Source organism: Achromobacter sp. T5-5 (assembly GCF_055397965.1).
This window is the reverse complement of record NZ_AP027919.1, coordinates 1,133,446-1,191,116: the sequence shown is the minus strand read 5'-3', so window position 1 is coordinate 1,191,116 and position 57,671 is coordinate 1,133,446. Positions and strand designations below refer to the sequence as shown.

General features: G+C 66.2%; 43 protein-coding genes (2 of these 43 only partly in view). 30 read left to right on the top strand and 13 right to left on the bottom strand.

The window, feature by feature from the left end:
- The 4 genes from ACZ50Q_RS05330 to ACZ50Q_RS05315 all read left to right on the top strand — a co-directional run.
- Positions 1-256: the 3' end of a hypothetical protein gene (locus tag ACZ50Q_RS05330; protein WP_464080804.1), read on the top strand. Its footprint begins 638 nt before the window's first position; the window shows 256 of its 894 coding nt (coding positions 639-894); the start codon falls outside the window, past its left edge; the stop codon is at positions 254-256.
- Between the two features lie 2 nt (positions 257-258).
- The gene (locus tag ACZ50Q_RS05325) at positions 259-1,866 is read left to right on the top strand and encodes a hypothetical protein (protein ID WP_464080803.1); all 1,608 of its coding nucleotides are present in this window, start codon (positions 259-261) and stop codon (positions 1,864-1,866) included.
- A 245-nt stretch (positions 1,867-2,111) separates the two neighbouring features.
- Positions 2,112-4,187, top strand: coding sequence for a tetratricopeptide repeat protein (locus ACZ50Q_RS05320; RefSeq protein ID WP_464080802.1), 2,076 nt, complete (start codon positions 2,112-2,114; stop codon positions 4,185-4,187).
- Positions 4,188-4,520: 333 nt separating this feature from the next.
- The gene (locus ACZ50Q_RS05315; RefSeq protein WP_464080801.1) at positions 4,521-7,886 is read left to right on the top strand and encodes an autotransporter outer membrane beta-barrel domain-containing protein; all 3,366 of its coding nucleotides are present in this window, start codon (positions 4,521-4,523) and stop codon (positions 7,884-7,886) included.
- 98 nt (positions 7,887-7,984) lie between these two features.
- On the opposite strand, the gene ACZ50Q_RS05310 is transcribed toward ACZ50Q_RS05315, so the two are convergent.
- Positions 7,985-8,713 carry an IclR family transcriptional regulator gene (locus ACZ50Q_RS05310; RefSeq protein ID WP_092580553.1) on the bottom strand — a complete coding sequence of 243 codons (729 nt, stop codon included), beginning with the start codon at positions 8,711-8,713 and terminating at the stop codon, positions 7,985-7,987.
- A 134-nt stretch (positions 8,714-8,847) separates the two neighbouring features.
- On the opposite strand from ACZ50Q_RS05310, the gene ACZ50Q_RS05305 reads away from it, so the two are divergent.
- From ACZ50Q_RS05305 to ACZ50Q_RS05280, 6 genes are all read left to right on the top strand, one after another.
- Positions 8,848-9,774 carry a hydroxymethylglutaryl-CoA lyase gene (locus ACZ50Q_RS05305; RefSeq protein ID WP_464080800.1) on the top strand — a complete coding sequence of 309 codons (927 nt, stop codon included), beginning with the start codon at positions 8,848-8,850 and terminating at the stop codon, positions 9,772-9,774.
- Between the two features lie 12 nt (positions 9,775-9,786).
- Complete coding sequence (locus tag ACZ50Q_RS05300) at positions 9,787-10,983, top strand: CaiB/BaiF CoA transferase family protein (protein WP_464080799.1); 1,197 nt, start codon at positions 9,787-9,789, stop codon at positions 10,981-10,983.
- Between the two features lie 3 nt (positions 10,984-10,986).
- Positions 10,987-11,967 carry a Bug family tripartite tricarboxylate transporter substrate binding protein gene (locus tag ACZ50Q_RS05295; protein ID WP_464080798.1) on the top strand — a complete coding sequence of 327 codons (981 nt, stop codon included), beginning with the start codon at positions 10,987-10,989 and terminating at the stop codon, positions 11,965-11,967.
- A gap of 77 nt (positions 11,968-12,044) precedes the next feature.
- Positions 12,045-13,043, top strand: coding sequence for a Bug family tripartite tricarboxylate transporter substrate binding protein (locus ACZ50Q_RS05290; RefSeq protein ID WP_464080797.1), 999 nt, complete (start codon positions 12,045-12,047; stop codon positions 13,041-13,043).
- A 4-nt stretch (positions 13,044-13,047) separates the two neighbouring features.
- Positions 13,048-13,947, top strand: a complete 900-nt coding sequence (locus ACZ50Q_RS05285) for an SMP-30/gluconolactonase/LRE family protein (RefSeq protein WP_464080796.1) — start codon at positions 13,048-13,050, stop codon at positions 13,945-13,947.
- A gap of 189 nt (positions 13,948-14,136) precedes the next feature.
- A complete protein-coding gene (locus ACZ50Q_RS05280) occupies positions 14,137-15,318 on the top strand; it encodes an MFS transporter (protein ID WP_464080795.1) in 1,182 nt (393 codons plus the stop codon).
- A gap of 25 nt (positions 15,319-15,343) precedes the next feature.
- On the opposite strand, the gene ACZ50Q_RS05275 is transcribed toward ACZ50Q_RS05280, so the two are convergent.
- Positions 15,344-16,117, bottom strand: coding sequence for an IclR family transcriptional regulator (locus tag ACZ50Q_RS05275; RefSeq protein WP_464080794.1), 774 nt, complete (start codon positions 16,115-16,117; stop codon positions 15,344-15,346).
- Positions 16,107-16,904, bottom strand: coding sequence for an IclR family transcriptional regulator (locus ACZ50Q_RS05270; RefSeq protein WP_464080793.1), 798 nt, complete (start codon positions 16,902-16,904; stop codon positions 16,107-16,109). The genes ACZ50Q_RS05275 and ACZ50Q_RS05270 overlap by 11 nt, the downstream gene beginning before the upstream one ends.
- 192 nt (positions 16,905-17,096) lie before the next feature.
- Between ACZ50Q_RS05270 and ACZ50Q_RS05265 the strand changes: the two genes are divergently transcribed.
- The 5 genes from ACZ50Q_RS05265 (at position 17,097) to ACZ50Q_RS05245 (ending at position 23,651) form a co-directional block, all read left to right on the top strand.
- A complete protein-coding gene (locus ACZ50Q_RS05265; protein ID WP_464080792.1) occupies positions 17,097-18,263 on the top strand; it encodes an acyl-CoA dehydrogenase family protein in 1,167 nt (388 codons plus the stop codon).
- Positions 18,264-18,327: 64 nt separating this feature from the next.
- A complete protein-coding gene (locus ACZ50Q_RS05260) occupies positions 18,328-19,311 on the top strand; it encodes a Bug family tripartite tricarboxylate transporter substrate binding protein (RefSeq protein ID WP_092580543.1) in 984 nt (327 codons plus the stop codon).
- A 20-nt stretch (positions 19,312-19,331) separates the two neighbouring features.
- Complete coding sequence (locus ACZ50Q_RS05255) at positions 19,332-20,477, top strand: acyl-CoA dehydrogenase family protein (RefSeq protein WP_464080791.1); 1,146 nt, start codon at positions 19,332-19,334, stop codon at positions 20,475-20,477.
- An 18-nt stretch (positions 20,478-20,495) separates the two neighbouring features.
- The gene (locus ACZ50Q_RS05250) at positions 20,496-21,491 is read left to right on the top strand and encodes an acrylyl-CoA reductase family protein (RefSeq protein ID WP_464080790.1); all 996 of its coding nucleotides are present in this window, start codon (positions 20,496-20,498) and stop codon (positions 21,489-21,491) included.
- A 12-nt stretch (positions 21,492-21,503) separates the two neighbouring features.
- Complete coding sequence (locus tag ACZ50Q_RS05245; RefSeq protein WP_464080789.1) at positions 21,504-23,651, top strand: acetate--CoA ligase family protein; 2,148 nt, start codon at positions 21,504-21,506, stop codon at positions 23,649-23,651.
- A 388-nt stretch (positions 23,652-24,039) separates the two neighbouring features.
- Here the strand turns inward: ACZ50Q_RS05245 and ACZ50Q_RS05240 are convergent, their stop codons facing one another.
- The 3 genes from ACZ50Q_RS05240 to ACZ50Q_RS05230 are packed head-to-tail and all read right to left on the bottom strand — an operon-like array spanning position 24,040 to position 28,746.
- Positions 24,040-24,654: a hypothetical protein gene (locus ACZ50Q_RS05240; RefSeq protein WP_464080788.1), complete on the bottom strand. Its 615-nt coding sequence runs from the start codon at positions 24,652-24,654 to the stop codon at positions 24,040-24,042.
- The gene (locus ACZ50Q_RS05235) at positions 24,651-26,594 is read right to left on the bottom strand and encodes a hypothetical protein (protein ID WP_464080787.1); all 1,944 of its coding nucleotides are present in this window, start codon (positions 26,592-26,594) and stop codon (positions 24,651-24,653) included. The genes ACZ50Q_RS05240 and ACZ50Q_RS05235 overlap by 4 nt, the downstream gene beginning before the upstream one ends.
- On the bottom strand, positions 26,572-28,746 hold the full coding sequence (locus ACZ50Q_RS05230; protein WP_464080786.1) for a hypothetical protein: 2,175 nt from the start codon (positions 28,744-28,746) through the stop codon (positions 26,572-26,574). The genes ACZ50Q_RS05235 and ACZ50Q_RS05230 overlap by 23 nt, the downstream gene beginning before the upstream one ends.
- 473 nt (positions 28,747-29,219) lie before the next feature.
- On the opposite strand from ACZ50Q_RS05230, the gene ACZ50Q_RS05225 reads away from it, so the two are divergent.
- The 3 genes from ACZ50Q_RS05225 to ACZ50Q_RS05215 all read left to right on the top strand — a co-directional run bounded on the left by ACZ50Q_RS05225 (position 29,220) and on the right by ACZ50Q_RS05215 (position 33,231).
- Positions 29,220-29,729, top strand: a complete 510-nt coding sequence (locus tag ACZ50Q_RS05225; protein WP_076516578.1) for a sigma-70 family RNA polymerase sigma factor — start codon at positions 29,220-29,222, stop codon at positions 29,727-29,729.
- Complete coding sequence (locus tag ACZ50Q_RS05220; protein ID WP_464080785.1) at positions 29,726-30,676, top strand: FecR domain-containing protein; 951 nt, start codon at positions 29,726-29,728, stop codon at positions 30,674-30,676. Before ACZ50Q_RS05225 ends, ACZ50Q_RS05220 begins: the two co-directional genes overlap by 4 nt.
- 125 nt (positions 30,677-30,801) lie before the next feature.
- On the top strand, positions 30,802-33,231 hold the full coding sequence (locus ACZ50Q_RS05215) for a TonB-dependent siderophore receptor (RefSeq protein WP_464080784.1): 2,430 nt from the start codon (positions 30,802-30,804) through the stop codon (positions 33,229-33,231).
- A gap of 6 nt (positions 33,232-33,237) precedes the next feature.
- On the opposite strand, the gene ACZ50Q_RS05210 is transcribed toward ACZ50Q_RS05215, so the two are convergent.
- Positions 33,238-34,011 (bottom strand): hypothetical protein, encoded by a 774-nt coding sequence (locus ACZ50Q_RS05210; RefSeq protein WP_464080783.1) that lies wholly within the window; start codon positions 34,009-34,011, stop codon positions 33,238-33,240.
- Positions 34,012-34,061: 50 nt separating this feature from the next.
- Entirely contained in the window at positions 34,062-40,163 is a 6,102-nt protein-coding gene (locus ACZ50Q_RS05205; protein ID WP_464080782.1) for an autotransporter outer membrane beta-barrel domain-containing protein, read from the bottom strand.
- 306 nt (positions 40,164-40,469) lie between these two features.
- Here ACZ50Q_RS05205 and ACZ50Q_RS05200 point away from each other — a divergent pair, with 306 nt between their 5' ends.
- Complete coding sequence (locus ACZ50Q_RS05200; RefSeq protein ID WP_464081952.1) at positions 40,470-42,464, top strand: acid phosphatase; 1,995 nt, start codon at positions 40,470-40,472, stop codon at positions 42,462-42,464.
- Positions 42,465-42,612: 148 nt separating this feature from the next.
- On the opposite strand, the gene ACZ50Q_RS05195 is transcribed toward ACZ50Q_RS05200, so the two are convergent.
- Entirely contained in the window at positions 42,613-43,572 is a 960-nt protein-coding gene (locus ACZ50Q_RS05195) for a LysR family transcriptional regulator (RefSeq protein ID WP_464080781.1), read from the bottom strand.
- Positions 43,573-43,681: 109 nt separating this feature from the next.
- On the opposite strand from ACZ50Q_RS05195, the gene ACZ50Q_RS05190 reads away from it, so the two are divergent.
- Together ACZ50Q_RS05190 and ACZ50Q_RS05185 are read left to right on the top strand one after the other, a co-directional pair.
- Positions 43,682-44,665, top strand: a complete 984-nt coding sequence (locus tag ACZ50Q_RS05190) for a Bug family tripartite tricarboxylate transporter substrate binding protein (protein WP_464080780.1) — start codon at positions 43,682-43,684, stop codon at positions 44,663-44,665.
- Between the two features lie 8 nt (positions 44,666-44,673).
- Positions 44,674-45,876 carry a M20 aminoacylase family protein gene (locus ACZ50Q_RS05185; protein ID WP_464080779.1) on the top strand — a complete coding sequence of 401 codons (1,203 nt, stop codon included), beginning with the start codon at positions 44,674-44,676 and terminating at the stop codon, positions 45,874-45,876.
- 150 nt (positions 45,877-46,026) lie between these two features.
- Here ACZ50Q_RS05185 and ACZ50Q_RS05180 read toward each other — a convergent pair whose 3' ends face one another.
- From ACZ50Q_RS05180 to ACZ50Q_RS05170, 3 genes are all read right to left on the bottom strand, one after another.
- On the bottom strand, positions 46,027-47,004 hold the full coding sequence (locus ACZ50Q_RS05180; protein ID WP_464080778.1) for a Bug family tripartite tricarboxylate transporter substrate binding protein: 978 nt from the start codon (positions 47,002-47,004) through the stop codon (positions 46,027-46,029).
- Positions 47,005-47,124: 120 nt separating this feature from the next.
- Positions 47,125-48,039 (bottom strand): NAD(P)-dependent oxidoreductase, encoded by a 915-nt coding sequence (locus ACZ50Q_RS05175; protein ID WP_464080777.1) that lies wholly within the window; start codon positions 48,037-48,039, stop codon positions 47,125-47,127.
- Positions 48,036-48,449, bottom strand: a complete 414-nt coding sequence (locus tag ACZ50Q_RS05170) for a carboxymuconolactone decarboxylase family protein (protein ID WP_076516597.1) — start codon at positions 48,447-48,449, stop codon at positions 48,036-48,038. Before ACZ50Q_RS05170 ends, ACZ50Q_RS05175 begins: the two co-directional genes overlap by 4 nt.
- A gap of 204 nt (positions 48,450-48,653) precedes the next feature.
- Here ACZ50Q_RS05170 and ACZ50Q_RS05165 point away from each other — a divergent pair, with 204 nt between their 5' ends.
- From ACZ50Q_RS05165 to ACZ50Q_RS05125, 9 genes are all read left to right on the top strand, one after another.
- Positions 48,654-49,874: an ABC transporter substrate-binding protein gene (locus ACZ50Q_RS05165; RefSeq protein ID WP_464080776.1), complete on the top strand. Its 1,221-nt coding sequence runs from the start codon at positions 48,654-48,656 to the stop codon at positions 49,872-49,874.
- A gap of 39 nt (positions 49,875-49,913) precedes the next feature.
- On the top strand, positions 49,914-50,777 hold the full coding sequence (locus tag ACZ50Q_RS05160; protein WP_464080775.1) for a branched-chain amino acid ABC transporter permease: 864 nt from the start codon (positions 49,914-49,916) through the stop codon (positions 50,775-50,777).
- Positions 50,774-51,748 (top strand): branched-chain amino acid ABC transporter permease, encoded by a 975-nt coding sequence (locus ACZ50Q_RS05155; RefSeq protein ID WP_092580510.1) that lies wholly within the window; start codon positions 50,774-50,776, stop codon positions 51,746-51,748. Before ACZ50Q_RS05160 ends, ACZ50Q_RS05155 begins: the two co-directional genes overlap by 4 nt.
- Entirely contained in the window at positions 51,741-52,481 is a 741-nt protein-coding gene (locus ACZ50Q_RS05150) for an ABC transporter ATP-binding protein (RefSeq protein WP_076516604.1), read from the top strand. Before ACZ50Q_RS05155 ends, ACZ50Q_RS05150 begins: the two co-directional genes overlap by 8 nt.
- Complete coding sequence (locus ACZ50Q_RS05145; protein WP_092580508.1) at positions 52,478-53,191, top strand: ABC transporter ATP-binding protein; 714 nt, start codon at positions 52,478-52,480, stop codon at positions 53,189-53,191. The genes ACZ50Q_RS05150 and ACZ50Q_RS05145 overlap by 4 nt, the downstream gene beginning before the upstream one ends.
- Before the next feature lie 117 nt (positions 53,192-53,308).
- A complete protein-coding gene (locus ACZ50Q_RS05140) occupies positions 53,309-54,052 on the top strand; it encodes a GntR family transcriptional regulator (protein WP_076516606.1) in 744 nt (247 codons plus the stop codon).
- Positions 53,997-55,229 carry an alpha/beta fold hydrolase gene (locus ACZ50Q_RS05135; protein ID WP_464080774.1) on the top strand — a complete coding sequence of 411 codons (1,233 nt, stop codon included), beginning with the start codon at positions 53,997-53,999 and terminating at the stop codon, positions 55,227-55,229. The genes ACZ50Q_RS05140 and ACZ50Q_RS05135 overlap by 56 nt, the downstream gene beginning before the upstream one ends.
- Positions 55,226-56,029, top strand: coding sequence for an N-acyl homoserine lactonase family protein (locus ACZ50Q_RS05130; RefSeq protein WP_092580504.1), 804 nt, complete (start codon positions 55,226-55,228; stop codon positions 56,027-56,029). The genes ACZ50Q_RS05135 and ACZ50Q_RS05130 overlap by 4 nt, the downstream gene beginning before the upstream one ends.
- 180 nt (positions 56,030-56,209) lie before the next feature.
- Entirely contained in the window at positions 56,210-57,175 is a 966-nt protein-coding gene (locus ACZ50Q_RS05125; protein ID WP_092580502.1) for a DUF3829 domain-containing protein, read from the top strand.
- A gap of 138 nt (positions 57,176-57,313) precedes the next feature.
- Here the strand turns inward: ACZ50Q_RS05125 and ACZ50Q_RS05120 are convergent, their stop codons facing one another.
- A protein-coding gene (locus ACZ50Q_RS05120; RefSeq protein WP_464080773.1) for a MarR family winged helix-turn-helix transcriptional regulator crosses the window boundary here: on the bottom strand, positions 57,314-57,671 show its 3' portion. Its footprint extends 95 nt past the window's final position; 358 of the gene's 453 nt are visible here — the last part of the coding sequence; its start codon lies off the right edge, out of view; its stop codon occupies positions 57,314-57,316.

Sequence of the window (57,671 nt, the reverse complement as noted above, 5' to 3'; positions counted from 1 at the left end):
GCCGGCGGCTCGCTCCGGCAGGTCGGGCCGGCCCGGCCGCAGCGCCTCGCCCGATACGGTGCAGACCCGGGCGTCCGGCGGCAATGCATCCGGTGGTCGCGCTGTTGCTCCGCCACCGCAGCGCGCGCCCGCGAGCGGCGCGCCCACTGCGGCGGCCGGCAGCTCGCCACGCACGGGCGCGGCATCGCGCGCGCCGGCCAAGCTGGACCTGCCCGACGAGGAAATCACCTCGACGCGCCTGGACCTGAGGGATTGACCGTGCGGCAAGCCCAGATTCGCCAGATCATCTTCCTGATCGTACTGACGGTCATCTACCTCGCTTTCGAACTCGGCTTCAATGCCCGCCTGCTCGATGTGGTGGGCAGCCGCGCCACGCCGCACGATATCGAAGAACTGGAATTCTTCGGCCGAACCCTGTCCGGCATCGCCGCCGCGCTGGTGGTGCTGCAGCTGATGTGGACCCGTCGGCTCGCCACGGGCGGCCGCCCCTCCACCCTGAAGATCGCCGTCGCTTGTGTCGTAACGGCACTCCTTGTCTTCAGCGCCATCAAGCTGCTGGTGAACGTGCTCGTCGATACACGCGATGGCGAGTTCCGCCGCATCGCCACCAACGCCGGCTTGCTGCAACGGTCGCTGGTGCAGGGCGACCTGCAACTGGACGGGCTGGTGGACGACGACGACATCTACGCCCGCCCCGAGGGCAAGGCGTTCCTGGCCGTGTTCCAGGTGCTGCTGTCCAACATCGACAACCTGGACGAAAAAGTCGAACCGAAGAAGCGGCAGGTCATCCGCACCGATCTGCAGCGCCAGATGAAGACGTTTACCTTCGATGGCCGCGAAGTCCGCATGACTGCCCCTGGCATACGCGGTTATCACCAGGTCTACACCAGCGTGATGGGTTCCGTGGCCGAGCGCTGGAAGAAATATGCGGGTGTGCCGGTGGCGTCGGACATCGGCCTGGCGCGCGAACAGGATCGCGCCTGGGGTGATTACCGCCGCAGCCTGTCGCGCCGCGGCTGGACCCCCGACAACGTGCCGGCGCGCTACAAGGGCCGCGTGGTACAGGACGTGCGCAAGCGCATTCCCGTGCCCGGCGACTGGCAACCGCATGACCGCGCCACCTTCAATGAGGCGGTGGCGCAGCAGTACTGGAGGACCATGCGCAGCCGTACGGTGCATGTCGAGGGCGACGCCATCCCGCCCGGCCTGGCGTACGAAGACTTCGTCGCGCGCCCTGGCGTCCAGAAGCTGCTGCGCCAGGCCTTGATGGTGCCGGCCACGATGAACGTTGCGCCCAACTACACGGATGTGGCCGGCTTCAAGCGGCTTTATGAAGGCATGCTGGACCGGGCCGTGGACGAAGCCCTGCCCCGCTTTTCCGCCAGCAGCGCGGACTTCGGGCGCGGCGGACTGCACAACAAGCTGGGGGAGGACGCCGCGCGCGCAGCGATCGTGCCGCCGGTCGCGCTGCTGTTTTCGCTATTGGGCGCGGTGGGCCACTTCGCCAAGCTGCTCTACCTGATCGCCAAGCTCGTCGTCTGGCTGCGCACGCCGGCGGGCCAGCAGCCGGGGCGCACCGCCACGCGCGCGGCGGGCCTGGCGCTGGTGTTGACGCTGGCCTGCGTCTGGACGGCGTTCTCCTTCATGCAGAACGGCGTGACGCGAAGCGAACTCTTCCAGCAGATGTCGCGCGTGGAAGGCGGCAGCGAAGACGAGTCCATCGGCCAGGCGCTGCGGCGGCGCGTGCTGGCCAACGTGGCCCATGTGGTCGTGGTGGGGCAGGCCTACACCTACCCCTTCAACGAGGCCGTGCGTACGCGCGTGCTGGGCGGCATCAAATACGGGTATCACGGCGATGCGGGCTAGTGCGAAAAAGCAGCAGCGCTGGCGCATCAGCCAGACACTGCGCGCCCTAGGGTGAAACCACCTCCAACGCGTTGACGTAGACGTAGCGGCCGGCGCGACCCACGTCGATCTCGCCGGTAATACGAACGGTGGTGCCATACTCCTTGTTTGCATTGGCACGACATGGCTCGCCCGGGCGGAGGAACTAGAATCTCCCCTCCACGTTCCCATCCAGGGCGGCCTTAATGGCGGCCGTTGTCATCTCCATGGATCACAAGCCCGCATCGTCCCATCCAAAGGCAGGCTCGCCGCTTTCCCTTTCCGAGGCCTTGCAACAGGCTCACGCGCACTGGAACGCCGGACAGGCAAACCAGGCCGAGATTCTGTGCCGCCGCATTCTCGCGGCGGCACCCGGACAGGCCGATGCCTCGCACCTCCTGGGCCTGATCGCGCACAGCTACGGCAAGCCCGCGCTCGCGCTCGATCTGCTACGCCAGGCATGCCGGCCCAGCGCCGCGCCCGCGGTCTATTTCGGCAATCTGGCCGAGATCTGCCGTCAGCAGGGCCTGCTCGCCGAGGGCGAGGCCGCCGCGCGGCAGGCCACGCAACGTGATCCCGGGCTGGTAATGGCGTGGAACAACCTTGGGATCATCCTGCAGGAGGCCGGGCATTTCGCAGACAGCATCGGTTGCCTGGAGCGGGTGGTGGCAACGCATCCGGACAATCCAGAGGCGCGCAACAACCTCGGCAACTCGTACGTGGGCATGAAGCGCCTGCATGAAGCCCGCGAGCAATACTTCCAGGCCCTGGCGATGCGGGGCGACTACGCGGAAGCCCACAGCAACCTCGCTTTCGTGCTCGGCGAACTGGGCGAATATGACGCGGCGGCAAGCGCCGCGCTACGCGCCATCGAATGCAGCCCGCGCCTGGCCAACGCCTATCTCAATCTCGCCGGTATCGAAGCGGCGCGATCCCGGCCGCACGAGGCGCTGCGCTGGATCGAGGCCTTGCTGGCCTTCGCGCCGGCCCACCCCAAAGCGCTGGAACTCCGGACCCGCTTGCGGCCGGAGGGCGAACCACCGAATGCCGCCGCCCGGTCGACGCTCCCGGCCGCTTCGCGCGCCGCGCGGGCCGAGCAAGACGCGCAACCCGCGGCGGATTCCCTCCCACAGGACCCGCAAGACCCGCAAGACCCGCAAAAATTGGCGCGCCACGCCAGCGGCCTGCTGACGCAACGGCAGTACGCCGAAGCCGAACGCCTGCTCCGCGCCGGCATCGACCCGCGCGGCGCACCCTCCGTGCTGTGGCGCCTTCTCGGCTTGGCGTTGAAGTACCAAGGACGGGTCAAGGAGGCGGCCGAAATCCAGGAGATGATCGCCACGGCCATGCCGGGCGACCTGTCCGCGCGCTTCGACCTGGCCGAGACGCGCTTGCTGCAAGGCGATTTTGAACGCGGCTGGCCGGAATACCGATGGCGCTACAGCCTTTCCCACACGGTCGCGATGGACCGCAAGGTCCAGCGGCCGCGCTGGAGCGGGGGCCGCATTGCGGGCCGGACGCTACTCATCCATGACGAACAAGGCTACGGCGACACGCTGCAATTCATACGCCTGGTCAGTGCGGCCCGGGACCGCAGCGGCGCTCGTGTCGTGCTGGAAGTGCATCCCGACCTGCTGCCGATCGCCCAGCGACTCGTCGGCTCGGACGCCTTCCCGCGCGGCCAGGTCCCGCCGCCGTTCGACGAGCACTGCGAGTTGATGTCCCTGCCCATGGCGATTGGCCTGCGCATGGCCGACCTGCCTTGCCAGGTCGCCTACCTGTCGGCCGATGAGGCCCGGGTGGAGAAATGGCGGCAGCGGCTTGCCCGCTTGCCGCGGCCCTGGGTGGCGCTGGCCTGGGCCGGCAGACCCACGCACTCCAACGACGCCAACCGCTCTCTTGCCCTGGCGGACCTGGCGCCGCTCGCCTTGCCCGGCATAACGTATCTCGCCATCCAGAAAGGCCCTGCCGCAGCCCAGGCTGCCGCGGCGCCGCCCGGAATGAACATCGTGCCGCTGGACACGGAGATCGCCGATTTCGAGGACACCGCAGCCATCCTGTCCTTGGCCGACCTGCTCATCTCGGTCGACTCGTCACCCGTGCATCTGGCGGGCGGGTTGAATCGCCCCGCCTGGGTGATGCTGCCCTTCCTGCCCGACTGGCGCTGGTTGTTGCACCGGTCCGACACGCCCTGGTATCCGTCGCTGCGGCTATTCCGCCAGCACACGCCAGGCGATTGGAAGACGGTCCTGCACGACGTCAGCCAGGCGCTGGCAAAGCGCTTTCCGGGGTCCGAGGCCTGAACAGCAGGGTTCAGCCGCTGGCCAAGCCGGCGCGTCGACCGCGCCAAGCGAATTTAAGGCCCGTATTTCCCCCTTGTTGCACGCTTTGAAGATGCGCCTTCGCCGGTAATTTGCAGGGTGAGGTCGTGCGCCCACCGAATGGCCACCAGTCTGACCTCGTACCCTGGCGCCTGCCGCGTGGATCGCCCATTGCTTCTCCGGTCGCCGCCTGATATCCCATGACATCGTCCCAGGCGGGAGCTTGACTTGAAGCTGAAAAACCGAAAAAAACGTACCAACTTCTTTTCCATGGCCTCCGCGCGGGGCGGCTCGACGGCGGTCCCTGCCCGATCGATGCAACTTCTGTCGGGTGTTTCTCTCGTGGCCGCCAGCCTGCTTCCCGGCATGGCCCATGCAGCGGCGTGCGTCGCTGTTGACTTCCCGGGCGACACGACCGTCGTAGGCGAAGTCAATTGCATCGATTGGACGCAAAGTAACCTTAAGGTCATCAGCATCGGCACCATTTCCGGCGAAAACATCGGTTTGCACGCCTCCATCACCAACCCCGGCACCACGCTGGAGAACTTCGGCACCATCGTTGGCACGCTGGCCGGCCTGCAGAACGACGCCATTTTGTATGAAGTGACCAACAGCAATTTGCTCTCATCCACCGGAACGGGCGTCACCGTAGCGGGCATCGTGAACTCCAGCGGCGCAATCATCACCCGCGTGGTCAACACCACCGGCGCCACCCTCTCCGGGGCGCGAGCCGGCATTTTCAACACGGGCACCATCGCCGCGCTCAGCAATTCCGGGATGATCTCCAGCAACAGTACCTTCGGAGGGACTATTGCGGCGATCTGGAACGACGGCGGAACGATCACCAGCTTGACCAACTACGGCACCTTGCAAAGCGCCAAAATCGGCGGCTTGCTTCAGGGTTTCGGTGTGGTCACCGAAAACGGCGCCATCGAAACGCTGGAGAACACCGGGACCATCGTGGGCCAGCTAGGCTTGCTGGCGCAGGACAACGGGCGGGTGGGCACGCTCACCAATTCCGGGACCATCTCGGGCGACATTGCAGGCATCTTCATGGATACCAGCACGGTCGGCACCATCACCAACACGGGCCTGATCGTGGGCGCGCCCAGCAGTGCCATGGGCGGGTCGTTCGATGCCGGCATCTACCTTTCGCGCGCCAGCACCGTGAGCCTGCTCGACAATAGCGGCACCATCACGGGCCGGAGCGCGGCGATCCAGATCGATGGCGACAGCGCGATCGGTACGATCGCCAACAGCGGTCTCATCGCGGGCGACCTGACCTCCGCCAGCACCATCCCTCTCGCCATCGCAGGCGGCAGCGGCACCGTCGTCGGCACCCTCACCGGCGCGAGCGGCGGCCTGGGCGTGGCCGACAAAGGCCTCATCAAGGTGACGGGCGCGGACCTGGTGTTTTCGGGCGGCAACCTGCTGCTGAACGACGACATCGCCGCGGTGGGCCGTTCCGTCATCAACAACGGCGCCACCCTTCAGTTCAACAACCCCGTCACGGTGACGGGCAGCTACACCCAGACCGGTGGCGGACTGACGTTCAACGTCGCCAATCCCTCCAGCTATGGCTACCTGGCGGTAAATGGCACCGCCGCGATCAGCAATGCCGCGATCAGCCTGAACGGTACCGGATTGGCGGAGGGCCAGACCTATGCGGTCGTGCGACCGACGGGCTCCGGCACGTACAGCAACAACACGGCCTTCGTCTCCACCAACAATGGCCTGCTTGCGCGCCTGAGCGACGTGAACGGCGAGCTGATCGTGACATTGGCCCCCGACGCCAGCCGCCACTATTGGGATGGCGCCAATACCGTCGCCGACGGCACGATTGCCGGCGGCTCCGGCACCTGGACGGCGAACGGCACCAACTGGACCACGACCGACGGCACGCGCAACGGCACGCTCGACCAGACCGACGTGCGCCCCGTGTTCGGCGCGGCCGCGGGCACCGTGACGGTGGATACCAGCCATGGTCCGATAAATGTCAGCGGCATGCAGTTTTCCACCGATGGCTACCGTGTGACGGGTGGCGCCATCGGCCTGTCGGCAGCCACTTCCGCCATCGAAGTCGATGCCAACGCCACGGCCATCATTGATTCGGAACTCAAGGGTAGCGGCGCGCTGGCCAAGACCGGCAGCGGCATGTTGATCCTGAACGGCGTGAATACCTACTCGGGCGGCACGTCGGTGCACGCCGGCACGCTCGAAATCGGCGACGCCGACCATCCCACCGCCAGCATCCTGGGCGACGTGGCGGTCGGCAGCGCCGGCACACTGCGCGGGCATGGCTCCATCGCCGGCAATGTCACCAACGACGGCATCGTGCGCCCGGGCGGTTCCATCGGCACATTGACGATCAACGGCAACTACACGCAGTCTTCCTCCGGCACCCTGTTCGTCGACGTCAGCCCTTCCACCGCCTCGCAACTGAAGGTGGGCGGCACCGCGACGCTGGGCGGCACCTTGAACCTGCTTTATGGCCCCGGCACCTACAGCGCGGCGTCCTACCGCATCGTTGACGCGGCGAACGTCAACGGCCAGTTCGCTACCGTAACCAGCAACGCGCCGGCCAATCTGGCGCAGAGCGTGCAGAACCTGGCCGACGGCAGCACGCTCAACCTGGCCGCCGACAACACCGGCGGCGGCGACAGCGACGGCAGCGGCGGCAGTGGCGGCAGTGGCGGCAGCGACGACAGCGGCGGCGGCAGCGTCGTCATCGCCCCCACCAACGCTACGATCTTCGGCGCCGTCGCCTCGGCCGCCATCCGTGAAGGCCAACGCGTGAACGACACGTTGCTCTCGCGCCTGGGTCAGGATTGCGCCGAGTCCTCGACTGCGGCCAATTGCGCGCGCCCCAGCCGCCAGGCCTGGGCCCAGGTCGTCTCCAACACCGCGCACGTGCGTGGCGACGACAACGCCCCCAGCTACAAGGACAGCCATTACGGCTTCCTGGCTGGCCTGGACCAGCAGGTCGGCGCCTGGACGCTGGGTATCGCCGGCGGCTACAGCCATGTCGACGTCACCGAAGATGAGGCCAGCGGCAAGATCGACACCCTGCGCATCGCCGGCTACGGCAGCCGCCGCGTTGGCGCCGTGAACATCGCCGCGACGGTGGGCGCAGCCTACGACTTCCTCAAGTCGCGTCGTTCTTTTGCCGGTCTTGGCAGCGCACGCGGGGACTCCGCCGGTCAGGAAATCACCGCTGGCCTGCAAGCCAGCCTGCCCCTGGCCGCCGGCCCGCTGACGGTCACGCCGCGTCTCGGCCTGCGCTACCAGTACTTCCATGCAGAGGGCTTCGGCGAAACGGGACCGACCAGCCAGAACCTGGATGTCGACGCGAAGGACTTCAACAGCCTGCAGCCCTATGCGCAGCTGGTCGTGGGCATCCCCTTCAGCATGAAGGCGGACAAGCTCGCCGTCGTTGAAGCTCGCGTCGGATACGCCTACGAAACGCTGGACACCAACCGCGGCTTTCGCGCAACGGCGAGCGACGGCACGGGCTTCACGCTGCCCGGCGTGGCGCCCACGCGCGGCATGTTCTCGGCGGGTCTGGGCATGACGCTGCCCATCAGCAAGGCGATGGATCTGACCGCTAGCTACGACCGCCTGTTCGACACGGGCAACGTGTCGGCGCAAGCATTCCAGCTACAGGCGACGTACAGGTTCTGAAGCGGCCGCCGTCTTTCGACGTTGACCCCAAGCCCCCCGCAGCCCGGGCGTTCACTCCCGATCCTTACAGGGAAGACCGCCCGGCGCTGCCGGGCGCATCACCCCACTTTTCCGCTCAGGCGTCTCGCCGCCTGCAAGACCGCCTCAAGGTGCGCATGCCGATGCCGATGCACCGGCGCGGTCAGCGTCACCGCAGCGGCGACGCCCCCGTCCGCCAGGAACACCGGCGCGGAAATGCCCGCCACTTCCGCCAGGCGATCCCCGACCGCGACGATGTAGCCATCGGCCCGGATACGGGCGTACAAGGCCTGGTCGGCCCCCGGGGCGACACCCAGCACCGGGTCAAACGCGGTCAGCACCCGCCCCCCCGTTCCCCGGTCCAGTGGCAGCAGGTCGCCAGCGCGGATGTGGTCGCGCACCGGGTGCGGAGAATCCACGCGGTACAGGCATAGCCGCGCATCGCCCTGGCGCACGTGATAGGCGGCGCTTTCGCCGGTTGCCGCAACCAGGTCGCGCAGCACCGGCATCACGATGCGCTCCAGAGAGAAAGACGCGGCATAAAGCCCGTGCAGGCGCGCGATCTCGGGGCCCAGCGCAAAGCGGCCGTCCTCGAGCCGCTGCACCCAGCCGGCATGCATCAATGACGCCAGCAGCCGCAGCACCGTGCTTTTGTACAACTGTGTGCGCTCGGCAAGCTCAATCAGCGACAGCGAGGCATCCCCCTCGCCAAACACCGACATCAGGCTCAACGCCCGATCCACCGCGGCCACGCCGCCCTCTGCGGCATCGCGGTCAGCCAGTGATTCCGTCGCGGCTTTACGCGGCATGGTGGCTCCTGCATTCCATCTATTAGAACGTTGCATTTTAGGCGGCGCTTGACAACCGCTTTGCGCCTGCTGCATCATTTCAACTTATAGAACTGCATTCTATAAGATAGAACGCATCATACGGAGACACACCCATGCCACCCTGCCCTTTCGTCCTCATCAGTGAAGTGGGTCCGCGCGACGGCCTGCAATCGGTCAAGGCCACGATGCCGACCGAGGCGAAGTGCCGCTGGATCGACGCGCTGGTGGCCGCGGGTGTGCGCGAAATCGAAGTGGCCTCGTTCGTGCCGCCCAGACTGTTGCCGCAGATGGCGGACGCCGCCGACGTCGTGCGCCATGCCTTGACCCATCCCGGCCTGACTGTCATGGCCCTGGTGCCCAACCTGCGTGGCGCCCAGGCCGCGTTGAACGCCGGCGTGCACAAGCTGACCATGCCCGTGTCCGCCAGCCGCGCCCATTCGCTCGCGAACGTGCGCAAGACGCCGGAAGAGATGGTCGAGGAAGTCCGCGCCATAGCCCGGCTGCGCGACGAGATGGCGCCCAGCGTGAAACTGGAGGCGGGCATTTCGACCGCCTTCGGCTGCACGCTGCAGGGCGACGTTGCCGAGGACGACGTGATCCGCCTGGCGGTGCAATGCATCGCCGCCGGCGCCGATGAGTCCGGCCTGTCCGACACGGTGGGTTACGCCAACCCCGCCCAGGTGCGCCAGCGCTTTCGCCGCCTGCGCGAGGAATTGGGCGAGCACGCCGGCGCGGCCCATCTGCACAACACGCGTGGACTGGGACTGGCCAATTGCCTGGCGGCTTACGACGAAGGCGTGCGCACTTTCGACAGTTCGCTGGGCGGGCTGGGCGGATGCCCTTACGCGCCCGGCGCTTCGGGCAACGTGGTCACCGAAGACCTCGTCTTCATGTTCGAGGCCATGGCCATCGACACCGGCATCGACCTGACGGCCCTGTTTGCCGCGCGAGCGCCGCTGGCGGCCGGCCTGCCCGGCGAACCGCTCTACGGCATGACGCCGGACGCGGGCCTGCCCCGGAATTTCGCGCCCGCGCACTGAACCAGGACATCCATGACCAGCAACACACCCACCCGCCTGCCCTACGAGGGCGTGCGCGTCATCGAATTCACCCACATGGTGATGGGGCCGACCTGCGGCATGATCCTGGGCGACCTGGGTGCCGAAGTGATCAAGGTGGAACCCCCTGGCGGCGACAGCACGCGGCGGCTGCTCGGTTCCGGCGCAGGCTTCTTCCCCATGTTCAACCGGAACAAGAAGAGCATCGTCCTGGACCTCAAGCGCGCCGAAGGCCGCGAGGCGGCCAGGCGCCTGATCGCGTCGGCCGACATCGTCAGCGAAAACTTCAAGCCTGGCGTCATGGCCAAGCTCGGCCTGGACTACGCCTCGTTGCGGCACCAGCATCCCCGCCTCATCTACGTCAGCCACAAAGGCTTCCTGCCCGGCCCCTACGAACAGCGCACCGCCCTGGACGAAGTGGTGCAGATGATGGGCGGCCTGGCCTACATGACGGGACGCGCCGGCGATCCCCTGCGCGCTGGTTCCAGCGTCAACGACATCATGGGCGGCATGTTCGGCGCCATCGGCGCGATGGCCGCGCTGGCCCGGCGCGAAAGCACCGGCGCGGGCGGCGAGGTGCAGGCGTCGCTCTTCGAGAACAACGTCTTCCTGGTCGGCCAGCACATGATGCAGTACGCGATGACGGGCCGCGCCCCTGCCCCCATGCCCAGCCGCATTTCCGCGTGGGCGGTCTACGACGTCTTCACCGTGAAGAACGGAGAGCAGATCTTCCTGGCCGTGGTGAGCGACAAGCAGTGGACGATCTATTGCGACGCCCTGGGCCTGTCGGATCTGCACGGCGATCCGCGCCTGCAAACCAACAATGACCGCGTACAGGCGCGCGACTGGCTCATGCCGATCCTGCGCAGCCGCATGGCCGAATACAGCGCCGCATCGCTGGCCGAAGTGTTCGAACGCGAGGGGCTGCCCTATGCCCCCATCACGAAGCCTGAAGACCTGTTCGACGATCCCCATCTGGCGAGCACCGGCGGCCTGGCGCCGATCTCGCTGGGCGACGGGCGCACGTCCAAAGTACCGCTGGCGCCCTTCACGCTCGATGGAGAGCAGCCCGGCATCCGGCTCCAGCCCCCCGCGGCCGGACAACACACCGACGCGCTGCTGATGGGCGTCGGCTACAGCGAACAAGAGATAGAGGCCCTGAAAGCCCAACACATAGCCCAAGGAGACTGACCCATGTTCACCCTCACCCGCCGCGCATTCGTCGGCGCCGCGCTGTGCGCGGCGGCCTTGCCCCTGCGCGCCGCCAATGCCTATCCCAATGGTCGCCCGGTGCGGCTCATCGTTCCCTACACGCCCGGTGGCGGCACCGACACGGTCGCGCGCGCCATCGCCGCCAAGACCACTTCGGTGGCAGGCTGGTCGGTCGTGGTCGAAAACCGTCCCGGCGCCAGCGGCAATATCGGCCTGGATCTGGTCGCCAAGTCCAAGCCGGACGGCCTGACGCTGGCCCTGGGCCAGACCGCGAACCTGGCCATCAACCCCGCGCTGATGCCGAACGTGCCCTTCGACCCCGCCAAGGATTTTTCGCCCGTGGTCCTGGTGGCCTCGCTGCCGGTCATGCTGGTCGTCAAGGCGGATGCGCGGTGGAAGACGCTGGCCGACCTGGTGCGCGATGCCAAGGCTGCGCCCGGCGAGCTCAAGCAGGCCCTGGCGGGCTCGGGAACCGTGGGCCATATGGCAGGCGAACTGCTTGCCTACCAGGCCGGTTTCAAGGTGCTCAATGTGCCGTATCGCGGGGCGGCGCCCGCTCTGAACGATCTGCTTGGCGGCAACACCGACTACATGTTCGCCACGCCCCAGGCCGCGCAGGAAATGCTCAAGGGCAAACTGCTGCGCCCGCTGGCCGTCACCGCGCCGTCGCGCCTGCCGATCCTGCCCGACGTGCCGACGGTGGCCGAGTCCGGCTATGACGGCTTCGCCGCCGTGGACTGGAAGGCGGTGGTCGCGCCCGCGGGCACGCCCCCCGCCGTGATCGCCAGCATCAATGCCGCGCTGGTCAAGGTGCTGGCGGACCCGGCCACCGTGGCGATGTTCACGGCCGAAGGCAGCACGACGCTCGGCGGCGCGCCCGATGCGGCCGTGCGCTATATCCAGGAAGAACAGCAGAAATGGGCGCGGCTGATTCGCGAGGCCGGCATCCAGACGGCCACCTGAGCCGCCGGTTCGGCGGCGACGACCTCAACGAAAACGAAAACGACAACAACAACGACAACGACCACGGAGACACATCCATGCATGCAATGCAAAACCGGCGCGGCAGCCGCGCGCTCCAACTGCTCGCCCGCCTGGCCTTGGCGGCCAGCGCCGCGGCGCCCCTATGCGCCACCGCAGCCGACTGGCCAACAAAGCCGGTCCGACTGGTGGTGCCCTATTCCCCCGGCGGAACGACCGACTACGCGGGACGCCAGGTCGCGCAGCGGCTGTCCGAACTGACCGGCAAGACATTCATCGTCGACAACAAGACGGGCGCATCCGGCACGATCGGCACCCTGGATGTGGCGCGTTCGCCGGCCGACGGCAGCACCTTCCTGGTGACCGACACGACCTACACCATGCTGCCGTTGCTGTTCGCCAAGCTGCCCTGGGATCACCGCAGCGACCTGGTGCACGTGGCGGAGATCATCGAAACGCCGCTGGTGCTGATCGTGCCGGCGACGTCGCCCTTCAAGACCCTGGATGCGCTGATCCGCCACGCCCGGGCCAACCCGGGCAAGCTCAACTTTGGCTCGGGCGGACAGGCCAGTTCCACCCACCTGGCCGCCGAGGTCTTCAAGAACGACGCCAAGGTCACACTCACCCATATCCCCTACCGGGGCGCGGGCGCGGCATTGGCGGACGTCATGGCTGGGCAGATCGACGTGCTGATCACGGCCGCTCCCACCGCCATTCCCCCCGTGCAGGGCGGACGCGTGCGCGCGCTGGCGGTCAGCGGCGAAAGCCGCCTGGACGCCCTGCCAGAGGTGCCCACATTCGCGCAGGCCGGCCTGCCGTCCTACCAGGTGCTGAACTGGTTCGGGTTGGCTGCGCCGAAAGGCACGCCCGATGCCATCGTGCAGGAAATGAACCGGCTGGTGGACCAGGTCATGAACGACCCCGCCATGCGCAATCAGATGAACGCACAGGGCGCGCGCCATCGCGACATGACTGCCGCGCAGTTCGGCGAGTACGTTAACCAGCAAGTCACGCTCTGGGCCGACGTGGGCAAGCGCGTGAACATCAAGCCCGAGTGACGCCATGTGGAACATGAGCTTCACTCCGCCCGCCATCATCGAGGCCACCGAGCTTTCGCGCCTGCCGGACACGCTGCGCCTGCCCAGGGCGAGCGCCTGGGCAGCGGCGAACAAGCCCGGCCACGTCGTCGACAGCTTCCTGGAAGGCCCCGTGTTCGACGCGCTAGGTCGGATATACGTGACCGACATACCGCACGGCCGCATCCTCTGCCTGGACGGCGGCGGCGACTGGCACGTGGTCGCGCATACCGGCGGCTGGCCCAACGGCCTGGCGCGGCACACCGACGGCAGCCTCTGGATCGCGGACTACCGCCTGGGCATCCTGCGGTGCGAACCGGACAGCGGCAGGATCGATACGGTGCTTGGCCACCGCAACAGCGAGTCGTTCAAGGGCGTGAACGATCTCGTGTTCGACAAGGCCGGCCGCCTGTACTTCACCGACCAGGGGCAGACCGGACTGCACGATCCCAGCGGCCGCGTCTACCGCTACGATTGCGCCAACGGCCGCCTTGACCTGCTGGTCGCCAACGCCCCCAGCCCCAATGGCATCGCCCTGGACGAGCAGGCCGGCGTTCTTTACGTGGCGGTGACACGCGCCAACCAGGTGTGGCGCGCGCCTTTGCTCGGCGACGGATCCCTCAGCAAAATGGGCGCCTTCCAGACCTTCTTTGGCAGCAGCGGCCCGGACGGACTGGCGCTGGCTCCGCGAGGCGGCCTGCTGGTTGCGCATGCCAGCCTGGGCGGCGCCTTCCTGCTGGACGCGCGCGGGAACATTACGCATTTCCTGCGCAGCCCCGGCGGTCAGACGGTCACCAACATCGCGGTCACGCCCGACGCAAGCGCCGTCTTGATGACCGAATCCGCCTCGGGCACGCTGCTGCAGGCGCAATTGCCGCAACCATGATGCGGCGGCATTCGCCCGCCGCATCGTGATCGTGAGTCGCAGTTGTCCGCCTCCAGGTTCAGCCAGCAGACAGCCGCAAGCGCAAGACGTTCGCTACACTCACGGGATCCCACGCCCTGGCCCCGTGCCGGTCCCGCGCCCCTTTGCTGGCGGCGACCGGCGGGCGGCCGAACCTGCTTGTTTCCCCCCATGCCGCAACCCGATTCGTTCAATCTGAAGCAGATCGCCGTGCCGGCGTTCGGCCCGTCGCTGCTCTATGGCATCAGCAATGGCGCCATCCTGCCCGTGATCGCGCTCACCGCGCGTGACCAAGGGGCGTCGGTGGCGGCTGCCGGCCTGATCGCCGCCCTCATCGGAATCGGCTCGCTGCTCTCCAACATTCCCTCCGCGCTGATCACCGAGCGCTTTGGCGAAAAGCACGCCATGGCCGGCGCGGCGCTGTTGAGCGTGGCTGGCCTGTTGCTCGTGATCGGCGTGCCCAATCTCTGGGTGCTGGCCCTGGCCATGCTGATGCAGGGGTGCGCGCAGTCGGTGTTCCAGTTGGCCCGCCAGAGCTACATGATCGAGGTCGTACCGATAGCGTACCGGGCGCGCGCCCTGTCCACGCTTGGCGGCACGACGCGGATCGGGACCTTCATCGGCCCCTTCGCGGGCGCGGCGCTGATCCATTTCATCGGGCTCGACGGCGCTTATTGGATTGCCGTCTGCGCCATGCTCGGCGCGGGTTTCATCGCCATCAAGGCGCCCGACATCGAGCCTGTGCACGGCAAGTCCGCGGGCGCGCCGCGCGCCCGCATCGGCGAGGTCGCGCGCGACCACCGCAGCGTGTACGCCACGCTGGGCGTGGGGGTGATGCTGATCAGCGCGCTGCGCGCATCGCGCCAGGTGGTGATCCCGCTGTGGGCCGACCATCTGGGCCTGGACGCCACCACCACTTCGCTGGTCTACGGGCTGGTCGCCGCGGTCGACATGTCGGTGTTCTATCCGGCGGGCAAGGTGATGGACCAGCGCGGCCGCCTGTGGGTGGCGCTGCCGTGCACGCTGCTGATGGGATTGAGCCTGATGGCGATCCCGCTGACCGGTGGCGTCACGAGCTTCATCCTGGTGTCGGTGCTGCTGGGTTTCGGCAATGGGATCGGATCGGGCATCGTCATGACGCTGGGCGCCGACGCCGCCCCGCCGGGCGCGCGCACGCAGTTCCTCGGCATCTGGCGCTTCATGTCCGATCTCGGAGCGAGCGGCGGGCCGGTGGCGTTGTCGGTGCTGACCGCGCTGCTGTCGCTGGGCGGTGCGTCGTTCGGCGTCGGCACGCTGGGCCTGGTGGCGGCCGGCGTGTTCTGGCGCTGGCTGCCGCGCCGCGCGCAGGCTTGAGCTTTCGGCTCGCAACGGGGCCGCGTCAGCCCACGCCCAGCAGCCTTTCCGTCTCGCGCGCAAGCGCGACCAGACGCGGTCCGATGTCGGCGGCGCGCTCCCGATAAGGCCCGTCCTGCGTCGGCACGCCGCAATTGAACACGTACAACAGGGACTGATAGGGCCGCCCCAACGGCGCGGCAAACCCGTAGGCGTCCGGACGCCACTCCAGGTTGTTGCCGCAATAGCCCTTGCGTTCCAGGTCGCGGCGCGCAGCCGCCAGATTGGGAAAGTGGGCCTCGTAATGCCGGGGGTCGGCCACCCGCAACTGGTTCAGCACGGCGGCCCGCTCATCGTCCGGCGCCCGCGCCAGCCATGCCTTGCCGGCGGCGCTGGACAGCATCGGCAGCGAAGCGCCGATGTCGGGGCGCGTCTGCAGGGCCTCATTGGAGCGGGCGGTCTCCACGTACACCATCTGCAGGCGGTCCCTCACCACCAGCGACACGGCGCCGCGCGCATGGTCGGCAAGCTGCTTCATCAACGGCCGCGCCAGTTGCCGGATCTGCATGCTGGCAAGCAAGGGATAACTCAACGCCAGCACCGACGCCCCCAGCCGGTAACGCGCCGGCTCGCCTTCGCGCTGTAGAAAGCCCAATTCCACCAGCGTGTGCGTCAGGCGCGCCACGGCGCTGCGCGACAGACCGGTCTGCTGCGCGAAATCCTTGTTGGCCAGCACCGGCCGGTCGGCACGAAAGCACGCCAGGATATCGATACCGTGCGCCAGCGTGCTGGTGAACTCGCGGTCCTGGTCACCCTTCATTCTGGCGCTCCCCCATTTTTTCCACCCGCGCCACCAGCGTCAGCAGGCGGGGCGCGATGCGGCCGCGCAGGTCGCCCGGCCGCAGCCGCGTCACGGGCACACCGCAATTGAACACCAGCGCCTGGCCATCGACCCGTGTCCGCATCGGCACCGCGACCGCATGCACGTCCGAATGCCAATCGCCCTGCCCCACGCAATATCCGTGCTCGGCGTAGTCGCGCCGCGCCTGCTCCAGGTCCGGCGCATGGCGCCGCCAGACGGCGGGGTCCTGCCGCCGCAGCGCGGCCAGCACGGGCTCGGCCTCGTCTGCCGGCGCCTGCGCCAGCCACGCGCGCCCCATCGCCGACGGCAGCAGCGGCAGCAAGGCCCCGATATCCGGGCGAAACGACACGGCGTCGTGCCCACGGCAGGTTTCCACGTACACCATGTGCAGGCCGTGATGCATGCCCAGCGAAGCCGAGCCGCCCGCCGCGTCCGCCAGCCGCTTCATCAACGGGCGCGCCAATTGGCGGATTTTGATGCTGGCCAACAGCGGATAGCTCAGCGACAGCACCGCCGTTCCCAGACGATAGCGTCGCAAACCTGCGTCATAGCGCAAGAGGCCCCGTTGCATCAGCGTGGTGGTCAGGCGCGAAATCGTCGCTTTGGACAGGCCCGTGCGGTCCGCCAGTTCGCGGTTGCTGAGCGCCGGTTCGCCATGCCGGAACGCCTGCAGCACCGACAGGCCATGCGCCAGCGTGGTGGCGAAGGCGGGGTCGGCATGGCGTTCGCCTGGGCGGGTGGTCATGGTCGCGGTCCTGATTCCGGCCTGCGCGGAATGCGCTGGCCGTTCCTGCGGATCATAGAGCAGCGGCGGCCGGACCGAATTCAGGGACGTTCAAGATATCGAAACAGTTGTCTCGCATTTGGCGGCGTTTTGCTAGCCTGGATTCAACACGGCGCGACACGCATCGGCGCCCACGATAAAACGGAGACAACCATGATCAGGGACTCTGACGGCTTCCCCCAATTCCTCGAATCGCTGCGCCGCTACGTGCGCGAACAACTGGCGCCGCGCGAGGCCGAGGTTGCCCGCCTGGACGAGGTGCCGCAGGACCTGGTCGCCAGCATGGCCGCGCAGGGCCTGTTCGGATACTCCATCCCCGAGCAATACGGCGGCGCGGGTATGACCACCGAAGAACTGATCCTGGCCGCCATGGAACTGTCCCAATGCTCTGTGGCGTTCCGCGCTCGCGTCGGCACCAACACCGGCATCGGCTCCGAGGCGCTGGTGGCCGACGGCACCGAAGCGCAGAAAGCCCGCTACCTGCCGCGGCTGGCATCCGGCGAACTCACCGGCTGCTTCGCGCTGACCGAGCCGCAAGCGGGCTCCGATGCCACGGCGCTACGGACCACCGCCGTGCGCGACGGCGACCACTACGTGCTGAACGGCGAAAAGTGCTTCATCACCAATGCGCCGCTGGCGGGCCTGTTCACCGTCATGGCGCGCACCGATCCGCAGGCGCCCGGCGCCAAGGGCATCACCGCCTTCATCGTGGAGCGCGGCACGCCGGGCCTGTCCACCGGCCAGCCCTACGACAAGATGGGCCAGGCCGGCTCGCCCGTGTCCGCCGTGCACTTCCAGGATTGCCGCGTGCCGGCCGCCAACATCATCGGCGGCCAGGAAGGCATGGGCTTCAAGACCGCGATGAAGGTGCTGAACAAGCAGCGCATCCATCTGGCCGCGCTGTGCATCGGCCCGGCCATCCGCATGCTGGACGACACGCTGCGCTTCGTGGCCGAGCGCCAGCAATTCGGCAAGCCGCTGATGGATTTCCAGCTCATCCAGGCCATGCTGGCCGATTGCCAGACCGAGATCCAGGCCGCCCGCGCGCTGGTGCTGCAGACCGCCCGGGAACGCGACGCGGGCGTGGACGTGACGCTGAACGCCTCGATCTGCAAGTACTTCGCGTCGGAGATGTGCGGCCGCGTGGCCGACCGCTGCGTGCAGATGCATGGCGGCTATGGCTACATCGCCGATCACGGCATCGAGCGCTTCTACCGCGACGTGCGCCTGTTCCGGCTGTACGAAGGCACCAGCCAGATCCATCAACTGACCATCGCCCGCCACACGCTGACCCAGGCGGGTTACACGCCCGGCCGCTAAGGCCTGCACAGGGACCGCGGCCGCAAGAAGCCGCCGGCCCGCCCTACCAAAGGAGACTTCCATCATGCTGAACAAGCACCTGCCGAAATGGATCGGCGCCATCGCCGCGGCCTTTACCTGCGCGGCGCTGCCGCCCCAGGCCGCCGCGGCCTACCCCGACAAGCCCGTGAGGCTGATCGTGCCGTTCGCTCCGGGCGGCTCGACCGACATCCTGGGCCGCCTGCTGGCCGAGGCCCTGCATCCCATCCTGGGCCAGCCGGTCATCGTCGAGAACAAGCCCGGCGCGGGCGGCAACATTGGCGGCGACTACGTGGCGCGCGCCGCGCCCGATGGCTATACGCTGCTGCTGGCGGCGGCCGGCCCCACCGTCATCAACCCCAGCCTGTACGCCAACATGCCGTTCGATCCGGCCAAGGACCTGGCGCCCATCACCTGCCTGGAACGCGAACACAACCTGATGGTGGTGACCAAATCCATGCCGGTGAAGACGCTGGAGGAATTCCTGCAATACGCGCGCGCCAACCCCGGCAAGCTGTCGTTCGGCTCGCCGGGCAACGGCTCGCCCGCGCAACTGGCGGGCGAACTGCTCAAGCAGCGGACCGGCATCCAGGCCGAGCACGTGCCCTACAAGGGCAGCGGCCCCGCGATCACCGACCTGGTGGCCGGCCACATCGATTTCATGATCGACAACATGCCGGCCCTGCTGCCGCAGGTCAAGGCGGGCGGCCTGCGCGCGCTGGCCGTGCCCAGCGACCAGCGCGCCACCGCCGCGCCCGACATCCCCACCTTCGACGAAGCCGGCCAGAAGGGCTTTGTGGTGATGGCCTGGAAAGGCCTGATGGCGCCCGCGGGCACCGACCCGGCGGTGATCGAGCGCCTGCACGCGGCCGTGGTCAAGGCGCTGCAGGACCCGCAGCTGCGCGCCCGCTTCCAGGAACTGGGCGCCGAACCGCTGGCCAGCACGCCCGCCGAGTTCGCCAAGCAGATCGCGGACGAGACCGCCTGGTGGGGCAAGCTGGTGAAGTCCACCGGCACCCGCGTCCAATAGGCCCGCGCAGGAAGACCGCCATGCAACCCAACCTTCACACGCTGTGCGCGCGCGTGCGCCAGTTCGTCGACGACGTGGCGATACCGGCGGAATCCCCCGCCATCGCCCGCGACGTGGCCGCGCTGGACCGCTGCGTCGCCCGGCTGCGCGTCCAGGCGCGCGAGGCAGGCCTGTACGCGCCCCAGTTGCCCAAGGAATGGGGCGGACTGGGCCTGGGCTGGCGCGACCTGGCCCAGGTGCTGGAAGAGGCCGGCCGCGGCTTCCTGGGTCCGGCCGCGTTGAACTGCGCCGCGCCCGACCAGCCCAACATGCTGACGCTGCTGCGCCTGGGCAACGCCGCCCAGCAGGAACGCTTTCTTGCGCCGCTGGTGCGCGGCGAGCAGCGGGCCTGCTTCGCCATGACCGAGCCCGCCCCCGGCGCCGGCTCCGACCCGTCCATGCTGCGCACCCGCGCGCAGCGGCGCGGCGCGCGCTGGGTGCTGAACGGGCACAAGCAGTTCATCAGCGGCGGCGTGGGCGCGGATTTTGCGCTGGTGCTGGCCCGCACCGACGACGGCGCCACGCTGTTCCTGGTGCCGGCCGACACGCCGGGCTACCAGGTGGTGCGCGACATCGGCATGGTCACGGGCTACCAGATCGGCGGCCATGCCGAGATCCTGCTGCAGGACTGCGAAGTCGGCGACGAGGCCGTGCTGGGCGAGCCCGGCCGTGGCCTGGCCCATGCGCAGTTGCGGCTGGAGCCGGCGCGGCTGTCCCATTGCATGCGCTACATCGGCCGCGCGCGGCGCGCGCTGGAAACCGCGCAGGCCTATGTGCTACGGCGTGAATCGTTCGGCGCGCGTCTGGCGGACCTGCAGCAGATCCAGGCCATGGTCGCGGATTCCCACATCGACCTGCACGCCAGCCGCCTCATGACGCTCGACTGCGCCGGCCGCATGGACGAGGGCCTGCCGGTGAAGCAGCACAGCGCCATGACCAAGGTCTTCGTGTCCGAAGCCGTGAACCGCGTGGCCGACCGCGCCGTGCAGATGATGGGCGCGTCGGGCCTGTCAGAGGACACGCCCGTGTCCATGATCTGGCAGGAGATGCGCCCTTTCCGCATCTACGACGGCGCCAACGAACTGCACCGCGCCACCCTGGCGCGCCGGCTCCTGGCGCAAGCCTGAGCCTCAGGAGAGACAACGATGGAACACCCTGAATTCCAGGCCTACCGCCTGCACGCAGGCGCGCCGGGCGAAGCGCCGCAAGGCCGCTACGACACCCTGACCGTGGACCAGCTTTCCGCGGGCGACACGCTCATCAAGGTGGCTTATGCGGGGCTGAACTACAAGGACGCGCTGGCCCAGGCCGGACGCGGCGGCATCATCCGCGAGTATCCCCGCATCGGCGGCATCGACCTGTCGGGCACCGTGGTGCATTCGGCCGACCCGGCGCTCGCGCCCGGCCAGGAGGTCGTGGTGCACGGCTTCGGCATCGGCGTGGAGTGCGACGGCGGCTACGCCGAATATGCGCGGGTGCGGCACGACTGGGTGCTGCCCCTGCCCGCTGGCATCGGGCTGCGCGACGCCGCCGTGCTGGGCGCGGCCGGCTACACCGCCGCGCTGTCGCTACACTGGATGGAACACTGCGGACTGACGCCGGACCACGGCGAGGTGCTGGTCACCGGCGCCACCGGCGGCGTCGCCGGCGTCGCCATCGACATCCTGAGCCAGCGCGGCTACCGCGTCTGCGCCATGTCCGGCAAACCGGACGCGGCGGACTATCTACGATCCTTGGGCGCGCAGGAGGTGATCGCCCCGCCCGATCCGTCGGCCCCGATCAAGCCGCTCATGAGCGCGCGCTGGGCCGGCGTGATCGACTCCGTGGGCGGCCCGCTGCTGGCCCACGCGCTGGCCAGCCTGAAGCCCGACGGCGTGGCCGCCGCCTTCGGCAATGCGGGCGGCGCGGACCTGCCCACTTCCGTCATTCCCTTCATCCTGCGCGGCGTCAAGCTGCTGGGCATCAACGCCAACAGCCCCATGCCATTGCGGCGCCAGGTGTGGAACAAGCTTGCCGCCGAATACCGCCCCGCGCATCTGGACCTGATCGCGCGCGTCATCGCCCCCCGTGAACTGCCGCAGGCGCTGACCGCCCTGCTCGAACGCGGCAGCACCGGCCGCGGCGTCGTGCGCTACTCCTGATTTCCGATACCCATGACCCACGCTCCCCACTCCTCGCTCTCCCGCCTCTTCGATCCACAAAGCATCGCCATCGTCGGCGCCTCGGCCACGCCGGGCAAGATCGGCGCCATGCCCATCAGCCTGCTGCTGCAGCACGGCTACGGCGGCCGCATCATCCCCGTGAATCCGCGCGCGGACACCATCGCCGGCCTACCGGCCCTGCCCGGCCTGGACGCGCTCGACGCGGACGTGGACCTGGCCATCCTGGCCGTGCCCGCCGCCCATGCCGCGCAGGCGCTCGAACGCGCCCGGCCCGGCCAGGTGGGCGCGGCCGTGGTGTTCACCTCCGGCTTTTCCGAGACGGGCGCGCAAGGCGCGGCCGAACAGGACCGGCTCTGCGCCATCGCGCGCGAACGCGGCATCCGGCTGCTGGGGCCGAATTGCCTGGGCTTCATGAATGTGCGGCGCAACGTCTACGCGACGTTCTCGCCCGCCCCCGCCAACGGCGCCGTCGCCCCCGGCGGCATCGGCATGGTCTCGCAGAGCGGCGCGTTCGGCGCCTACGCGTACAGCATGGCGCGCGAGCGCGGCCTGGGCCTGTCGCACTGGATCAGCACCGGCAACGAGGCCGACATCGACGTGGCCGACTGCATCGAATGGCTGACCCGCGACACCGACACCCGCGTCATCATGGCCTACATGGAAGGCTGCCGCGACGGCGCCAAGCTGCGCCGCGCCCTGGCCGCGGCCCGCGCCGCCGGCAAGCCCGTCGTCATCACCAAGATCGGCCGCACCCAGGCCGGCGCGCAGGCCGCCGCCTCGCACACGGCGGCCCTGGCCGGCGACGACGCCGTGTACGACGCGCTGTTCCGCCAGTACGGCGCCCTGCGCGCGCGCACCATCGAGGAGTTCTTCAACCTGGGCTATGCGCTGGACACCTGGAAGCGCCCGCCGCAAGGCCGCCGGCTGGGGATCTTCACCATCTCCGGCGGCGTGGGCGCGCTGATGGCCGACGAAGCCGCCGACACCGGGCTGGCGCTGCCCGAACCCGCCGCCGACGCGCAGGCCCGGCTGCTGCAGCGCGTGCCCTTCGCCAGCGGCCGCAATCCCGTCGACGTCACCGGCCAGGCCGTGTCCGAACCGGGATTGCTGCTGGCCACCGCCGACGACATGCTGGCGGACGGCCGCTACGACGCCCTGGCCGTGTTCCTGGCGGCCGCCGGCTCGTCGGAAGCCCTGTGGCCCACCTTCGAAGCCTTCGCCCGGCAGATGCAGGCGCGCCATCCGGACGTGCCGCTGGCGATCAGCGCGCTGTTTCCGCCCGCGCGGCGGCGCGAACTGGAACAGCTTGGCTGCCTGGTGTTCCCCGACCCCAGCGCCGCCGTTCGCACGATCGGCGCGGTGGCCGGCCTGGCCGCCCAGGCCGGCCGCGACGGGATCGACGACGCGCCCGCACCCACACCCGCCTCCGCGCCCGCCGACGCACCGCCCCTGCAGGCCGCCTATAACGAAGTCCAGGCCATGGCGCTTCTGCGACAGGCCGGCTTGCCCGCCTCCCCCTGCACCCTGGCAAGCGACGCCGACGCGGCCGTGCGCGCCGTCGCCGGCCTGCAGGCCGCCGGCAACGACATGCCCGTGGTGCTCAAGGTGGTATCGCCCGACATCACGCACAAGAGCGACGTGGGCGGCGTCAAGCTCAACCTCCGCGGCGAGGACGCCGTGCGGCGCGCCTACGCCGACATCATGGCCAGCGTGCGCCAGCACCGGCCCGACGCCCGCATCGACGGCGTGCTGGTCGCCCCCATGGCGCCCAAAGGCGTGGAATGCATCGCGGGCGTGCATGGCGACCCGGTATTCGGACCGGTCGTGATGTTCGGGCTGGGCGGCGTCTTCGTCGAAGTCCTCAAGGACGTGAGCTTCCGCCTGGCCCCCTTCGGCCGCGACGACGCCCTGGCGATGATCCGCGAGATCAAGGGCTACGCCCTGCTGCAAGGCGCGCGCGGCGCGCCTGCGTGCGACATCGACGCGCTGGCCGACGCGCTGGCCGCCCTGTCGCGGTTCGCCCATGCGCGCAGGGCGGACTTCCGCTCGGTGGAGATCAACCCCTTGCTGGCGCTGCCCGAGGGCCAGGGCGTGGTCGCCCTGGATGCGGTGGTGATCCGCGAAGGGGAGCAGGGGTGACAGAAAAGAAGGTGCAACGCCCTGCGCGCAGACCCCTCGCGCTCCCTCAGAAGCGATGCTTAATCGTCAGCATGGCGTTACGCGGATCGCCATAGAAGCCGCCCAGGCGGATCGAGCAGTACTTCTTGTCCAACAGGTTGTTGACACTTAGCGTGGCTGAAACGTAGCAGTCGAAGTCCCTTCAACCAAGCGGTCCATGGTGCCTCCCAGTGATATGGAGCAGACATCCTATCCCGGCACGCGGGCCGCGTCATTCCATCGGGGCCATTGGCTATTGCCCACGGCCACGCGCCGTTCCGGGTTCGTCAGGAACGCGGAACGGCGCGCACCGTAAACGTAATGTACTGACGCCCATTGTCCGGCCAAGCTCTGTCCGAGCTCGCTCCAATCAGCCATAAGCATGGACAAGGATCGCCACCATGCCAGATAGCCCAACGACCGCACACCCCAAAAGAATCTTGATCAGTCTCCGCAATGACCTCAAGCTGCGCATTGCTGCCTCTTGGCCAGACATCCGCTGCAGTTCCATTTCCTCAAGGCGGACGAGCAGGTTTTGATAGGCACTGTCTGACGCTTGCTTCGTCGCATCACCGGCTGCTTTCAAGGACACTTTGAGCTGATCCAGCCGGCGTGCCACATCCGCGAAATCAGACGAGACGGCTTCGCAAATCCGAGAAGGCAGCGGCTCGATCAGATGGGCGACAGCCTGGACTCCCGAGGAGATCTCTGCCAGCCGCATATCTGTATCCAGCTTTGCAGCGGCGGTTTCGTTCTGCGCGCGCCTGATGTTAGATCCGATCTCTCCGATGTCGTCAAAAGCGCGCTTCAGTTCATTTCTGACCTGCCTGACGGTCGTTGCCGATTCTGTTTGAATACTCTCCACAACCTGAGTGAGCAACACGCCATTGCCGTGCTGAAGCGCAGCCACCAAAGGTTTGTTAACCATATCGGCAAGCATGGCGTGGAGCTCGCCGTCTGCCTTTTCAAGATCATTTTCAATCATGCGCCGTGTCCTTCAACTGCTGCTACATATTCCTTTCGATGCAAGTCTCGGAGCGCAATTAGCAAAAAGCGGCGCGCCGGCGAGCGCTCGGCTCCGATCTCGTGCGTCAAGGTGTCATCGCGGCGCCGATAGCCCTCTGCCATGTGCTGATGAAAGCCTTCACTGCGCACGATGCTCTCCTGCATCGCCTCACAAGCTGCCACATAAGCCTGCGTATGCGCCGCAAGTGCCTCTTTCATTCCGTCTTGGGCACGGCCAAATTCCTCTATTTTCTTTTCGCCTTCCTTCATGTTCCTTTCCGATACGACCACGGAATGCGCGGCGGTGTTGCTCAACACTTTGAGCCCTGCTTTTACCCATTTAAGCGTCGCAATGGTGGCAATGGATGTCGCTGCCTCGGCACTCTTATGGAGCAAGGCACAATCCTCTTCATAGCTGGATCCAGGCATCCAGGTTAGGTACATGTCGCCGCCAAATCGTCCATTCACCGCTTGCCTGAATTCGCCATACGCCTCCTCAACGTCAGGCGCCATTGACGGCCGCATCCGCATCAATTCGGCGAGCCATGTTGGCCCGTGATCACCATCTTCTTGTTCGGTCGTGCAGGTGGGATCATCGAAATCAAGACCCCGCCAATTCGAGATCAGCGCATCCTCGTGCGTTAGCGCCGCATGAAGCAACGCCCGCTTCGTCGCCTCTCTCGGCGGGTCCACCCTTACCGAGAGCGCGTCCTCGACCTGCTTGCTCAATGCCACGAAACAGTGTGACCCGGTCACGTAATTCCGGAGCCCTTCCGATCGATCGCGCTCGGCAATCGCGGCCGCTCGACCTTTCTTAGCGACTTCCAACCCCTGGCGCGCCTCCTCGATCAAGCCTTCCATCCTCACTCTCTTCAACTTGTGTTCAGTTTCAAGTCGCTCACGCTTGCGCTGAACCAACGCATTCATATCGAATGCCGCTGCCAGCCGCCGGTAGGGATTGCTGGCGGTATAAAGTCCCGCAATCAGCTCAGCCATGACTGCTGTAGAAATAATCGAGGCTTTGGAGAAATATTCTCCTTCGGCCGCGCTGAGATCGGCCCACGATTTTCCAAACTCCAAGGGGAACAAGCAGCGCTCGCCCGCCGGCGGGAGCGGCATATGGTGTGTGGAGAGTTCGCGATACAGCTTTTCACGCAACGCGCCTGCACTGAATTCATATGCCGAACCCGCATCACCGCCATTACTCGCCCGGCCCAGCCAGTCGCGCACACTGGCTGCTGAAAACGTGTGTGTGAGGACCACACGGAACTTCGCGGGCTGGGCAGCCCAGTCCCGCAAGCACTCCAGTGCCAATGCAGCCGGGTGCAGGCTGCCAAGATGATCCACCCTCGTGACTAGGAGAACGACATCTGCCACAGGAACGTATCGCTCTGCCAGGCGCTGGACGTGCTTCACCTCCGCTTGGTTCGACGCGTGCGCTCCAGGCAGATCGATGATGCTGACATCGAGGTTTCTCGATTCCACAAAGTGACTGCGCGGGATCCTCACATCCACGACATCGTTGCCCACGTCTTCACCACGCTCCATGCGGCGGCGAACAGCACCCAGTTCGGACTGCATCTCCTCAGCCGAGTAGGGGCCACACTCGCCTAGCCACCAACCCTGGTCCCGTGATTTGCCATACCGCGTCGCATGTACCGTCGCGGACTTTCCAATCTGCTGACCACCGCGCAGCACATCTTCAACATGTTCAAAGACATGCTTCTGCACCCCGAGGGTTGTAAGTATCAATGTGGTCTTCCCGACCTGAGTCGGACCATAAGCCACCATCGAAACATAATCCTGCCGAGCCAAGTCCTCTCGCAGCGACGGATGCAACTTAGCCACAAAGCCCCGATAGGCGTCGATCGCCCATTCGGAACGCCGGGCATAAAGCTCAGACCAAACTGTGCTTGGCATAATCCACGTTCCGCACAAGATTCAGCCTTGCCTTTTCGAGCTGGGCCATCGCGCGAAGCAGCGCATCATGATTGGCGACGTGCGCATTGAGGTTGTAGGCCTTGTTCAGGCTCGTCCTCAAGCGGTCTTCTACGCGCTCCATTGCATCGTCGTAGACCTCCATCCAACGATCGACGTGCTTGGCTGCAAGATCTGAAATTGCGCTGCGGATGAAGCCGCGGTGCGCCGCGTCGACGCGCTGTGCGGCTGTCGTCGCCTGATAACCGATATAGCCCAGCATCATTACTCCCCCGGCCGCCATCGATAGCGTTGCGCCGAGGCCGGCAGCTGCTACGTTGCCCCCTCCGAATATGGCCTGCACGAGTCCCGGAATAGTGTCCACGGTTCCATCGATCGCCACGTCGACTGCAAGAATGCACCCGATCGTACGGAGTAGGTTTGTCGATGCAGACTTGAACTGCGGCAGGCCATTTACCGTGGCCTGGATAAACTCGCCCAGGCTCTGCGTCTCCAGCTTCGTTGAGATGTCGCCTCCGGCCTGCGTAGCCGCAATGGCAACCGCCTGATTAATGCGCAGATACTCCATCGTGAGGGCGGGGATCAGCTTGATCGTCATGGACAGGTTTTCCTGCTCTTCCGATGAAAGGTTAATCAAGTCGCCATCCCGCTCCGGCTGTAGCAGCCGCACCATGTGAGCCCGGACTGACTCCGAATCAGACGCACCAGCGGCTCGCGCACCACCTGGCTTGTCATAGCCAAGCGCCTGTACCGGCGCCTTTCCGATCTGGTCGAACGTGCTGGTCGATGGGTCGCAGGGAATATCGAGTCGGTCGTTGGCGAGCATGGAAAGCGCGGTGAAGTCGCTCGCATGCAGGTCTTGTGCGCTCCAGCGCGAAATGACCCGATCCAGATGGATTTTTTCACGCTCTCCCGACGTTGTCGTAAAGAAACGCTTGATGTTATTTACGAACGTATTCTCGAAACCTTCCTCTTCTTTAATGTAAGCAGCGACCGCGCGCTCTTGAATTCCCGCTGCCCGCTCTTGAGTTTTCTTCGTCAGCATCTTCTCCAGTCGGCGCCGATAGTATGCTGAAGCATCGCTAAACAACTGCATGATTTCATCGCGCTGATGCATCCCTGCAGTCTGATGGACGGTTCCTCGCTGCATCAACCGATCTAGTTCGATCAAAATACGCTCGACATCGTCGTCAGCAATATCGCCCAGATCTTTTAGGCGGCACTCGAAACTCGAGGCGGCAGATCGAGAATTGGCATCGAGCGCCGCAATCAGCTTGGCCGACCACTCCGCCACGAAGGCAGAGCCGATTCCGGTGCATACGACTTGGTCAAGTTGGTCGGCCGGAAGCTTGAAGACCTCGACGGCTCTCTGCCGAAGCGCTTCGCGATCTTCCGGGGAAGCATTCTCCGTTTTACTGATCGCAACCGCGAATTCACGTCCGCCGAATTTATCGTGGGCAACTCGTTGTATTTCAAGCTGCTGACCGTCGGCAAGGCGCGTCTTGTCAGTGACAAACAAGCAGCCTAGGGCGTGCTGCAAAGTGTGGCGCATGACTTCCTGCCAGGACGCATTCGCCTCGTTCTGTACCTCGAAGCCCGGCAAAAGAACAAAGCCCGCCTGACCACCCAGAAAATGACGGGCCGGCACGTGCAGCTTGGGGTACAGCGCATAGGGATTCTCGCCCTTGATCAAACGACGAAACGCGGCCGGATCAATGCGCACTTCTTCCGTCTCACGTGTCTCGGGGTCCAGGACAATCTGGGTGGCATAGGGCTCCGTGATATCGAGCGTTTCAATAATGAACACGGGCAGATGTTCACCACGACCTTCATTGTCTTCCAGCCACGTGCCGTCAAGGCCGTAGAGCTCGCGGATGATGCGAGTCTTGCCTGCACTCTGTCCGCCCGCAACGGCCACGTAGTAATACTCGCCCAGCTCGCGGTTAATCCGCAGCTTGCGCACGCAGTGGATTATCGAATCGCGCACGCGCAACTGCTGCGCATCTTGCTGCACGTCGCCGCCAGCCATATCGCTTCGGCCCTGTCGTATAAAGTCGGCCGCATGCAGAACCCGGGCCAAAGCGAGTTCCGTCCTACGTAACGCTTCGTGTATTACGTCCTTTTCCTTCGTCATCAGGCTTCTCCGGATTGCGATTCTTTTCTGTAGATTGTTTAGGCCTGTAACCTTCTCAACTCAGGAGCTCAGCCCTATCGAGCGCAGAAAGGACCCCGACCCACACGGGCATGCACTAAGTGCATGTACTAAGATTTTCTTAATAATTTAAACATATTGCGTAACTTTTATTAACGCGAATAGCTCCGCGCGAAGTAACACCACGGGTTGCGCTGTCCAGGGGCTTTGAACTTCACTGCACCCATAAGTATCAGACGCCTGAACGGCCGGGAGCCCATGACACGCGCCCGCCCACAATCGCACCAACTGTGCAAGACACCCTATTGGTTTGACGGGGTGCGCGCCTGCTGGGAGCCACGACTACGTGTGCCGGTAGCCTAGACGCCATCTGTTGCGCGCACGCAGCGCCGCGCCTTGCCACTCACTCTAATTAATAGTATTTCTTATTCGCATTAGGTAGACTGCAGGGCATCTTGCAATCTTCCGACTCCCTTTCCCTCCCCGCGGTCGAGCAGCTGTATCGCCATCACCATGGCTGGCTGCAAGGCTGGCTCCATCGCAAGCTGGGCGACAGCGGCGACGCGGCCGATCTGGCGCAGGACACGTTCGTGCGGCTGATGGCGGCGCGCCGGCCGCCCGTGCTGCGGGAGGAACCGCGCGCGCTGATCACGCATATCGCCAAGGGCCTGCTGGTCGACCATTGGCGCCGCCGGGCGGTGCAGCAGGCCTATCTGGACGCCATCGCGCACCTGCCCGAGCCGCAGGTGCCGTCTCCGGAAACCGGCCTCATGATCGTGCAGACGCTGGTGGCGGTCGACGCCATGCTGCAGCGCCTGCCCGCGGCCACGCGCGACCTGTTCCTGCTCGCCCAGCTCGATGGGCTGACGCTGCAGGAGCTTTCCGAGCGGACCGGCAAACCCGTGATTACGGTGCGCCGCCATCTGCGCAAGGCCCTGATGGCCTGCATGACGGCTGCAGAATGACCGCGCCGGGCGACGCATTGCTCGAGGAAGCGGCCGACTGGGTGATCCGGCTGCGCTACGAACCCGCCGATGCGGTCACCCGGCGGGCGTTCGAGCGTTGGCTCGCGCAGGGCGAGGCCTATGCCCGTGCCTGGGCACGCGCCGAACAGGTGCTGGGCGCGTTCGACGCTCTGCCCGCGCCGATCGGACATCGCGTGTTGCGCGCCACCCGCAAGCGCCAGGGCCGGCGCGCCGTCCTGCGCGCGGCGCTGGGGCTGGGCGTCGTCGCGCCGGCCGGCTGGATCGCCTGGCGCGAGGCGCCCGCCTGGCGGGCCGATCTGCGCACCGCCGCGGGCGAACAACTGACACGCATGCTCGACGACGGCACGCGGCTGGTCCTGAACAGCGGCAGCGCCGTCGATGTGCGTTACGGAACCGCCGAGCGCCGCCTGGTGCTGGTGGCGGGCGAGGTGCTGGTGACCACCGGGCAGGAACAGCAGCCCGCGTATCGGCCGTTTGTGGTGCAGACCCCGCAGGGCGAGGTGCAGGCGTTGGGCACGCGCTTCTCGGTGCGCCTGGTCGACGACCGCACCGAGATCATGGTGTTCGAGCACGCGGTGCTGGCGCGCCCGGCGCACGCCGCGCCCTTGCGCATCGACGCGGGCCAGCGGGGCAGCTTCACGCTCGCCCGGGCCGGCGCGCTGGCGCCGGTGGACGACAGCGCGGCGCTCTGGGAGCAAGGCATGCTGGTCGTGCGCGACCAGCGCCTAGCTGAGGTGGTGGCCGAACTGGCGCGTCATCGCCCGGGGTTTCTGCGCTGCGATCCCGAGGTCGCCGACCTGCGGGTGTCGGGCGCGCTGTCGCTGCGCGATACCGATGCGGCCCTGCGCGCCCTGGCGGAACGCCTGCCGATCGCCGTGCAGCGCCTTACCCGGTACTGGGTCTCGGTCGGACCGGCCGACGCATGATCGGCCGCGTGAAAAATATTTTGCGTCCAGGTGATCACTTTTCCGCCGTCGTGCGGAGTAGGAAGTAAGACCGCATCAAGGGGATGCGGGCGCTTCTTGCTTGACGATGAAAGGATGAAAGAGTGATGGCACGTGTACGCGCAGCGCGGGGCAGCGGATCCCGCAAGGCATTGATCTGGTCGGCGGTCTGGTGCACGGCCATGGCAAGCGCGACGGCGGGCGCCCAGTCCGCGGCGCAGCCCGGCGCGGCAACGGCCGCGCAGGCGCGCACCGTCGCAATCGCAGCGGGTCCGCTCGATGCCGTGCTGGCGCGATACGCGGCCGCGGCGGGCGTGCAGATCGTCTACGACCCCGCCTGGCTGGCTGGCCGCCAGAGCCCGGGCCTCTCGGGCGAGATGAGCGTGCAGCAGGGCTTTGACCGCCTGCTGGCGGGCACCGGCTACCGCGCCGTCCCCACCGCGGCAGGCACCTATGCCCTGCAGGCCGCCCCGCAAAGCGGCATCGCGCAATTGGAACCCGTGACCGTGACGGGCACCGCCGAACGCGCCACCAGCGAAGGAACGGGCTCGTACGCCACCCGCGCGGTCACGATCGGCAAGGGCACGCAGACGCTCAAGGAGATTCCGCAGTCGGTATCGGTCGTCACGCGCCAGCAGCTCGACGACCAGAACCTCAACAGCCTGTCGGACGCCATGCGCAATGTCACCGGCATCACCGTCGAGACGCTCTCAAGCGGCGGCAACATGTCCGGGTTCATTTCCCGCGGCTATACGCTCGACTCGATCCAGGTGGACGGCATGCGCGCGCCGGCCGGCGCGGGCAACCTGTCGGCGGGCTTTGACCTTGCCATCTACGACCGCATCGAAGTGCTGCGCGGCCCCTCGGGTCTTTATCAAGGCACCGGCGAGCCGGGCGGCAGCGTGAACCTCGTGCGCAAGCGCCCGCTGCAGGAATTCGCCTTTGGCGCGCAGGCCAGCGTGGGATCGTGGGACTACTACCGCGCGGTGGCCGACCTGAGCACGCCGTTCGACAGCGAAGGCAAGCTCCGGGGCCGCTTCATCGCCGCCTACGAAGACCGCGGCTCGTTCGTGGACCGGGTAAGTTCGGAACGCCCCACGCTCTACGGCATCATCGAGGCCGACCTCACCCCCAACACCACACTGGCCGCCGGCATCACGCATCAACGCTCCAACATTACGCCGGCGTTCGGCCTGCCGGCCTATGCCGATGGGTCGCTGCTCGACGTGCGCCGCAGCACCAATCTCAGCGCGGAATGGAACTACATCAAAGAGGAGACCACCGAGGTCTTCGCCGACCTGGAGCACCGGTTCGAAGGCGGCGGCTCGGTGAAGGCAAGCGTGTTCCACCGCGACACCGATACGCCGACGCGCGTGACCACCTGGCCCAATAAAGCCGTCGACCCGGTCACCGGCGACACCAACCTCATCGCCTGGTCGTACCGCAATCACTGGCAGACCACCGGCGCGGACGCCCACGTGAACCAGCCCTTCCAGGCATTCGGCCGCGAGCACAGCCTGCTGGTCGGCGCCGACTACAGCTACACGCACAAACAATTCAACTACGGCGGCGGCAGCATCTTCCCGACCAATGTGTACGAGCCGGTCATCAACATGCCCCAGCCCGAGATGGAGCAGGTCAACGGCAATGACGGCCGCACGAGCGAGTTCGGCCTCTACACGCGTGCCAACATCCAGGCGACCGACAATCTGAAGGTCATCGCGGGCGCCCGCCTGTCGTGGTGGAAGAACGACGCACGCAACGCCAACCAATACTTCGGCGACTTCAGCCAGACGACGACGCGCATCTCCGCCCGCCCCTCGCCCTATGCCGGGCTGGTCTACGAGTTCACGCCGCAGGTGTCCGCTTATGCCAGCTACACCAGCATCTTCCAGCCGCAGACCGAAATCGACGCGCAAGGCAACACGCTGTCGCCGCGCGTGGGACGCCAGATCGAAACCGGCCTGAAGGGCGCATTCATGGACGGCGCGCTCAACGCGCACGCCGCGCTGTTCCAGATCGTGGACCGCAACCGCGCCATGAGCGACCTGGACAACCCGATGTATTCGGTGGCGGCGGGCAAGGTGCGCAGCCAGGGCTTCGAGACCGAGGTGAGCGGCGCGCTGCTGCCGAACTGGGACATCGTGGCGGGCTATGCCTACACCCAGACCAAATACCTCGAAGCGAACGAAGGCACGGAAGGCCTCTCGTACAGCACGATCACCCCGCGCCACGCCATCAACCTCTGGACCCGCTACCGCTTCACCCAGCCGGCGCTGCAGGGTTTCAGCGTGGGCACCGGCGTGCGCTGGAACAGCGGCAACTATCTGCGCAGCGGCAATGTGCGTTGGGACCAGGGCAGCTATGCGCTCGTCTCGGCCCAGATCGGCTATCGCTACAACCGCCATCTCGAGGGCACGCTGACGGTCGACAACCTGTTCGACCGCAAGTACTACGAAAAGCTCGGCGGCGCCTCGCGGCAGAACTACTACGGCCAACCGCGCAGCGTGATGCTGACGCTGCGCTACCAGTATTGAGGCGGTTCAGCCGGCAAGGCCGGGCGGGCGCTTCCGGGCGCCCGCCCGGCGGCGATACCACCACGTGAGTCCCGCCCATACCAGGGCCCACACGCCCAGGATCGCGGCGTAGAAAGGCCAGAAGATGAAGGCCGACACGTCGTCCCAGCCGGGCGCGGTACGCTTCAGGCCGATGGGCGCGCTGATTTCCAGTTCGATCTTTTCGCCCAGCAGCGCGGGCCCGGCCGCTAGCACCGTGAAGGTGAGATGCGAGGTTCCCTTCGCCAGTGCGGGGAACGGCGGCGCGCTCTCACGCGCCGCGCCATCGGCATGGGTTTCAGGCCAGAGCTTGCGGTAGAAATGGGTGGCGCTGGCGGCGCTGCGCGGGGCCGCGACAAGGACCACATCCAACCCCTTGCCGTCGCGCACCCGGATCCGCACCGGCTCTCCCGGGTTGGCGAAGCGCGGCGGCGCGTCCCCCGCGCCCGCCCGGGTCGAATACTCCCCCAGTTCGGGCCGCTCCCGGCCCATCGGGCCGCCGAAGCGCGCCTCCATCCACAGCGGCGCTTCGCGGATGCGATAAACCTCGGCCTGCGCGGTCTGCCCGGGCGCAAGTGTGATCGGCGTCAGCGTCGCGTCGGCGGACGGTATGTACCGCAGCATGCCCAGCGCGAACCACGCCATGGCGGCCAGCCAAAGCCCCCACCCCACCGCCAGCGACAGCTTGAAGAACGTGCGCCACATTTCGTGTCGTCCAGAAATTGCCAGCCCCAGAGCGTACGCGAAATCGAAAGCGGACATGCTGACGCGCCGCAGGGCGCTGCCGGCGGCCAAGCCGGCCGCCCTGGCCCTCAGAACGGCACCATGACCTTCAAGGTGCCGCTGTGGCTGCGCACGTGCTCGGAGAACTGCCCGTCGTACTGCAGGCGGAAGTCCACGCGGCCCGCCCGCATGACGTGCATGCCCGCCCCCACCTTGCCCACCACATCGTCGATCGGCAGCGTCGTGTCGAACGCAGCCGTGCCGGCAGGCGCGCCGCGCAGGCGGGCGCTGGACGTCCAATCGTCCTGCGACAGGAAAGACACGCCGGCATACAGGAACGGCCGAAGCACGGCGCCGTTGGACAGCTCGGCGCGTCCGCCGAATTCGATCATGGGCGACAGGCCCAGGATGAACTGGTCGCTGCCATCCACCGACAAGGCCAGCGGATTCGAGCCCGACTCCTTGTACCCCGGCATGCGGGTGTAGCTGGCATCGAAGTCCAGGTACGGCTTCACATACATGTTGTCGTACGCGAAGGTGCGAGCGGCGCGCAGGCGGGCGTTGAAACCATAGACATCGGGACGGCTGGTGAGGGTGTCCTGGTATCCCGCGATATCGATGTTGCGATCCATGCGATAGCCCCCGTAGCCGCCCCCCACCGCCGCCGAGAACACCCACTTTCCTTCCTCGCGCTTGACCACCGCGCCCGCGTAGCCGCTGTCGCCATCGCCGCGCACGCCGCCGTCGGTAGCGCGCACCTTGCTGCTTTCATAGGCCACCGAGCCGCCCACGAACCAGCCCGGGCTGACCTCGCGCTGGCCGCCGAACTGGTAGGTCATCGTGTCGTAGTCGAAGCCCGCCGTGCCGTTGCTGGCATCCTGGCTGGTCGAGCGGCCGGTGACCTGGCCCCAGAAACAGTTCTGCTCGCCCGTCAAGGCGTCGACGCCGGTGAACGTGGGGCACGACATCATCGCGCCGGTGAATTGCCCCAGGTTGGCGGCCGACTGCACGGCCGGCGCGGCCGTCACGCCCGGCGACAGGCTGGCCACGTTGTCCCGGTAGACGCCCGCCCCCTGACGCGAAGCCTGGTCCAGTTGGCCAAACAGCGGCGCCAGCGCGGCGTTGCCCCCGGCTTGCCAGATGCGCTGAAGGTGGTCCGCGACCTGCCGCTGGTTCGACTGCAGCGCCATCGACGGCGCGTTGAAGTCGGCGGCCGCCACCCGGATGCGCGTGGACTGGCCGACCTGGCGGGTCGCGTAATCAAAGACCGGACTGTCCACGGCGTCCACGCTGCCCTGGGAATCTCCCTGCACCGTCAGCACCGTCAACTCGCGGTCCGGCAGCAGCGCCGCGGCCAGCACATCGACCTTGCCATTCAGATCGCCATTGCCCTGCACCACCATCTGCGAGGCGCGCATCGCATCAAAATCCACGTCGGCACGCAGCACGCCGCCCGCGGCCTGCCTGAAATCGCCGCTCACGGTCAGGGTCTGGAATTGGCCGGGCGAGCCGATCACGATGAGCCCCGAGTTGACGACGTTGGCCTGGTAGGCGACGGCCGCGTTGGCCACGCCGCCTGGCTGAACGATGTAGTCGCAGGCGCTGCTGGAATCGCTGTTGCCGCAATAGACGTTGCCGCTGACGGTGCCGTAGGTGTTGATCGTCAGATACGACCCCGCCGCCGTCGTGGCGTCTCCGTTGAACGTCAGCGCCGTGTTCGACAGCGCGCTGAGCGACCCGCCCGCATTGACATTGACGACGTTGTTGCGGCCATCCAGTATCCACACGCCCTTGCCGCTGTTCGTGCCGCCCGCCACGCTGCCGTTGATGTTGACCGTGACGGACTGTTCGCTTTGTCCGCCCTGGCTCTGCGCCATGATGCCGGTCGAGTCCGAACCCGTGGCGCTGAGCGTGCCGCTCTGGTTCACCGTGACGCTGCTGGCGTTGCCGGCACTGCTGCTAACCGACCCCGCAAAGCCCCCCTGCGGGCCACCGGCCAGGCCGCCGCCCCCGCCAATCGACTGCGCGATGATGCCGTAGGCGTTGGCGCCCACGGTCGTGAGATTGCCGTTATAGGAAACCGACACGCTGCCGGCGGAGCTGGAATTGAACGTGGTCGGCAGGAATCCGGCCGGGTTGGTGGTGATGAGCTTGGTCGTGTCGCCCAGGATGCCGCCGCCGTCCGCGATGGACTGCGCCACGATACCGTGCGCGCCCGCGCCATGCGTGTTCAGGGTGTACTGCAGGTCCAGGCTGACCGAGCCGCCATTGGAATTGCCGCCACCCAGCACCGTCGTGCCCACACCGGTCGCGGTGCCGGACGTGACGATCCCGCCGCCGCCGCCGATCGATTGCGCGATCACGCCGATCGCGCGATCGCCATAGGTGTTCAGGTTCAGGCCGGTAGACACATTGATCGCGCCGCCCGTGCCGCCGACGCCCGCGCTGCCCGCGTGCAGGTCGAATTGCTGACTGCCGGGATTCGCGGCCGATGCCGTGCTGCCCGCCATCGCAATGCCGCCGCCCCCGCCGATGGACTGCACCACCAGGCCGTGGGCGCTCTCGCCGGTGGTGCCGATGGACGCATAGCTGCCGCCGGTCACCGTGACGTTGCCGCCCGCTCCGCCGCTGCCGCCCGTGGCCCCGGCGCGCAGCGCGCCATGCGCCAGCGGCGATCCGGTGGCCCCCATGCCGCCGCCCCCGCCGATGGACTGCATGACGATGCCCATGGCCCCGTAGCCGGAGGTGTTGAAGCTGTTGGATCCATTGCCATTCACGAACGCAACGATGCTGTTGCCCGCGCCGCCGCTTCCGCCGGAACCGCCCACCGAAATCGACACATTCGATGACGAGATGCTGGACGACGCGGTCGATGCGCCGCCCGCGCCGCCGCCTCCGCCGATGGATTGCAGCACCGCGGCGTCCGCGTAGTCACCGAAGGTATTCGTGGAAGCGCCGATGCTCGCAGCATTGGACGTGCTTCCGATCGCGCCGCCCGCGCCGCCGGCGCCACCGCTGCCGCCCACCGAAACGTTGAACTGGTACGTCGTGCCGGCGTCGCCCAGCGACCCCGACGCGTTGTTCTCGCTGGTTCCGCCGACCGCGCCGCCCAGGCCTCCCGAGCCGCCGATGCTCTGCACCAGCAAGCCGTCCGCATCCGCGCCATGCGTGGTGACATTGCCATCGCTGTTCAGATTGATGGTGCCGCCATAGCCGCCGCCGGTACCGCCGCGGCCCACCGACACGGTGCCCCGGACATCGGTCGTGCTGTCCTCGCTTTCGCTATTGACGGCAAGCCCGACCTGGCCGCCTTGCGACGCCCCGCCGCCGCCGCCGATGGACTGGACCAGCACCGCGCGCGCGCCGTCGCCGTGGGTGACGATCGTGCTGGATGGATCGACGGTGAGCGACGCCGTGCCGCCCTGCCCGCCGGCGCCGCCGACGCCCCCAACGTTCGCCGTGATGGAGACGTTGGCGTCCACATTGGGGCTGCGTCCGGTGGCGGACCCTACGCCACCCGCGCCGCCCCCGCCGCCGATGCTTTGCAGCACCAGCGCATTGGCGGAGTCTCCCCACGTGGTGATGGAGCTGCCCGCCAGGCTGAGCGTGGCATTGCCGCCGTAGCTGCCCGGCCCGCCGCTGCCGCCCACCGACGACTGCACGGTGCCTCCCACGGAGTCGCCGGTGCCGACCACCGTCGACAGCGCCGAGGCGCTGCCGCCCAGGCCGCCCCCGCCCCCGATGGACTGCACCAGCACGCCTTGCGAGTTGGGGCCATAGGTGGTGAGGATCGAGTTGTTGATGGCCGACGACGCCGTGCCACCGGCGCCGCCCGTTGCGCCGGAACCTCCCATGGCAAACGTCACCGCCACGCCGAAGGACAGGTCCTCGTCCGGAACGGCGATCGCCAGGGCCTTTGCCACGGAAGCGCCGCCCGCCCCGCCGCCTCCGCCGATGGATTGCACGACCACGCCGTGCGCATCGCCGTTGGCGGTGCCCGACGAACCGGTCGTCAGGCTGGCGTTGGTCACATTGCCCACCGCGGTGCCGCCCGCGCCCCCGTTGCCGCCGGTGCCGCCCACCGCGACGGACATGGCAAACCCGACGCTGGCGTCGTAGGATGACGCCGCGCCCCCGGTCCCGCCGCCGCCGCCGATGGACTGCGACACGATGCCGTAGGCATGGTCCCCGCCCGTATTCAAGGTGTAGCCGTTCATGCCGACGGTGGATGAACCGCCATTGCCGCCGCCGCCGCCCTGGCCGCCGATGACGGCGACACCGCTCGCCGCGCCGCCGTCCCCGCCCCCGCCGCCGATGGACTGGGCCAGGATCCCGATCGAGCCCGCCCCGCTGGTGGTCAGCCCGCCGGACTGGCTGATATTGACCGTGCCGCCGGCGACCGCGGAGCCGCCCGCGCCGCCCAATGCGACGATGCCGCTGCTGACGCCCGCCGTTCCCCCGCCGCCGCCGATGGCCTGCGCCGAGATGCCATGCGAGGACTGCCCGGCGGTCGAGATCGTCGACAGGCTGCTGATCGTGACCGAGCCGCTGGCCCCGCCGATACCCGCATCCGCGCCGGCATTGCCGAAGAGTTCGAAGTTGGCCGTGGTGGCGCCGCCGATGCCGCCCATGGACTGGCCCAGGATGCCGATGGAGTAGTCGTTCAGCGTCTGAATGGAGCCGCCGGTGGTGGTCACGGTGACTGCCCCGCCTGCGCCGCCGCTGCCGGCATTCTCGGGCGTGAAATCGATGATGCCGCTGCTGGTCTCGACGCCGCCGCCCGCGCCGCCCAGGCTGCTCGCCGAGATGCCGGTGGACTGCAGGCCATTGGTGCGGATGCTGGCAGTGCCGTCCATGACGATGTTCACCTTGCCGCCGCCGCCGCCCACCGCGCCGTCGCTGTCCTCGCGCCCGGCGCCGCCATTGCCGCCCTGCGTGATCACGTTGACGCCGGGCAGGTAGTCGCCGGACGTCGTGACCGACGACCCGCTGTTCAGCGTCACCGATGTCGTCGTGCCGCCGTCGCCGCCGCCGTATCCGCCTATCTCGCCACTGGTATTGGTGATCGTCTGCGGGCCCATGCCCCCATTGCCCCCGAGCCCGATGACGACGATCCCGCCGGACACTTTCGACAGGCTTGCGGGTTGTACCGTCGACGTGCTCGCCACGGATACCTGGCCCCCGTTCACGACGCTCATCGCGCCGAATTGGCCGCCGGTGCCGCCATTGTCGCTGCCGTCCTCGGACGTCTTGCCTACGCCACCCTGGCTCAGGACATACAAACCACGGATGCTGCTCAGTGCAGACCCGCTGACATTCACCGACACGTTGCCGCTATTGGTGATGATCGTCGGATTCGAGGCATTGGCCGCGCCGGCGCTGGCGCCGCTGCCGTTGTCCTGGCCGCCATCGCCGCTGATCGATTCGGCGCCGATGCCCCACGCATAGCGCTGCGTCGAACCGGTGACCGAGACCGCGGCGGAGTTGGTGATGTTGACGATATTGCTGCTGCCGCCATTGCCGCCGACCTGGTCGCCGGTCGCCGCATTGTCCTGGTTCCCGCCCAGCGCACCGATGCTGGCGCCGTAGATGCCTACGCCGCCATACGGCAGGTTCTGCACGCTGATATTGCCGCTGTTCGTGATCGTGACGGCGGAACCTTCGCCCCCCCGGCCGCCGTTGCCGCCGCCGATCACCGTTTCATTGGCGTTGGCGCCGACGCCGCCGACCGACGCGCCATACATGCCGAACTGCGATCCCGAGTCCGCCCAGATGCCCGGGCCGCTGCCTTGCGCGCTGGAGGTCGGCGAGTCCTGCACCGTGATCGACCCGCCGTTGTTGGTGAGGGTGATGGTGCCGCCATTGCCGCCGTTCGTGGCGTTATTGCTGGTATCGCTGGACCCCATGCCGCCCGTCAGGCGCACGAAGATGCCGCCCTGCGGCGCGCTGGGCTGCAGCACGGCCCCGTTATTGATCACCGTGTAGTTGCCGCCGTAGTCGCCGACGTTGTCGCCGGTGCCCGCGCTGGCGGTATTGATGATGCTGACCTGGGCCCCCGCCCCGCCCTGGCTGGACGAAATGGTGCAGGTGGTGGAACTCGAGGGGCTGGTAATGACCGCCGGGCAACTCAGCGCCGCGGCGGCAGGCTGCGCCATGACCAGGCCGACCGCGGTGACGGAAAACAACCCCATCCAGCCCGCCGGTCGCGGCAACGTCCGCCGCGGTTCCAGAATCCGAGCAAACGCGGCCCGGTTACGCGACGTCCGTTTGGCGGTCGGCTTCTTCATCTTCAACCCCTGTGGCAAGCCCGTAACAACAGGCCGCATTAGTTTTCTGATTAATTCTGCTCGGGGTTTTTACCACGCACATCCAAGGGCTTTTTGTCGATTCGACGAAACGTGGATTTCAGCCGGTGAAGCAGCTGCCAAGGCATGTCATCAGCAGTAAACAATCGTTTCCTACCATGCCGCCTCCTTCAACCGAAACGGTCACCATTCATGCACCACGCAAGATTCCTGCGGCACGCACTTCCCTTCTACTCTTTGCGCGTTACCACCTTGGCGGTCGTGCTTGCATTGTCGGCTTGCGGCGGTGACGACGACGGAGACGACGACAGCAACGCAGGCAACGGCGGGGAAGCCGCCTACGTCATTCCCGCCCCGCCCGCAGGTCTGGGCAAGGTCGACACCGCGCCGCTGCCGGATGCGCCCGCCTTCGTCGATTTTGCGGCCACCAATCAACGCGGCGATCCGCGCTATGCGACGCTGGACTCGAACGCTGGCGTTCGCGTGCTGGGCGGCTTCCTGGAAATCTGGGAGCCCCGCACGCGTCTGGTCGATGCGGGCGTGAACGCCGCGGGCGCCGATGGCTTCCCCGGCATCATTGCCTCTGACTGGACCGGCATTCCCGGTGACGCGACTGACGGTCGGGTCAAGAACCAGGCCGTGCATGAAGAAAACATCGACTTTGTCGTGCGCACAACCGCCAGCCGGACCGCCGAGCAGGCCAAGGCCGCCTATCTGGACGACCGCCGCGGCAAGAACTACAGCGTCACCGATGGCCTGGGCCCCTTGACCGCAGCCTGGCGCACGGCGGCTCAGCAAACCACCAGCATCAACGACGTCGCGCCCGACGCCGCCACGGTGAAGTACGACGACACCGGCAACAACACGGGCGTGTCGGGCGCCGCAAACCCGGCCTTCGGCGACGCCATCGCGTTCGTGCAGAGCATGGGCAACAATGCCTCCACCGAGCCCGGCAAGCGCTTCTACAAATATGCGCGCCCGTGGCGATGGAGCGCCAGCGTGCAGGTCGTCCCGGAACTGGAACCCGCCAAGAGTTCTTCCCCCGCCACGGACGGCGGCTACCCCAGCGGCCACACCGCCGAATCCGTGCGCAATGCCATTGCCATGGCCTATCTGGTGCCCGAGCGCTTCCAGGAACTCGTGGCGCGCGGCGTTGAATTGGGTGAAAGCCGGATCATCGCCGGCATGCACTCGCCGCTGGATGTCATGAGCGGCCGCATCCTGGGCCAGGCCTCGGCGACAGGCAACATCTTCGCCGCCAGCGAAGGCACGCGTGCCGTTGCGTACGCGCAGGCCCGCCAGACCCTGATGGCCGCAGTGGGCGCCAGCACGCCCGAAGCGTTCCTGGCCTTCGCGCATTCGAAAGACCTCAGCGAAGACCGGTTTGCCGATCATGACGCCAACAAGGCCGAATACCGCCGCCGCCTGACGTTCAGCTTCACGCAGATCGGCGACACGGGCAAACCGGCCGTGGTGCCCAAGGGCGCGGAAGTGATATTGGAAACCCGCCAGCCGTACCTGAACAACGACCAACGCCGGGTTGTCCTGAAAACCACCGCACTGCCTTCCGGCTATCCCATTCTTGATGACGCGGAAGGCTTTGGCCGCATGAACCTGTTTGCGGCCGCCGACGGCTACGGCGCATTCAATGGCGATGTGGATGTCACCATGAACGCCAGCCTCGGCGGCTTCAATGCGTTGGACGTGTGGCGCAACGACATCAGCGGCGCGGGAAAGCTGACCAAGAGCGGCACCGGCACGTTGGCCATGGCGGGCGCAAACACCTATTCGGGCGGCACCGTGATCGCTTCGGGATCCCTGCGCGCCGATTCGGACAAGGCATTGGGTACCGGCGCGGTCTACATCAGCGCTGGTGTGCTGGTACTGAACGCAGAAGAGGCCGTCCAGGTTCAGGGAAGTTATACCCAGACGTCCGCAGGCACGCTTGAAGCCCATGTCGGCGACGATGAAGCGGGCCAAATGGCGGTCAGTTCCGATGCCGCGCTGGCTGGCCAGCTGAACATCGCGTTCCGTCCGGGCTACACGGCCACGGCCGGCTCGACGATCACGGTGTTGCGAGCCACCAAGGTGCACGGCAAGTTCGATGGCATCACTGTCAAGGGCTTCAAGGCAACGCCGATCTACAACGCGGACAGCGTGCAGGTCCGTCTGGACGCCGCGGGCTGATTTGGGATTGGCCCGATTTGGGTTGACCTGATTTGGGTTGACCTGATTCTTAAGCGATAGGACCGACGGCAACTAGGCGGGGGCACCCGCCTGGTTGCCGTTTTTCCGTTCAGCCGCGATTGCTGCCCTCAGCCAATCCAATCCCTGCCTAATCGGCCACGCCCATCGTCACCAGCTGCGCGTGGAAAGCCGCAACGCTGCGGTTGCGGGGCTCATGCCGGCTAACCAGCCCCAACGGCGGGAGGGTACTGGCCACTGTGCAGTCCAACCTGCGCAGCGCCCCTGCATCCAGCGCCTCACGCACGAAACTGAGCGGTCCCATCATTAGCGCGTTGCTGGCCCTCAGGTAATGCACCATGGCCGCCAACGAGCGCGTGCTCAGGGGCTGAAGCGCGGGCAGCGCGCCGCAATCGGCGAATAAGGCTTCAAAGGCTTTATGCGTCTGGCTGTCCGGCGGCGGACTGGCCCACGGGAAATCCAGCAGATCGACCGGTCGCAGGTGTCGACGCTTCGCCAGAGGATGACTGGGGCCAGAGGCCACGACGCAGACATCGGCCAGCAAGGCCTGAAACCGCGAATCGGGCGCCAGTTGAGCCGGTTCGCGCGCCACCAGCATATCCAGCTCGCCGTCCGCATAGCGTCCAAGCAGCACGGGCAGCGCGTCTTCGAACAGCTCCAGCCGCACTTGGGGCTGGGCCGAGAAAAGCGCCGGCAACGCGGGGTTGATGACCCCGGTAATGCCCGCCGTAATGGCGCCCACTCTTACCGTCCCTTCAAAACCGGCCCCCGCCGCCGCCAGCGACTCCGCACAACCCGTCAGATTGTTCATCACACTACGCAGCAGGGGTAGCAGGTCGCGACAGGCAAAGGTAGGCCGCATGCCGCGCGCGTGCCGCTCGAACAGGCGCGTCTCCAGCGCGCGCTCGACCTCCAGCAGCATTTTCGTCGCGGCGGATTGGCTCAGGCCGATCTGCGCCGCCGCATGCTGCACGCTGCCCAGCTCGGCCACCAGCACGATCAATTGCAAATGACGCAATCGCGTGCGCGCAACCAGACGATTGAAGAGGGTTGCCGCGGACGAGCGGTCGCTGGTTGATGGGCTGAGCATGAATCTACCTATTCCGATCTGGCATAGCTACTTGTGATATTTCACTTTTCAAGTATAGCTATTCAAGGCGCAATACCAACCTCATACCAATACTTCAAGGGGTTTTCCGATGTCGCATTTCCTACGGGGCGCGCGCCTAGGCGCCGCCCTCTGCGCTGCGCTGGTCCTGAATGCAACGGCAGCGGCCGCCGAGACAACAACGTGGCCCGACAAGCCCGTCACGTTCATCATTCCGTTCCCGGCCGGAGGATCCATCGACGCGGTAATGCGGGCGATTTCTCCGCAATTGAGTGAACGACTGGGCCAGACGGTCGTGATCGAAAACGTGGGCGGAGCCAGCGGCTCGATTGGCGCGGGGCGCGTCGCCCAAGCCAAGCCTGACGGCACGACACTGCTGGCCGGCAGCATCAACGACGTGGTCTTGCAGCCGCTGGTCAACAGCCACCTGCGCTATGGCACCGACGACTTCGAACCCGTCTCGCTCGTCTTCACGTCGCCGGTGATCCTGGTCGCCCGCAAGGACTTGCCGCAATCGAACATCGACGAGGTCGTGCGGGCGCTGCGCGCCGACCCGGAAAGCCTGAGCTATGGCAGTCCGGGGCAAGGCACGTTCCAGCATGTCGTCATTGAAGATCTGCAGCGCCGCACCACCACAAAGATGCTGCACGTGCCCTACAAGGGCGCTGCGCCGCTGGTCAACGACCTGCTGGGCGGCCAGATCGACATGGCGGTCATGGCGCCGCCCACCGCCTTGCCGCATTTGCAGCAGGGTCGCATCAAATCCCTGGGCGTGATCAGCGGCCAACGGCTGTCGGCCTACCCTGACCTGCCCACCATCAATGAAAGTGGCGCCGTGCAAGGCATGGAAATGACCGGCTGGGTGGGCGTGCTGGCGCCCAAGGGCGTACCGCCCGAGCGCCTGCAACGCGTGCGCGACGCGCTGGCCGCCGTCATGGAAACCCCTGCCGTGCGCGAGCGTGTGCAGGCGATGGGCATGGAGTCGGCAACGTCCTACAGCAAGGCCAGCTTCGATACCCGCATACGCGATGATCTCTCCGTCCTGCGCGCCTTGAATCTCACCATCCAACCTTGAGGATCCCCATGCCCCCGGTCCACGACATTCTCGACACCATCGCCGCAAACCCGGCCTTTCGGGCCATCCGGCGCGATCTGCACGCCAACCCCGAAATCGGCTTTGAGGAACATCGCACCGCTTCGATGGTTGCCCGCGAGCTGGCTGCCTGGGGCTGGGAGGTATCGACCGGCATAGGCGGCACCGGCGTAGTCGGAACCCTGACGCGCGGCGCGGGATCCGGCCGCATCGGCCTGCGCGCCGACATGGATGCATTGGCGATGCCCGAGGCCAATCACTTCGCGCATCGGTCGCAGCGCGACAACCGCATGCATGCCTGTGGCCACGACGGCCATACTGCGATCCTGCTCGCCACCGCCTGGTATCTGGCGCATCACGCCCAGTTCGACGGCACCATCCATTGCATCTTCCAGCCCGCCGAGGAAGGCGGCCAGGCAGGCGCGCGCGCCATGATTGAAGACGGGCTGTTCCAGCGCTTTCCCTGCGATGCCGTTTTCGCGCTGCATAACTGGCCCGACCTGCCAGTCGGCAGCATGGGCGTGCGCGCCGGTCCCTTCATGGGATCGAGCAACCGCTTTCGCATCGACATCGCCGGCAAGGGCGCCCATGCCTCGCAGCCCGAGCTGAGCGCGGATCCGCTGGTCTGCGCGGGCCACATCCTGACCGCCCTGCAAACCGTCATATCGCGCAACCGCGCGCCTGATGAGCCCGCGGTGCTGTCCGTCACGCAGATTCACGGTGGCGACGCGGTCAACGTGATCCCGCAAGAGGCGTGGCTGGGCGGCTCCGTTCGCACGCATCGCGACGACACACTGGACATGATCGAGCGGCGCATCGGTGAAATCGCCGATGGCGCGGCGGCCACCTTCGGCTGCACGGCAACGCTGAAATTCGAGCGCTGCTACCCGTCTCTGGTAAACGACATAGAACAGACCCGCTTCGCGGTCGAGGTGATGCGCGAGGTCGCTGGCCCGGACCGGGTATCGGACGATCTTGCACGGCTGATGGGGTCCGAGGACTTCTCGTTCATGCTGGCCGAAAGACCTGGCTGCTACGTGCTGCTGGGCAACGGCGCCGGCGCGCACCGCGATGCCGGACATGGCCCGGGGCCTTGTCGCCTGCACAATCCGTCGTACGACTTCAATGACGACGCGATTCCCTTGGGTGCGGCGTATTTTGTACGGCTGGCGCAGCGGTTCCTGGCGCGATGAGGGGTTGAAAAATCTTGTCGCTGCGCGGTAAACGACCTCTTCCCTATCCAGCCTCGAACGTCATAGCCGCCCCATCCGCCGGTCCGGGGCACACTGCAAGACGTAATCGCCGCAGCATAGCCCCGGGGCGCCCCCGACAGTGGGCACGTCTCAGTTGACCGTGATGTTCGCCTCTTTGATCAGGCCAGCGAAGCGCGGGACATCGCGGGCAATGAGCGCCTGAAAGGCGGCCCCGCCCTGGTCCTTTTCGTCGGGCGCCTGCGCCGCCAGCTTGTCCAATGACTCTCGCACGCCCGGACTCTTCAGCGCAGCTGCCAGCGCTTGTTCCAGCCGCGCGATGACGGCTGGCGGCGTGCCGGCGGGCGCCGCGATGCCGTTCCACACGCTCATATTGAATTGGGGCACGCCCGCCTCTGCAAACGTCGGCACGTCGGGAATCTGGGGCAGACGGGAGGCCGAAGCCACTGCCAGCGCGGTGACGCGCTGGCCTTCATGAAGGGGAATCATCGTGACCGTCTGGTCAATCACCGCGTCCACGGTGCCGGCCATCAGGTCGGCAATAGCCGGCCCCGCACCACGGTAGGGGATCTGCATGCCTTGGGTTTTGGTGACATGCATGAAATAGGCGGCCGAAATATGACTGGTCGATCCGTTGCCCGCATTCCCGAAATTCACATCGGCGCCGTGCTTCTGAAGGCGCGCGACAAAGTCGGATAGCGTGGTGATTCCACTTTTTTTACTCACCGACAGCACCATCGGCACGGTCGCCACCAAGCCGATCGCCGTCAGATCGCGGCGCGGGTCGAACTTGCTCTTGGGGTACAGCGACGGCGCGATGGCCAAGGAGCCCATGTTGCCGAACGTGATCGTATAGCCATCAGGCTCGGCCCGCGTCACGCGCTGGTTGCCGATCATGGTGCCACCGCCGCCCAGGTTCTCGACCACGACGGTCTGCCCAAGGTTCTCCCCCATGGCCTGTGCAACGATACGGGCCAGGCCGTCCGTCGACCCGCCCGCGGCGTACGGCACCACCATCGAAATGGCGCGTGTCGGATAGCTTTGTGCGGCGGCATCGGCGCCATGCCCGATCATGCCGGCACTCAAGGCCGCCAGAATAATCTTCTTCATGTTTGCTCCTCGCTGTTTTTGCCGGCGACAGCCGGTCCTCCGCCTTGTCCTGGCGGTCTTGGTGTTGCAGGGTGAAGGGACGGCGCGGTCATTGCCGCGCCGCTATCGTTGTGAGTTGGCCTAGTCCTGCTTGTTGGCCAGCTCAACGCCGGCCAACCGTTCCGACAGGCGTGCCACGGCGGTATGGTCCTGGCCCGGCCCCAGGGACTTTCCCGCCGCCGCCCAGAGCTCGCGGCACAACGATGCGAACGGCGTCGGCGTTCCCGTATCGGTAGCGATTCCCAGGGCAATCCCCAGATCTTTGACCATCAGGTCAAGGCCGAAGCCTGAATTGAACTGGCGCGACAACACGAACTGCTTGAACTTCTTTTGGGTGGAGTTGTTCATGCCGGTGGACGCATTCAGCACGTCCACGATCACGTTCGGATCCAGGCCAAACTGCTGGCCAATCAACATGGCTTCAACGCCAATGAGAAAGCCGCCCGCCGACACCAGATTGTTGAGCGCCTTCATGGCGTGTGCGCTGCCGACGTCTCCGACCGCCGTGATGGAAGAGCCCATCGCGGACAGCGCCGGACGCACGCGCTCCAGGGTCGCGGCGGGGCCGCCGAACATGATGGCCAGTTCACCGGTGCGCGCCCGCGGCACTCCGCCGGATACGGGCGCGTCCACCATCTGGCCGCCTGCGGCAGCCACGGCGGTCGCCAGCCGCTGCGTGTGGGCAGGCACGCCCGAACTCATTTCCACCACGACACTGCCGGCGCGCAAACCCGCGAGCACGCCGTCCGGCCCGCTCAATACCTGTTCGACGATGGCGCTGGTGGGCAGCATGGTGAAAATGATGTCGCTCTGCGCGGCCAGCGCTGCGCAGGTCGCGGCCGCCTGCCCGCCCACCTCCTGGGCGAATTTCTCAGCCTGACCCGGCACGGCATCAAACACGGTCACGGCATAGCCGGCTTGCACCAGACGGGCCGCCATCGGCCATCCCATGCTGCCGATGCCGACCAGGCCCACGCGTTCTCGCTGCGTGCTCATGCTTGCTGCTCCTTGAACGCGCCCTCTTCTTCCAGCACCTGGTTGGCCACCTTGAACGCGTCCAGGCCGGCGGGAATGCCGCAGTAGACGGTCGCTTGCAACAGGATCTCCTTGATCTCTTCCACCGTCACGCCGTTGTTCAGCGCACCCTTGACGTGCAACTTGATTTCGGCCGGGCGGTTGAGCGCCGTCAGCATGGCCAGGTTCAGCATGCTGCGCGTCTTCTTCTCCAGCCCGGCGCGCCCCCAGGTGTAGCCCCAGCACCATTCCGTCGTGATGTGCTGAAACGCCATCATGAAGTCATTGGCGCGCGCCAGGGAGCCGTCCACGTACTCGGTTCCCAATACTTCGCGGCGAAGGTTCAGGCCTTGATCGAACAGGGCTTGGGTTTCGGATTTGATGTCTGCCATACGTTCCTCGTGGTGATGGCGGCGCCTGATCTGCAAACGCCCGCCGCTTGTCGATGATCGGATTGTCTGACAATCAATCGCGATCCGTCAACAGTCCGATTGTCTGACAATCTTCTTGACTGATCAAAAGATGAAACGAATAATGCGGCAAAGCGCCGGGCTGGCTGCCGCGCGCCAATACCCACAAAAAACAGGAGACAAACCATGAAAGAACTCCCCAAGCAGGCCGTGCGCCATGGGCGCCGTGAATTTGTGGCCGGACTGGGTGCGGCTGCCCTCGCGACATCCCTGCCCGGACGCGTCCTGGCCGCGCCCACAGAGATCAACGTCGGCGTGATCCTGCCCTTGTCCGGCGCCAATGCGCAGTTCGGCATCAATTCACGCCAAGGCCTGGAACTGGCAGCGGATGAGATCAATGCCGCGGGCGGCATCAAGTCGCTGGGCGGCGCCAAGCTCAAGCTGATCGTTGCGGACGCGACGTCTCAGCCCACCACCGCCGCCACGGTCGCGCAGCGGCTGATCACGCAGAACCGTTGCGTGGCCATCATTGGCGCCTATGCATCATCGCTGACGCTGGCCGTCTCCGAAGTCACCGAACGCCGGGGCATACCCTTGCTGACCATGTCGTTCTCCGACGTGCTGACCGAACGTGGTTTCAAACACATCTTCCAAGTGGTATCGAAGGGATCGGTGCTGGGCAAGGCGCAGTACGACTACGCCGCATCCGTCGTGGCCGGAGCGTCCGACATCAAGAAAATTGCGCTGCTGTACGAGGACACGGCCTACGGGACTTCGCAGGCCGTCGGCGTGCGCAATGCCGCCAAGGCGGCAGGCGCCCAGATCGTTCTCGATGAGGCCTATCCGCTGGGCATCACCGATGTGACGCCGCTGATCAGCAAATTGCGCGGCTCCGACGCGCAGATCGTATTTCCTATCTCTTACTTGAATGACAGCCTGCTGATCATTCGCGTGATGCGCCAGCAACGGCTGACGGTCCCTATCGTCGGCGGGGCGGCGGGCTACGTGATTCCTGACTTCGCCAAGGCGCTGGGCCAATATGCCCAGGCCGTGCTGTCCATCGCGCCCGCCAACTACGACCAGGCGCCGGCATATACCGAACGCTACCGCAAGCGCTTTGGGACGTTCATGCCGCACGAAGCCCTGGAGCATGCCGTGTGCGCGGGCGTGCTCGCCCAGGCGCTGGAGGTGGCGGCGTCAGACAAACCTGACGCGGTATCCAAGGCACTGCGCGCGCAGAAGTATGAGCAGGGCTGGTCTGGCGTGATGTCCGGTGGCGGCGTGCATTTCGACGCCAATGGCCTTAACACCTTGGCCCAACCCATCATGGTCCAGTGGCAGAACAACGAACTGGTCTCGGTGTGGCCGCAGGCGCTGGCCAAGGGCCGCGTCATCACCGCCAGCTGACGCGCCGCGCACAGGACGAAGGACGCAAGGAGGACAGTCATGCAATTTTTGCAGGCGCTGGTGGACGGCATTCTGCTGGGCGGCGTTTACGCAGTCATTTCAATCGGCCTGACGCTCGTATTCGGGGTGGTCTCCATTGTCAATTTCGCCCAGGCCGAGTTCCTGATGGTGGGCATGTTCGTGGCGTACTTCGCCTGGAAGCTGTTGGGCCTGGACCCGCTGCTGGGCTCCCTGCTGTCCTTCGCCGTGGCCTTCCTGCTCGGGGTGCTGACACAGAAATTCCTGATCGACCGCGTGTTGAAGGCGCCCGCGGTCGCGCAGATATTCCTGACGGTCGGGCTGCTCATCGTGATGGAAAACCTGGCGCTGATCCTGTTCGGATCGGAATTCCGTTCCGTGCATACGTCCTATCAGATGACGGCGCTGGCGATCGGCCCCCTCCTGCTCAGCGCGCCTTATCTGCTGGCCTTTGTCGTGGCGGCAGTGGCCGGCCTGACGCTGTGGTGGGTGCTAAAGAAGACTTGGTGGGGCATGGCGGTGCGCGCAACGGCGCAAGACCCGATGGCGGCCCGCCTTTCGGGAATCTCCACCCATCGCGTGCACCAGTTGGCGTTCGGGCTGGGCGTGGGTCTGACGGCATTGGGCGGCGGCATCATCCTGCCCTATCTCACCGCATCAACGACCGTCGGCGCGCAGTTCAGCGTGTTGATGTTTACGGCGGTGGTGCTGGGTGGACTGGGCAGCGTAATGGGTGCGGTGGCGGGAGGCGTCGCCGTCGGCGTCATCCAATCCTTGTCCTCGCTGGTTCTGCCGATGCAGCTTCAGAACCTCGTCCTGTTCGCCATCTTCATTCTGGTCCTGGCGGTGCGCCCGGAAGGTCTCTTGAAAAGGGCTACATCATGACGTCGATTCGACAATTCCTGCCTTGGGCGGTGCTGGTGATGATCGCCGTGGCTGCGCCCTGGATGATGGAGGACCAAGGCTACGGCATCCGGGTTCTGACGCTGGTTCTGCTGTTTGCGGCGATGGGGCAGTCGTGGAACATCGTAGGCGGCTTGGCCAACCAGATCTCGCTCGGGCACGCCGCCTTCTTTGGGCTGGGCGCGTACACGTCCACGCTCTTGTTGATGCGTTATGGCATATCGCCTTGGCTGGGCATCGTGGCCGCCATGGCCGTAGCCGCCGTGGCGGGCGGCCTGCTCAGCCTGCCCACCATGCGGCTGCGCGGGCATTACTTCGCGCTGGCGACGCTGGCATTCGGCGAAGTGCTGCGCGCCATCGCCAATACCTGGGCATCGGTCACGGGCGGACCGGTGGGGCTGTCCATCCCGTTCGCGGAAGGTTTCGCGCAGATGCAATTCAAGTCCAGCATCCCCTATTACTACCTGATGCTTGGCGCCGCGTTGATTACGTCGATCGTGTTTGCGCTGATCAGCCGATCACGGCTGGGTTACCGGCTGCGCGCCGTAAAGGCCAATCCGCAGGCGGCGGAAGTCATCGGCGTGAACACGGCCCGGACGCGCATCCTTGCCGCGGTCATATCCGCCGCATTGATGGGTGCTTGCGGCACGCTCTATGCGCAGTTCATCTACTTCTTTGACCCGGATACCGTGTTCTCGCTGGTGGGCATTTCGGTGCGTGTGGCGCTGATCTGCATCATCGGCGGCGTGGGTACGGTTGCCGGGCCGCTCATCGGCGCGCTGGTCATCATTCCGCTGGAGGAGGTGTTCAACGACTGGCTGTCGGGCCAGACGGCGGGCGTGTCCCAGCTGGCGTTTGGTCTGATCCTGATCGCCATCATCCTGATTGAGCCGCGCGGTCTATCCGCACTGTGGGCGCGACTGCGGAATCTGACGCGGGGCCAGCATGCCTGACATCCTGAAAGTATCGAACATTCAGCGGCGCTTCGGCGGTCTGAAGGCCGTCGACGACGTGTCGTTCCGTGTCGCCAAGGGCGACATCCTGGGCCTGATCGGTCCCAATGGCGCCGGCAAGACAACCCTGTTCAACCTACTGGTCGGCCTGTACCGCAGCCAGGGCGGACGCATCGAACTCGAAGGCCGGGATGTCAGCGGCCTGCGGCCCCACCAGATTGCCGCGTTGGGCATGACGAAGACCTTCCAGAACGTGGCGCTCTTTCCCGAGATGACTGTGCTGGACAACGTACTGGTCGGGGGCCTGTTGCGTCATGACGTGCCGCGCGCGCGGAAACTGGCCCGCGACAGCCTGGACCGCGTGGGGCTGTCCGCCATCGCCGCCAAACCGGCGGGCGAACTGTCCTTCCCCGAGCAGGCGCGGGTCGAACTGGCGCGCGCGCTGTGCACCGATCCCAAGGTTTTCCTGCTGGACGAGGTCATGGCGGCGCTGAACGAATCCGAAATGGACGCCTTGCTGGATTTGATCCGCACCCTGCGCGATGAGTCGGGCATTACCTTCATCGTGGTCGAACACCACATGCGCGCCATCATGCGGCTCTGCAACCGGATCCTGGTGCTGTCGTTCGGCCAGAAGATCGCGGAAGGAAGCCCGGTCGAGATCGCGGCCAACCCCAAGGTGATCGAGGTTTACCTGGGCAAATCGATGGAACAGGCGGAGGTGGCGGCATGAGCTTGTTGCAGATCCAGGGCCTGACGGCCTCTTACGACCGAAGTCCCGTCCTGCATGACGTGTCATTGGAGGTGCCCGAAGGCGGCTTCATCGCGGTGGTCGGCGCCAACACCGCCGGAAAAAGCACGCTGCTGCGCTGCATATCCGGTTTGCTGGGCAAGGTCAGCGGCCGCATTGTGTTCGACGGCCAGGACATCCTACGCCTGCCCCCACACAGGATCCCGGAGCTGGGCATTGCGCACGTGCCAGAGGGCCGACACGTCTTTCCTGAAATGACCGTCGAGGAAAACCTGTACCTGGGCGGATATTCCCGTCGCAAGGATGCCGCTGGGCTCAAACGCGGCTGCGACCAGGTCTACGCCCTCTTTCCCCGGCTGCAGGAACGCCGCCGGCAACTGGCTGGCACCCTGTCGGGGGGCGAACAGCAGATGGTGGCATTCGGCCGCGCGCTGATGCTCAACCCCCGTCTGCTGTTGCTGGACGAACCGAGCCACGGGCTGGCGCCCAAGGTGGTCGAGGAAATGCACCGGGCCATGATCGATATCCATCGAAGCGGCCTGACGATCCTGCTGGTGGAGCAGAACACCCGCCTCGCGCTGTCGGTGGCCGATCACGCCTATGTGCTGCAGTCAGGCGTGATGGTGCTGTCCGGCCCCAGCAGCGGGCTGCTGGAAGACAGCCGCGTGCGTGCCGCCTACCTGGGACTGTGACCATGGCCCGCTGGCGGGATATATTGCGTCTTTACGTTGAACCGACGGCTCGCACTGTCCGGGCCACAAGCCTGGACTGCTGCTGGAGCCTGCCGCCAAGTTAAGCGAGAGACAGCCATGCCCAGCCCCTCCGGCGCCGTTTTCGAGAAACCTTCCACCTTGCGCACCCGCGTCGAGGAATTCCTGCGCACATCCATCATGGACGGGCGCATCAAGGGCGGCGAGCGCCTGCGTGAAGTGGAACTCTGTGAGCAATTGAATATCAGCCGGAGCACGCTGCGCGAGGCGCTGCGAACGCTGGAAGCCGAACGCCTGATTTCCATCGAGCCGCACCGCGGCCCGACGGTCGTCCGTATCACCGAAAAGGCGGCTCGCGACCTCTACGCCTTGCGGGCGCTGCTGGAAGGTTTCGCCGCGCATGAGTTCGCCCGTCTTGCCAGCGATGCCGACGTGGAACGCCTTCGCAAGGCCGTCCAAGCCCTGAACCGCCAGGCCAAAGGCAGCAATAAGTCCGCCCTGCTCGCGGCCAAACGCGATTTCTACGACGTCCTGCTTTCCGGTTGCGAAAACGACCTGGTGAAAGACATGCTTCCGGGCCTGCTGTCGCGCATCAACTTGCTGCGTGCGACGTCTTTCGCGCGCCCCGACCGGCTACCCGAAAGCATGGCGGAAATCGATCACATCTTCGAGCGCATCCTGGCTCGCGACCCCCTGGGCGCCCAAGCGGCGGCTCAGAGCCATATCGTCAATGCGCAACGTACCGCACTCGAAGTGCTGAGGCGCCAACAAGAGGAGACCGCCCCAAGTGAAGACGATCGTTCAGGAACTGAAAGCCGGCGTGACGCTGGCGCATCAGGATAGCGAGTTCAAACTCGCAGCCAAAGGCCTGCCTTGCGCCATTTGGCTCCACGCCGGGACCGATCCCGGCGACAAGGTCAGCGCCTGGGCCGGCCAGCCCGCCACGCCTTCGCAGTGCATCGTCATCTCGGCGCCTCCCGAAACCTGGCGCAAACTACTGGACCCCACTCCTCCCGCCGGCTATCACTCCTTCACCGCTGCGAACCGTCATTCTCAGGGCCTGCACGTGAAGGGGGACGCCTTGGCTGTCGCGCAGGCCCTGCATGCCTTGGAAAGGCTGTTTGAAATCCTGCGGGGGCAGGTGGATGTTTCACCTGTTTTGCTTGACCGCAGCCCTATTGCCGGCCATTACGTCACGCTCGATATCGGGCATGCCCAAACGTCTCTGTACTACGAAACAAGCGGTTTGGCCGAAGGCCCTGCGCTTTTGATGCTGCACACCGCCGGTGCCGATTCCCGCCAGTTCCACGCATTGATGGCCGACGCCGAGTTACGGAGCCAGTGGCGCATGATTGCCTTCGACATGCCCGCCCACGGCCGCAGCATGCCGCTTCCTGGCCAAGCCTGGACCCAGACCGGGCTGACACGCGACGCCTATCTGAACACTTGCCTTGCCGTCATCCACCAGATCGTGGGCGCGCCTGCGGTTCTGCTCGGCTGCTCGATGGGCGCAGCGATGGCGCTGGTCATCGCCGCATCCAGCCCCGCGGAAGTGGCAGGCGTGGTGGCGCTTGAAGCTCCCTGCAAGGCGGCCGGCCGGCGCACCCCACTGCTGTGCCACCCGCAGGTCAACCAGGCTGCGCACAATCCCGCTTATGTACGTGGGCTGATGGGTCCCGCTTCGACGTTGGATGCCCGCCGCGAGGCCGCCTGGATATACGCGCAAGGGGGGTTCGGCACCTATGCGGATGATCTCTGGTTCTACAGCGAGGATTTCGACGCGACCGAGCATCTTGACGGTCTCGATGCCAGCGCATTCGGCGTATCCCTGCTGACGGGAGCCTACGATTACTCGGCAAGCCCCGAGGACTCGCGTCGCGTCGCCGCGCTGATACCCGGTGCGCGCTTCACGGCCATGCCTGACCTCGGCCATTTCCCCATGGTTGAAAATCCGCAGCGCCTGATGCACTACCTGAAACCAGAACTGGACCTGATCCGCGCCGCCCGGGGAATCGCATGACGCTGCCCACCTACGAAGTCTATGCATTGCGCTACGCTACCGTCGCAAGGCAGCGCACGCAGAATTTCATCACCCCTCCTGACCCGCATGACGGTCCGATGCCGATGGACTACTTCGTCTGGATAATCAGGGACGGCCAGCGCGTCTGGCTCGTCGACACGGGGTTCAACAAAGCGGCCGCCGACGCGCGCGGGCGCGAGTTCCTGAGGTGTCCGATCGACGCACTGGAGACGGTGGGCATCAAGCCTGAGGACATCCGCGATGTCATCGTGACTCACCTGCATTACGACCACGCCGGCAACATCCGGAAATTGCCCCACGCGCGACTGCACCTGCAGGAGAGCGAATTGCAATACGCCTGCGGCTGCAATATGCGCTTCGACATGCTGCGCCACGCCTACGCCGTGGAAGACGTGATCGACGTGGTGCGGGGGGTGTACGACAAGCGGGTCTCGTTCTACCAAGGGCACGATGAACTCGCTCCCGGTCTGCAGCTGCTGCACATCGGGGGTCATACGCAAGGGCTGCAAGCCGTGCGCGTGCACACCGCACGCGGCTGGATCGTGCTGGCGTCCGACGCCAGCCACTACTACGACAACATGGGGTTGGATGCGCCCTTTCCAATTGTGCTGAACGTGGCTGACATGCTGGCGGGCTATGAGACCCTGTTGAAGTTTGCCGAATCCCCGGATCACATCGTGCCGGGGCACGACCCGCTCGTGCGCTCAAGATATCCCGCCGTCATGACGGGCAGCACAGAAATCGTTGCCTTGCACCAGGACTTTCGGCCGGCAACCTAGAAATCTGGGGCAGGCCAGGCGGCGCAAAGTGGCCCGATTGCGTGGAAGTGCCCACATCTGGCGGCCGACCTGGACGCCCTGAAAAATCTTGTGACAGCGGCGAAGTATTTTGTAGCGTGTTAACGAAATGAAGGGAATATCATCCGTCCCCTTTCATAACACCCGCAACAGGAAACAAAGATGTATATGCCGCGCCCCTTGCGCATGTCCGCCATTCTGGCCGTTACGCTGGCGCTCGCCGCGTGCGGCGACGATAGCGCCAAGAAGGAAGCGAAGGCGCCCGAGCCGACCACCGCTCAAGCCGAGATCATCAAGTACAACCTGTACGTGGACACTGCCAACAGCATCTCCACGACCTTCGAGCAGGCCCTGGACCGCTACGAAACCTATGCCATCCCGGCGCTCAAGAGCAACAAGCCGCTCAAGGATTTCGTCATCAGCAATGACACGACCATCCTGCGCACCAAGGAGAAACTCGACCGCGCACTGGCGATGACGACGCCCATCCCCGAGATCGACGCACCGGCCAAGGAATTCTCGGATGCGCTGGGCAAGCTGGCGCCGCTGAGCAACGAACTGCAGAACTATTCGGCCGCCAAGACCTTCCTGTCGGACAACGGCACGCTGGCGCGCGAGAAAAGCCCGGCCTACGTGGCGGCGCTGACGGAAGTCGTGAAGGCGGAGAACGGCTTCTACCGCGGCATCTCCATCAAGGACACGGCCAACACCAAGGAGGCCTTCGAAAAGGCCAAGAAGGACACGGTCGCCTACTACCGCGCCGGCATGGTCTATTACGGCAAGGCCACGATGGACAAGGCGTCGGGCGTCTTTGACGGCAAGGGCCTGGGTGCCGACCAGGAAGCGTTCAAGCAGCAGTTGGACAAGATGAATGAAATGGCGCTGGGCTTTGACAAGAAGACGCGCGAAGCCGACCCCAAGGGCTGCAGCAGCATGATGATGGACGTCAACGGCTTTCTGGCCGCCGGCCGCAAGATCCTGGAGCACACCAACAATGGCCGCTACAAGGAAGAGGCGGCGCGCACGGGCGCGTTCAAGATGATTCGTCTCACGATCGTGGAAGACGCCAACGACCTGCGCCAGAATTTCAACAACCTGATCTCCGACCTGAACATCGGTCGCTGCTGATCGCCGCCTACCTCTGCGGCCGGTTTGCAAGGCCGCAACCTGAAGCAGCGCCTCATGCGGGCGCTGTTTTCATGTGCGGCCCATGTCCTGCCGGGGCACTCCCCGTCACAAGAAGCCACATCCCGGACTGCCCGCGCCTCATGGGCTGTCTTCCCCCGCCTCGTCAGCCAGGCAGGCCATGCAAGCGTCGAGCAACCGGTGCAGCTCGGCAACGCGCTCCTCGCCAAGACGTTCATTGAGCGCTGTTTGCGCCAGCCTCCACGCGCGCTGTCCCTCCGCGCGTTTGGCGATGCCCGCCTCGGTCGCTTCAACCAGACGGCTGCGCGAATCAGGGCCCGCGCCAATCACAAGCCAGCCCTGGGCGGCCAGCGGCTGCAAATTGCGCGTGAGCGTCGAAGCATCCATCTGCATATGACGCGCCAAATCCCCCGGCCGGATAGGGCCTAGCCTGATCACGTGCGACAGCAAGGCGTACTGCGTGTTCTTCAGCCCTGCC

Bases quoted from the DNA above. Each gene is read 5' to 3' on its own strand.
- ACZ50Q_RS05145 (WP_092580508.1), top strand. From the start codon at position 52,478: ATGAGCTTGTTGCAGATCCAGGGCCTGACGGCCTCTTACGACCGAAGT.
- ACZ50Q_RS05215 (WP_464080784.1), top strand. From the start codon at position 30,802: ATGGCACGTGTACGCGCAGCGCGGGGCAGCGGATCCCGCAAGGCATTG.
- ACZ50Q_RS05125 (WP_092580502.1), top strand. From the start codon at position 56,210: ATGTATATGCCGCGCCCCTTGCGCATGTCCGCCATTCTGGCCGTTACG.
- ACZ50Q_RS05165 (WP_464080776.1), top strand. From the start codon at position 48,654: ATGAAAGAACTCCCCAAGCAGGCCGTGCGCCATGGGCGCCGTGAATTT.
- ACZ50Q_RS05200 (WP_464081952.1), top strand. From the start codon at position 40,470: ATGCACCACGCAAGATTCCTGCGGCACGCACTTCCCTTCTACTCTTTG.
- ACZ50Q_RS05310 (WP_092580553.1), bottom strand. From the start codon at position 8,713: ATGCCGCGTAAAGCCGCGACGGAATCACTGGCTGACCGCGATGCCGCA.
- ACZ50Q_RS05235 (WP_464080787.1), bottom strand. From the start codon at position 26,594: ATGCCAAGCACAGTTTGGTCTGAGCTTTATGCCCGGCGTTCCGAATGG.
- ACZ50Q_RS05180 (WP_464080778.1), bottom strand. From the start codon at position 47,004: ATGAAGAAGATTATTCTGGCGGCCTTGAGTGCCGGCATGATCGGGCAT.
- ACZ50Q_RS05315 (WP_464080801.1), top strand. From the start codon at position 4,521: ATGCAACTTCTGTCGGGTGTTTCTCTCGTGGCCGCCAGCCTGCTTCCC.
- ACZ50Q_RS05320 (WP_464080802.1), top strand. From the start codon at position 2,112: ATGGATCACAAGCCCGCATCGTCCCATCCAAAGGCAGGCTCGCCGCTT.
- ACZ50Q_RS05305 (WP_464080800.1), top strand. From the start codon at position 8,848: ATGCCACCCTGCCCTTTCGTCCTCATCAGTGAAGTGGGTCCGCGCGAC.
- ACZ50Q_RS05160 (WP_464080775.1), top strand. From the start codon at position 49,914: ATGCAATTTTTGCAGGCGCTGGTGGACGGCATTCTGCTGGGCGGCGTT.
- ACZ50Q_RS05150 (WP_076516604.1), top strand. From the start codon at position 51,741: ATGCCTGACATCCTGAAAGTATCGAACATTCAGCGGCGCTTCGGCGGT.
- ACZ50Q_RS05265 (WP_464080792.1), top strand. From the start codon at position 17,097: ATGATCAGGGACTCTGACGGCTTCCCCCAATTCCTCGAATCGCTGCGC.
- ACZ50Q_RS05245 (WP_464080789.1), top strand. From the start codon at position 21,504: ATGACCCACGCTCCCCACTCCTCGCTCTCCCGCCTCTTCGATCCACAA.
- ACZ50Q_RS05260 (WP_092580543.1), top strand. From the start codon at position 18,328: ATGCTGAACAAGCACCTGCCGAAATGGATCGGCGCCATCGCCGCGGCC.
- ACZ50Q_RS05130 (WP_092580504.1), top strand. From the start codon at position 55,226: ATGACGCTGCCCACCTACGAAGTCTATGCATTGCGCTACGCTACCGTC.
- ACZ50Q_RS05285 (WP_464080796.1), top strand. From the start codon at position 13,048: ATGTGGAACATGAGCTTCACTCCGCCCGCCATCATCGAGGCCACCGAG.
- ACZ50Q_RS05300 (WP_464080799.1), top strand. From the start codon at position 9,787: ATGACCAGCAACACACCCACCCGCCTGCCCTACGAGGGCGTGCGCGTC.
- ACZ50Q_RS05240 (WP_464080788.1), bottom strand. From the start codon at position 24,654: ATGATTGAAAATGATCTTGAAAAGGCAGACGGCGAGCTCCACGCCATG.
- ACZ50Q_RS05280 (WP_464080795.1), top strand. From the start codon at position 14,137: ATGCCGCAACCCGATTCGTTCAATCTGAAGCAGATCGCCGTGCCGGCG.
- ACZ50Q_RS05190 (WP_464080780.1), top strand. From the start codon at position 43,682: ATGTCGCATTTCCTACGGGGCGCGCGCCTAGGCGCCGCCCTCTGCGCT.
- ACZ50Q_RS05220 (WP_464080785.1), top strand. From the start codon at position 29,726: ATGACCGCGCCGGGCGACGCATTGCTCGAGGAAGCGGCCGACTGGGTG.
- ACZ50Q_RS05195 (WP_464080781.1), bottom strand. From the start codon at position 43,572: ATGCTCAGCCCATCAACCAGCGACCGCTCGTCCGCGGCAACCCTCTTC.
- ACZ50Q_RS05170 (WP_076516597.1), bottom strand. From the start codon at position 48,449: ATGGCAGACATCAAATCCGAAACCCAAGCCCTGTTCGATCAAGGCCTG.
- ACZ50Q_RS05230 (WP_464080786.1), bottom strand. From the start codon at position 28,746: ATGACGAAGGAAAAGGACGTAATACACGAAGCGTTACGTAGGACGGAA.
- ACZ50Q_RS05250 (WP_464080790.1), top strand. From the start codon at position 20,496: ATGGAACACCCTGAATTCCAGGCCTACCGCCTGCACGCAGGCGCGCCG.
- ACZ50Q_RS05140 (WP_076516606.1), top strand. From the start codon at position 53,309: ATGCCCAGCCCCTCCGGCGCCGTTTTCGAGAAACCTTCCACCTTGCGC.
- ACZ50Q_RS05295 (WP_464080798.1), top strand. From the start codon at position 10,987: ATGTTCACCCTCACCCGCCGCGCATTCGTCGGCGCCGCGCTGTGCGCG.
- ACZ50Q_RS05210 (WP_464080783.1), bottom strand. From the start codon at position 34,011: ATGTCCGCTTTCGATTTCGCGTACGCTCTGGGGCTGGCAATTTCTGGA.
- ACZ50Q_RS05270 (WP_464080793.1), bottom strand. From the start codon at position 16,904: ATGACCACCCGCCCAGGCGAACGCCATGCCGACCCCGCCTTCGCCACC.
- ACZ50Q_RS05205 (WP_464080782.1), bottom strand. From the start codon at position 40,163: ATGGGGTTGTTTTCCGTCACCGCGGTCGGCCTGGTCATGGCGCAGCCT.
- ACZ50Q_RS05255 (WP_464080791.1), top strand. From the start codon at position 19,332: ATGCAACCCAACCTTCACACGCTGTGCGCGCGCGTGCGCCAGTTCGTC.
- ACZ50Q_RS05155 (WP_092580510.1), top strand. From the start codon at position 50,774: ATGACGTCGATTCGACAATTCCTGCCTTGGGCGGTGCTGGTGATGATC.
- ACZ50Q_RS05175 (WP_464080777.1), bottom strand. From the start codon at position 48,039: ATGAGCACGCAGCGAGAACGCGTGGGCCTGGTCGGCATCGGCAGCATG.
- ACZ50Q_RS05275 (WP_464080794.1), bottom strand. From the start codon at position 16,117: ATGAAGGGTGACCAGGACCGCGAGTTCACCAGCACGCTGGCGCACGGT.
- ACZ50Q_RS05185 (WP_464080779.1), top strand. From the start codon at position 44,674: ATGCCCCCGGTCCACGACATTCTCGACACCATCGCCGCAAACCCGGCC.
- ACZ50Q_RS05290 (WP_464080797.1), top strand. From the start codon at position 12,045: ATGCATGCAATGCAAAACCGGCGCGGCAGCCGCGCGCTCCAACTGCTC.